General features: G+C 61.2%; 52 protein-coding genes, 2 tRNA genes, 1 rRNA gene and 2 pseudogenes (1 of these 57 only partly in view). 23 read left to right on the forward strand and 34 right to left on the reverse strand.

The features are described 5' to 3' along the window. Window positions 1-48 precede the first annotated feature (48 nt). From rrf to M5G18_RS27885, 4 genes are all read left to right on the forward strand, one after another. Window positions 49-164 (forward strand): 5S ribosomal RNA (rrf, locus tag M5G18_RS27870). A 149-nt stretch (window positions 165-313) separates the two neighbouring features. Then, window positions 314-973, forward strand: coding sequence for a paraquat-inducible protein A (locus M5G18_RS27875; protein ID WP_007951772.1), 660 nt, complete (start codon window positions 314-316; stop codon window positions 971-973). Further along, a complete protein-coding gene (locus M5G18_RS27880) occupies window positions 960-1,583 on the forward strand; it encodes a paraquat-inducible protein A (protein ID WP_007951771.1) in 624 nt (207 codons plus the stop codon). The genes M5G18_RS27875 and M5G18_RS27880 overlap by 14 nt, the downstream gene beginning before the upstream one ends. Continuing rightward, a complete protein-coding gene (locus M5G18_RS27885) occupies window positions 1,576-3,879 on the forward strand; it encodes a PqiB family protein (protein ID WP_273898631.1) in 2,304 nt (767 codons plus the stop codon). Before M5G18_RS27880 ends, M5G18_RS27885 begins: the two co-directional genes overlap by 8 nt. Window positions 3,880-3,948: 69 nt before the next feature. Here the strand turns inward: M5G18_RS27885 and mksF are convergent, their stop codons facing one another. The 3 genes from mksF to mksB are packed head-to-tail and all read right to left on the reverse strand — an operon-like array spanning window position 3,949 to window position 8,757. Further along, on the reverse strand, window positions 3,949-6,789 hold the full coding sequence (mksF, locus tag M5G18_RS27890; protein ID WP_273898634.1) for an Mks condensin complex protein MksF: 2,841 nt from the start codon (window positions 6,787-6,789) through the stop codon (window positions 3,949-3,951). After that, entirely contained in the window at window positions 6,786-7,487 is a 702-nt protein-coding gene (mksE, locus tag M5G18_RS27895; RefSeq protein WP_102687511.1) for an Mks condensin complex protein MksE, read from the reverse strand. Before mksE ends, mksF begins: the two co-directional genes overlap by 4 nt. After that, window positions 7,477-8,757 carry an Mks condensin complex protein MksB gene (gene mksB, locus M5G18_RS27900; protein ID WP_162803847.1) on the reverse strand — a complete coding sequence of 427 codons (1,281 nt, stop codon included), beginning with the start codon at window positions 8,755-8,757 and terminating at the stop codon, window positions 7,477-7,479. Before mksB ends, mksE begins: the two co-directional genes overlap by 11 nt. A gap of 231 nt (window positions 8,758-8,988) precedes the next feature. Between mksB and M5G18_RS27905 the strand changes: the two genes are divergently transcribed. Together M5G18_RS27905 and rimI are read left to right on the forward strand one after the other, a co-directional pair. Then, complete coding sequence (locus M5G18_RS27905; protein WP_273898794.1) at window positions 8,989-9,735, forward strand: energy transducer TonB; 747 nt, start codon at window positions 8,989-8,991, stop codon at window positions 9,733-9,735. Beyond that, on the forward strand, window positions 9,728-10,180 hold the full coding sequence (gene rimI / locus M5G18_RS27910) for a ribosomal protein S18-alanine N-acetyltransferase (RefSeq protein WP_007951758.1): 453 nt from the start codon (window positions 9,728-9,730) through the stop codon (window positions 10,178-10,180). The genes M5G18_RS27905 and rimI overlap by 8 nt, the downstream gene beginning before the upstream one ends. A gap of 15 nt (window positions 10,181-10,195) precedes the next feature. Here rimI and M5G18_RS27915 read toward each other — a convergent pair whose 3' ends face one another. After that, window positions 10,196-10,600 (reverse strand): serine kinase/phosphatase, encoded by a 405-nt coding sequence (locus M5G18_RS27915; RefSeq protein ID WP_273898637.1) that lies wholly within the window; start codon window positions 10,598-10,600, stop codon window positions 10,196-10,198. 142 nt (window positions 10,601-10,742) lie between these two features. Between M5G18_RS27915 and can the strand changes: the two genes are divergently transcribed. After that, complete coding sequence (can, locus tag M5G18_RS27920) at window positions 10,743-11,387, forward strand: carbonate dehydratase (RefSeq protein WP_011335942.1); 645 nt, start codon at window positions 10,743-10,745, stop codon at window positions 11,385-11,387. An 8-nt stretch (window positions 11,388-11,395) separates the two neighbouring features. Here the strand turns inward: can and M5G18_RS27925 are convergent, their stop codons facing one another. From M5G18_RS27925 to M5G18_RS27945, 5 genes are all read right to left on the reverse strand, one after another. Beyond that, a complete protein-coding gene (locus M5G18_RS27925; protein WP_273898638.1) occupies window positions 11,396-11,923 on the reverse strand; it encodes an SET domain-containing protein in 528 nt (175 codons plus the stop codon). 177 nt (window positions 11,924-12,100) lie between these two features. Continuing rightward, window positions 12,101-13,273 carry a hypothetical protein gene (locus M5G18_RS27930; protein WP_273898639.1) on the reverse strand — a complete coding sequence of 391 codons (1,173 nt, stop codon included), beginning with the start codon at window positions 13,271-13,273 and terminating at the stop codon, window positions 12,101-12,103. Between the two features lie 61 nt (window positions 13,274-13,334). Further along, window positions 13,335-15,062, reverse strand: a complete 1,728-nt coding sequence (locus tag M5G18_RS27935; RefSeq protein ID WP_273898640.1) for a J domain-containing protein — start codon at window positions 15,060-15,062, stop codon at window positions 13,335-13,337. 11 nt (window positions 15,063-15,073) lie between these two features. Continuing rightward, on the reverse strand, window positions 15,074-16,771 hold the full coding sequence (locus tag M5G18_RS27940; protein WP_273898641.1) for a molecular chaperone HscC: 1,698 nt from the start codon (window positions 16,769-16,771) through the stop codon (window positions 15,074-15,076). A 211-nt stretch (window positions 16,772-16,982) separates the two neighbouring features. Further along, complete coding sequence (locus M5G18_RS27945) at window positions 16,983-18,401, reverse strand: short-chain fatty acid transporter (protein WP_273898643.1); 1,419 nt, start codon at window positions 18,399-18,401, stop codon at window positions 16,983-16,985. Window positions 18,402-18,600: 199 nt separating this feature from the next. On the opposite strand from M5G18_RS27945, the gene M5G18_RS27950 reads away from it, so the two are divergent. From M5G18_RS27950 to M5G18_RS27965, 5 genes and pseudogenes are all read left to right on the forward strand, one after another. Next, the gene (locus M5G18_RS27950) at window positions 18,601-19,914 is read left to right on the forward strand and encodes an MFS transporter (RefSeq protein ID WP_273898644.1); all 1,314 of its coding nucleotides are present in this window, start codon (window positions 18,601-18,603) and stop codon (window positions 19,912-19,914) included. A 210-nt stretch (window positions 19,915-20,124) separates the two neighbouring features. After that, window positions 20,125-20,760 (forward strand): annotated as a pseudogene (locus tag M5G18_RS29090) (PAS domain-containing protein); the annotation flags it as partial. 156 nt (window positions 20,761-20,916) lie between these two features. Beyond that, window positions 20,917-21,348 (forward strand): annotated as a pseudogene (locus M5G18_RS29095) (methyl-accepting chemotaxis protein); the annotation flags it as partial. An 87-nt stretch (window positions 21,349-21,435) separates the two neighbouring features. Further along, window positions 21,436-22,035: a flavin reductase family protein gene (locus M5G18_RS27960; RefSeq protein WP_273898647.1), complete on the forward strand. Its 600-nt coding sequence runs from the start codon at window positions 21,436-21,438 to the stop codon at window positions 22,033-22,035. 74 nt (window positions 22,036-22,109) lie between these two features. Continuing rightward, window positions 22,110-22,742 (forward strand): LysE family translocator, encoded by a 633-nt coding sequence (locus tag M5G18_RS27965; protein WP_273898649.1) that lies wholly within the window; start codon window positions 22,110-22,112, stop codon window positions 22,740-22,742. A 94-nt stretch (window positions 22,743-22,836) separates the two neighbouring features. Here the strand turns inward: M5G18_RS27965 and ggt are convergent, their stop codons facing one another. After that, the gene (gene ggt, locus M5G18_RS27970) at window positions 22,837-24,669 is read right to left on the reverse strand and encodes a gamma-glutamyltransferase (protein ID WP_273898651.1); all 1,833 of its coding nucleotides are present in this window, start codon (window positions 24,667-24,669) and stop codon (window positions 22,837-22,839) included. A gap of 155 nt (window positions 24,670-24,824) precedes the next feature. Between ggt and M5G18_RS27975 the strand changes: the two genes are divergently transcribed. Then, window positions 24,825-25,925 carry a M14 family metallopeptidase gene (locus M5G18_RS27975; protein WP_273898653.1) on the forward strand — a complete coding sequence of 367 codons (1,101 nt, stop codon included), beginning with the start codon at window positions 24,825-24,827 and terminating at the stop codon, window positions 25,923-25,925. A gap of 84 nt (window positions 25,926-26,009) precedes the next feature. Here M5G18_RS27975 and M5G18_RS27980 read toward each other — a convergent pair. Next, window positions 26,010-26,086: transfer RNA gene (locus M5G18_RS27980), tRNA-Met, on the reverse strand. 115 nt (window positions 26,087-26,201) lie between these two features. Then, window positions 26,202-28,259, reverse strand: a complete 2,058-nt coding sequence (locus M5G18_RS27985; protein WP_273898655.1) for a methyl-accepting chemotaxis protein — start codon at window positions 28,257-28,259, stop codon at window positions 26,202-26,204. 333 nt (window positions 28,260-28,592) lie between these two features. Between M5G18_RS27985 and M5G18_RS27990 the strand changes: the two genes are divergently transcribed. Then, window positions 28,593-29,810, forward strand: a complete 1,218-nt coding sequence (locus M5G18_RS27990; RefSeq protein WP_192562394.1) for an MFS transporter — start codon at window positions 28,593-28,595, stop codon at window positions 29,808-29,810. Between the two features lie 63 nt (window positions 29,811-29,873). Here the strand turns inward: M5G18_RS27990 and ychF are convergent, their stop codons facing one another. The 8 genes from ychF to M5G18_RS28030 form a co-directional block, all read right to left on the reverse strand. After that, on the reverse strand, window positions 29,874-30,974 hold the full coding sequence (gene ychF / locus M5G18_RS27995; RefSeq protein WP_007951727.1) for a redox-regulated ATPase YchF: 1,101 nt from the start codon (window positions 30,972-30,974) through the stop codon (window positions 29,874-29,876). Window positions 30,975-30,996: 22 nt separating this feature from the next. Continuing rightward, window positions 30,997-31,581, reverse strand: a complete 585-nt coding sequence (pth, locus tag M5G18_RS28000; RefSeq protein WP_007951726.1) for an aminoacyl-tRNA hydrolase — start codon at window positions 31,579-31,581, stop codon at window positions 30,997-30,999. Between the two features lie 171 nt (window positions 31,582-31,752). Next, window positions 31,753-32,355 carry a 50S ribosomal protein L25/general stress protein Ctc gene (locus M5G18_RS28005; RefSeq protein ID WP_007951725.1) on the reverse strand — a complete coding sequence of 201 codons (603 nt, stop codon included), beginning with the start codon at window positions 32,353-32,355 and terminating at the stop codon, window positions 31,753-31,755. Between the two features lie 141 nt (window positions 32,356-32,496). Next, the gene (locus M5G18_RS28010; RefSeq protein ID WP_003171603.1) at window positions 32,497-33,438 is read right to left on the reverse strand and encodes a ribose-phosphate pyrophosphokinase; all 942 of its coding nucleotides are present in this window, start codon (window positions 33,436-33,438) and stop codon (window positions 32,497-32,499) included. 47 nt (window positions 33,439-33,485) lie between these two features. Continuing rightward, a tRNA-Gln gene (locus M5G18_RS28015) sits at window positions 33,486-33,560 on the reverse strand. Between the two features lie 37 nt (window positions 33,561-33,597). Continuing rightward, window positions 33,598-34,449: a 4-(cytidine 5'-diphospho)-2-C-methyl-D-erythritol kinase gene (gene ispE / locus M5G18_RS28020; RefSeq protein ID WP_273898657.1), complete on the reverse strand. Its 852-nt coding sequence runs from the start codon at window positions 34,447-34,449 to the stop codon at window positions 33,598-33,600. Window positions 34,450-34,452: 3 nt separating this feature from the next. Next, a complete protein-coding gene (gene lolB, locus M5G18_RS28025) occupies window positions 34,453-35,070 on the reverse strand; it encodes a lipoprotein insertase outer membrane protein LolB (protein WP_273898658.1) in 618 nt (205 codons plus the stop codon). Between the two features lie 3 nt (window positions 35,071-35,073). After that, entirely contained in the window at window positions 35,074-36,798 is a 1,725-nt protein-coding gene (locus tag M5G18_RS28030; RefSeq protein WP_085606997.1) for a tetratricopeptide repeat protein, read from the reverse strand. Window positions 36,799-36,980: 182 nt separating this feature from the next. Here M5G18_RS28030 and hemA point away from each other — a divergent pair, with 182 nt between their 5' ends. The 6 genes from hemA to M5G18_RS28060 all read left to right on the forward strand — a co-directional run bounded on the left by hemA (window position 36,981) and on the right by M5G18_RS28060 (window position 42,342). Then, window positions 36,981-38,267: a glutamyl-tRNA reductase gene (gene hemA, locus M5G18_RS28035; RefSeq protein ID WP_007951716.1), complete on the forward strand. Its 1,287-nt coding sequence runs from the start codon at window positions 36,981-36,983 to the stop codon at window positions 38,265-38,267. Further along, entirely contained in the window at window positions 38,264-39,346 is a 1,083-nt protein-coding gene (gene prfA, locus M5G18_RS28040) for a peptide chain release factor 1 (RefSeq protein ID WP_007951714.1), read from the forward strand. The genes hemA and prfA overlap by 4 nt, the downstream gene beginning before the upstream one ends. Further along, entirely contained in the window at window positions 39,347-40,177 is an 831-nt protein-coding gene (gene prmC, locus M5G18_RS28045) for a peptide chain release factor N(5)-glutamine methyltransferase (protein ID WP_273898659.1), read from the forward strand. Then, window positions 40,171-40,926, forward strand: coding sequence for a molybdopterin-synthase adenylyltransferase MoeB (locus M5G18_RS28050; RefSeq protein WP_273898660.1), 756 nt, complete (start codon window positions 40,171-40,173; stop codon window positions 40,924-40,926). The genes prmC and M5G18_RS28050 overlap by 7 nt, the downstream gene beginning before the upstream one ends. Beyond that, window positions 40,919-41,710, forward strand: coding sequence for a glutamate racemase (murI, locus tag M5G18_RS28055; protein ID WP_273898661.1), 792 nt, complete (start codon window positions 40,919-40,921; stop codon window positions 41,708-41,710). The genes M5G18_RS28050 and murI overlap by 8 nt, the downstream gene beginning before the upstream one ends. A 113-nt stretch (window positions 41,711-41,823) precedes the next feature. After that, window positions 41,824-42,342: an acyloxyacyl hydrolase gene (locus M5G18_RS28060; RefSeq protein WP_007951709.1), complete on the forward strand. Its 519-nt coding sequence runs from the start codon at window positions 41,824-41,826 to the stop codon at window positions 42,340-42,342. A 40-nt stretch (window positions 42,343-42,382) separates the two neighbouring features. Here the strand turns inward: M5G18_RS28060 and M5G18_RS28065 are convergent, their stop codons facing one another. The 12 genes from M5G18_RS28065 to M5G18_RS28120 all read right to left on the reverse strand — a co-directional run bounded on the left by M5G18_RS28065 (window position 42,383) and on the right by M5G18_RS28120 (window position 52,408). Then, window positions 42,383-42,688, reverse strand: coding sequence for a YkgJ family cysteine cluster protein (locus M5G18_RS28065; RefSeq protein ID WP_011335918.1), 306 nt, complete (start codon window positions 42,686-42,688; stop codon window positions 42,383-42,385). A 52-nt stretch (window positions 42,689-42,740) separates the two neighbouring features. Beyond that, window positions 42,741-43,232 carry a DUF2878 domain-containing protein gene (locus M5G18_RS28070; RefSeq protein ID WP_273898662.1) on the reverse strand — a complete coding sequence of 164 codons (492 nt, stop codon included), beginning with the start codon at window positions 43,230-43,232 and terminating at the stop codon, window positions 42,741-42,743. Beyond that, entirely contained in the window at window positions 43,225-44,496 is a 1,272-nt protein-coding gene (locus M5G18_RS28075) for an SAM-dependent methyltransferase (protein WP_207983920.1), read from the reverse strand. The genes M5G18_RS28070 and M5G18_RS28075 overlap by 8 nt, the downstream gene beginning before the upstream one ends. Beyond that, complete coding sequence (locus M5G18_RS28080; RefSeq protein ID WP_273898664.1) at window positions 44,483-45,298, reverse strand: DUF1365 domain-containing protein; 816 nt, start codon at window positions 45,296-45,298, stop codon at window positions 44,483-44,485. Before M5G18_RS28080 ends, M5G18_RS28075 begins: the two co-directional genes overlap by 14 nt. Continuing rightward, a complete protein-coding gene (locus M5G18_RS28085; protein ID WP_273898665.1) occupies window positions 45,295-46,542 on the reverse strand; it encodes an NAD(P)/FAD-dependent oxidoreductase in 1,248 nt (415 codons plus the stop codon). Before M5G18_RS28085 ends, M5G18_RS28080 begins: the two co-directional genes overlap by 4 nt. Further along, a complete protein-coding gene (locus M5G18_RS28090) occupies window positions 46,539-47,321 on the reverse strand; it encodes an SDR family NAD(P)-dependent oxidoreductase (protein ID WP_273898666.1) in 783 nt (260 codons plus the stop codon). Before M5G18_RS28090 ends, M5G18_RS28085 begins: the two co-directional genes overlap by 4 nt. Next, entirely contained in the window at window positions 47,318-47,740 is a 423-nt protein-coding gene (locus M5G18_RS28095) for a nuclear transport factor 2 family protein (RefSeq protein ID WP_273898667.1), read from the reverse strand. Before M5G18_RS28095 ends, M5G18_RS28090 begins: the two co-directional genes overlap by 4 nt. Then, a complete protein-coding gene (gene phrB, locus M5G18_RS28100; RefSeq protein ID WP_273898668.1) occupies window positions 47,733-49,178 on the reverse strand; it encodes a deoxyribodipyrimidine photo-lyase in 1,446 nt (481 codons plus the stop codon). The genes M5G18_RS28095 and phrB overlap by 8 nt, the downstream gene beginning before the upstream one ends. Window positions 49,179-49,198: 20 nt before the next feature. Beyond that, window positions 49,199-50,140: a MerR family transcriptional regulator gene (locus M5G18_RS28105; protein WP_273898669.1), complete on the reverse strand. Its 942-nt coding sequence runs from the start codon at window positions 50,138-50,140 to the stop codon at window positions 49,199-49,201. Beyond that, on the reverse strand, window positions 50,140-51,099 hold the full coding sequence (locus tag M5G18_RS28110) for a YbgA family protein (RefSeq protein ID WP_273898670.1): 960 nt from the start codon (window positions 51,097-51,099) through the stop codon (window positions 50,140-50,142). Before M5G18_RS28110 ends, M5G18_RS28105 begins: the two co-directional genes overlap by 1 nt. Before the next feature lie 110 nt (window positions 51,100-51,209). Further along, window positions 51,210-51,425 (reverse strand): TIGR02450 family Trp-rich protein, encoded by a 216-nt coding sequence (locus M5G18_RS28115; protein ID WP_273898671.1) that lies wholly within the window; start codon window positions 51,423-51,425, stop codon window positions 51,210-51,212. Then, window positions 51,422-52,408 carry an NAD(P)/FAD-dependent oxidoreductase gene (locus tag M5G18_RS28120; protein WP_007951687.1) on the reverse strand — a complete coding sequence of 329 codons (987 nt, stop codon included), beginning with the start codon at window positions 52,406-52,408 and terminating at the stop codon, window positions 51,422-51,424. Before M5G18_RS28120 ends, M5G18_RS28115 begins: the two co-directional genes overlap by 4 nt. A 197-nt stretch (window positions 52,409-52,605) precedes the next feature. On the opposite strand from M5G18_RS28120, the gene M5G18_RS28125 reads away from it, so the two are divergent. After that, window positions 52,606-53,508, forward strand: a complete 903-nt coding sequence (locus M5G18_RS28125) for a TIGR01777 family oxidoreductase (RefSeq protein WP_273898672.1) — start codon at window positions 52,606-52,608, stop codon at window positions 53,506-53,508. Window positions 53,509-53,521: 13 nt separating this feature from the next. Beyond that, on the forward strand, window positions 53,522-54,544 hold the full coding sequence (hemH, locus tag M5G18_RS28130) for a ferrochelatase (protein WP_273898673.1): 1,023 nt from the start codon (window positions 53,522-53,524) through the stop codon (window positions 54,542-54,544). A 145-nt stretch (window positions 54,545-54,689) separates the two neighbouring features. Here the strand turns inward: hemH and M5G18_RS28135 are convergent, their stop codons facing one another. Further along, window positions 54,690-55,964, reverse strand: a complete 1,275-nt coding sequence (locus tag M5G18_RS28135) for a uracil-xanthine permease family protein (RefSeq protein ID WP_007951684.1) — start codon at window positions 55,962-55,964, stop codon at window positions 54,690-54,692. A 2-nt stretch (window positions 55,965-55,966) separates the two neighbouring features. Then, window positions 55,967-56,605 (reverse strand): uracil phosphoribosyltransferase, encoded by a 639-nt coding sequence (gene upp / locus M5G18_RS28140; protein WP_007951682.1) that lies wholly within the window; start codon window positions 56,603-56,605, stop codon window positions 55,967-55,969. 165 nt (window positions 56,606-56,770) lie between these two features. Between upp and M5G18_RS28145 the strand changes: the two genes are divergently transcribed. Continuing rightward, window positions 56,771-56,844, forward strand: the start of a protein-coding gene (locus M5G18_RS28145; protein ID WP_007951681.1) for a hypoxanthine-guanine phosphoribosyltransferase. Its footprint extends 484 nt past the window's final position; only the first 74 of its 558 coding nucleotides appear in the window; it begins with the start codon at window positions 56,771-56,773; its stop codon lies beyond the right edge, outside the window.

A 56,844-nucleotide genomic window follows, 5' to 3' on the forward strand; every position in this document is an offset into this window, starting at 1 on the left:
CAATTTGCTGAAGCGAGGCCATCCGGCCACGACTCAGCACCCGAATTTCTTGACGACCATAGAGCGTTGGAACCACCTGATCCCATCCCGAACTCAGAAGTGAAACGATGCATCGCCGATGGTAGTGTGGGGTTTCCCCATGTGAGAGTAGGTCATCGTCAAGATTAAATTCCGAAACCCCAATTGCGAAAGCAGTTGGGGTTTTGTTTTGCCCGCAGGAAAGTTTTTGCTCGCGTCAGCGAACAAATTTGCACAGTTATTTTCGAATCAGAACACTAGAATAGATCCCAACTTTTTCGGAGCCAGAGCCCTTATGTCAGATTCGGTTGACGCCCCAGGGCTGTCAGATTTACCGCTGGATGACTTGGTGGCCTGCCATGAGTGCGATCTGCTGATGCGCAAGCCCAAGCTTGCTCACGGCGAAAAAGCCCTCTGCCCACGCTGCGGTTACGAACTGTACGCTCACCGTCATAACGTGGTGCAGCGCAGTCTCGCCCTGGTCATTGCCGCGCTGTTGCTCTACGTGCCGGCGAACTTTTTACCCATCATGCAGCTCAATGTTCTCGGGCAATCGTCGCAGGATACGGTCTGGAGCGGTGTGATCGGTCTGTTCAACACCGACATGCGCGGTGTTTCGGTTGTCGTATTCCTTTGCAGCATGGCGATTCCACTGCTGAAACTGCTGTGTCAGTTGATCGTGTTGCTGACGATCCGTTTCAACATCGGACGCAGTTATGGCCTGCTGCTCTACCGCATTTATCACCACCTCAAAGACTGGGGCATGCTTGAGGTCTACCTCATGGGCGTCCTGGTCGCGATCGTCAAACTGGCGGACATGGCGGCTATCACTGTGGGCCTCGGTTTGGCGTGTTTCATCGGCTTGTTACTGGTTCAGGTCTGGCTCGAAGTGGTGATGTCGCCGCACCAGATCTGGCAGGCGTTATCAGGAGAAGATGCCCATGCGGGCGATTGATGCAGGCATTCTGATCTGTACCGAATGCCACGAACTGAACAGGCAGGATACCGACAGCGATGTGCAGACCTGCACCCGATGCGGTGCGCTGGTTCACGCCCGGCGACCCAATAGCCTCGCGCGAACCTGGGCGCTGCTGATCACGGCCGCGATTATCTACATCCCGGCCAATGTTCTGCCGATCATGACTGTCAGCTCTCTAGGCCAAGGTGATCCGAGCACGATCATGTCCGGCGTCATCCAGCTGGTGCAGCACGGCATGATTCCGATCGCCGCCGTGGTGTTCATCGCCAGTATCCTGGTGCCGACGTTCAAGCTGGTGGGCATCGCGTTGCTGCTGTTTTCTGTACAACGCCGCCAGCCATTGTCCGCCCGTCAACGGATCTGGATGTATCGCTTCATCGAGTTCATCGGCCGCTGGTCGATGCTCGATATTTTCGTGATCGCCATTCTGGTGGCGGTCGTCAACTTCGGCCGGCTTGCCAGTGTCGAAGCCAATCTTGGCGCCATCGCCTTCGCCAGTGTGGTGATTCTGACGATGCTCGCCGCTGTCACTTTCGATCCCCGACTGATTTGGGATAACACGGAGTCGGACGCCGACCATGACTGATTTGCCTGTAGCGAAAACCCGACCGGCTTCGAACTGGTCTGCCATCTGGGTGCTGCCCCTGATCGCCCTGATTATCGGCGGCTGGCTCGGCTGGCGTGCCTACAACGAAACCGGCATCGAGATTCAGGTGCGGTTTGAAAGCGGTGAAGGCATTCAGGCCAACAAGACCGAAGTGGTCTACAAAGGCATGCCGGTCGGCAAGGTGAAAGCCCTCAAGCTCGATGATGAAGGCAACTCCAAAGGTGTCATCGCGACCATCGAGATGAACAAGGATGTCGATCAGTACCTGAAGACCAGCACCCGTTTCTGGCTGGTCAAGCCGAGCGTGACCCTGGCCGGGATCACCGGCCTGGAAACCCTGGTATCGGGTAACTACGTCGCCATCAGTCCCGGCGAAGGCGAGCCGACCCGCAAGTTCAAGGCCCTGGCCGAAGAGCCTCCGCTATCGGATTCGCAGCCCGGTCTGCACTTGACGATCAAGGCCGATCGCCTCGGTTCGTTGAATCGCGGCAGCCCGGTGTTCTACAAGCAGATCAAAGTCGGCCAGATCAAAAGTTACGTGCTGTCGGAAGACCAGAACACGGTCGAGCTCAAGGTGTTCATCGAGCCGACCTACGCCAAACTGGTGCGCAAACACACCCGTTTCTGGAACGCCAGCGGCATCAGCATCGACGCCAACCTGTCCGGGGTGAAAGTGCGTAGCGAGTCCCTGGCCAGCATCGTCGCCGGCGGTATTGCCTTCGCCACGCCGGAGAATCGCAAGGACAGCCCGCCCACCGACCCAAGCCTGCCGTTCCGTCTCTACGAAGACTTCGATGCGGCCGCCGCCGGCATTCGGGTGAAGGTCAAACTCAGTGACTTCGAAGGCCTGCAAGCCGGGCGTACTCCGGTCATGTACAAGGGCATTCAGGTGGGTAACCTGAAAGCGCTGAAGATCGATCCGGATCTGTCCAGTGCGACCGCCGAACTGACCCTTGATCCGCTCGCCGAAGACTATCTGGTCACCGGCACGCAATTCTGGGTAGTCAAACCATCGATCTCCCTGGCCGGCATCACCGGTCTGGAAGCGCTGGTAAAAGGTAACTACATCGCCGTACGCCCGGGCGACAAGGGTGGTGCACCACAACGTGAATTCGAGGCCCGGCCAAAAGCGCCGCCGCTGGATCTGCGCGCACCCGGCCTGCACCTGGTGCTGTTCACCGACACCCTCGGCTCGATCGATGTCGGCAGCCCGATCCTCTACAAGCAGGTCAAGGTCGGTTCGGTGCAGAGCTATCAGTTCTCCAAGACCCGCAAACAACTGGTGATCGGCGTCCACATCGAGAAAGAATACGAAAACCTGGTCAACGCCTCGACCCGGTTCTGGAACGTCAGCGGCGTCACGCTGACCGGCGGGTTGACCGGCGGCATTCAGGTCAAGAGTGAATCCTTGCAGACCCTGATGGCCGGCGGCATCGCCTTCGAAACACCGCAAGCCAAGGCACCGCTGCAAAAGCGCATTCCGCGTTTCCGTCTGTTCGCCAACCATGATGAAGCGAATCAGAAAGGCGCCGTCGTCACCATCAAAGTCGATCGCGCGGACGGTCTGCGCAGCGGCACCCCGGTTCGCTTCAAGGGCCTGGATGTCGGCAAGATTGAAAGTGTCGACCTGACCGATGATCTGCAATCGGTAATCCTCACCGCGCGCATCACCGAAGTGCCGGAGAAGATCGCCCGGATCGGCAGCCAGTTCTGGGTGGTCAAACCAGAATTGGGGCTGATCAAGACCTCGAACCTGGAGACCCTGGTCACCGGCCAGTACATCGAAGTGCAACCGGCAGCCAAGAACCTCGGCCCGCAGAAGAACTTCGTGGCCCTGGCCAATCCTCCGGAAGTCACCAAGCAAGAGGCTGGCTTGAGTCTGGTACTGAGCGCTGCCCGTCGCGGTTCGCTGAAGCCGGGTGTGCCGGTCACTTACCGCGAAATCACCGTGGGTAAAGTCACCGGTTACGAACTGGGCCAGACCGCGGATCGGGTACTGGTGCACATCCTGATCGAACCGAAGTACGCGCCACTGGTGCGCAGCGGCAGCCGTTTCTGGAACACCAGCGGTGTCGGTTTCGACATCGGCCTGTTCAAAGGCGTGACCGTACGCACGGAGTCGCTTGAGACAGTGATTCAGGGCGGTATCGCCTTCGCCACACCGGACGGCGAGAAGATGGGCAATCCGGCCCGCGCCGAACAAACCTTCCCACTGTTCGACAAGTTCGAAGACGAGTGGCTGAACTGGGCACCGAAAATCCCTCTCGGTAAATAATCCGGAGCCCATGAAAAAGGGCCGCGATCCAATGGATCGCGGCCCTTTTTTGTGCCCGTCAGTTACGCATCAAACCGCATCCAGCTCCGGCTCGTCCGCTTCGACGTTGATCGTAGCCTTCACCACATCGTGGCGACGGATGTACTTCCAGTCCGCCTCGTCGATGTAAATGCCGGCCGGGCCGCTGCCGCCTTCCAGGTCGATGGCGACACTGGCGCAGACCTGCGGCTTCACGCTCGCCAGAATCGGCACGAAGCCCAGTTGCAGGCTGGTTTCCAGCAGCGCAGCCTGGTTCTTCTCGTCGATGTCCGCTGCCTCGTCGAGGTAGTACGGCAGGCGCACACGCCCGGCCAGGTCGCGATCCATCAAGTGCAGCAACAAATACATGTTGGTCAGCGCCTTGATGGTCATCGTGGTGCCGTTGGACGCCGCGCCATCGATGTCGGTGTGGATCACCGGCTGGCCGTTGACCTTGGTGATCTCGAAGGCCAGTTCGAACAAGTCCTTGAGGCCGAGCTGGTTGTGGTTCGCCGCCACCAGCCGCGCCAGGTACTCCTTGGCTTCTTCGTTCTTGTTGTCCTGTTCCGCACTTTGGCTCAGGTCGAACACCGACAGGGTTTCGCCTTCTTCGTACTGACCGGCGCTGTGGATGATCTGGTCGATGTGCTTGAGCGCCTCCTTGTTCGGCGCGAGCACAATGCGGAAGCTCTGCAGGTTGGACACCTGACGCTTGTTGATCTCGCGGTTGAACAGCGCCAGTTGGTGCTCGAGGCTGTCGTAGTCGCTGCGGATATTGCGCAGGGTCCGCGCGATGTCGGTGACGGCTGCACGACGCGCCTTGCCCAGGGTCAGGGCTTCGTCGGTACGGTGCGCGTAAGCGTTGATCAGCAACGACAGACGGCGCTCCATGTCGTCTTCACTGTCGAACTTGGCCACGCCCTTCAGGCGCACCTGCGCGTACAGCGCTTCGATCTGGCCATCGGCACGCAGCAAGCCTTGCCAACTGTCCTGATAGTCGTTGAGCAGCGGCAGCAGGTTGTCCATCGAATCGTCGACCGGATCCATGAACGGCGTGCCGAACGGCAGGTCCGCTGGCAACAACTGACGACGACGCAGGGCATCGTCGAGGGTGCGTTGCTTGGCTTCCATGTCGGCAATCTGCCGGCCGACCAGTTGCAACTTGGCCGACAGTTGCTGGACGCGCTCGGTGAACGCATCGCTGGAACGCTTGAGTTCGTCCTGCGCGGCTTCCATCTGCGCCAGTTGCTCGAGCTTGTCGCCTTCTTCGGCGCTCAGGGTCTGGGTGCGACGGAAATCTTCCAGAGCCTTTTGCGCATCCAGCACCTGCTGGTACAGCGCTTCGGTCTGGGTTTTGCTCGCGGCACGGTCGGAGGCAACCGCTTGCTGGGTCTTGAGTTGCTTGAGCTCTTTTTCCAGACGCTCTTTCTGGTCGCGCAACGCGGCACGGTCGGCCAGTGCTTGCAAAGCCGGCGGCTCGATGTGCGAGATGTCGATCGACAGGCCCGGCACTTCGAAACGCTCGCCCTTGAAGCCGTCGAGGATCAACTCGACCGATTTCACCCATTCGCCATCGTCGTCGAGGGTGATGCCGTGTTCGCCCAGCGGCAGGCTGAACAGCGCGCTGTTGAACAGGCGCATCAGGCGCTCGACATCCTGTTGCGAGAACTCTTCGCGCAGGCGTGCATAGCTGTTGTTGTCGGCGTGATCGAGTTGCTGCTTCACCGACTTCAGGCGTTTTTCCAGATCGCGAAGACGTTCTTCGAGATCCTCGGCACTGAACTGACGGGATTGCGCCAGCGCACCGGCCAGTTCGTCGTGAGCGTCCTTGGCCGCCAGCAGTTGCTGCTCCAGGACTTTGACGTCATCGACCAGTGCGAAGCGGTTCTTAAGAACGGACAACTCGCCGAGCCAGCGCTGGATGCCGGAGATTTCCCGCTCCAGACGCATCAACTCCTGAGTGCCACCGCGCTGATCGTTTTGCAGATCGTCCTGCTCACGACGGTAGTGCTCGGCCTGGATCGTCAGTTCTTCCTTGCGCGCCGTGGCATAGTCCGACCAGGTGCCGAGTAACGAATCGAGCAGCGGCGACAGGCGATGCAGTTTGCCGCGCAGCACATCGCGCTGTTTCACGCCATTGGACAAGGCTTCGACCAACGGGCCGGCAGCCACCAGCGAGTTGTAGTCCTGTTCCATACGACGCACGTCGCGGAAGGCTTCTTCGCATGCGGCGATGTAATCGACGCTGCCGGAACGCAGGCTGTGTTCGAACGCGTCGAGGAACAATTGCTTGAGCTTGGCCGCAGTGATTTCACGCATGTGCAGCAGGTTGATGAACAGAGCGCGGAAGGTCTTCAGGCTCTGCTCGCTGGTGGAGCGCAGCGGGATCAGCGTCAAGTCGAGAGGAATCGACGTGTGACCGCCAACCAGCAAGCGACGGAGCTCATCGGGCTTGAGTTCGTAGGCTTTCAGGCCTTCTTTCTCAAGGTTGCTGAACAGCTCTTTCTGCCGCAGGCAGGTGTCGTTCTTCTGGTAGTGCGCCAGGTCGAGCTTGCCGGCATAGGCAAAGAACTGGTGACCGAAACCACCACCCGGGCCGCGACCGACCACGCCGATCACGTGCGGGCCGTGGGGCAGGTTCACTTCGACGAGGATGTAGCTGGTGTCGGAGGCAAAGTAGAAACGCCGGGATTGCTCCAGGCTGTACTTGCCGAAACTCATGTCCGACATGCGCGCCAGGATCGGGAACTGCAAGGCGTTGATCGAGGCGGATTTGCCAAGGTTGTTCGCGCCGTAGACCGACAGCGGTTCTTCCAGCGGAAACAGGCCGAGGCTGTAACCGGCGGTGTTCAAAAGGGCAAAGCGGCGGATGCCGTAGCGTTCCTGGCTCATGCGTCGGACTCCTGTTCTTCGGCAATGGCTCTGGCCAGTGCGTCTTCTTCGCTCTCTTCATCAAACTCGGAAAGATCGAGCGGGTCGTCGGTGGCGAGGAATTTGGCCTCGGCGGCTTCGTCGATCAGCACCGGTGCCGGCAGCGGCAGAACGCTGTGCACGCTGGCCGCCAGATCGCGGTCCTGCTGAACCGACAGGCAGACGTCGAGGAATCGGTGCATCGGCGGCAGGAAACGGTACACGCCGTTTTCTTCGCTGGCGAAACCGAGCTGGGTCATGCGGCGCATGATTTTTTCTTCCAGCTCTTCAACGGTCTGCACTTCGGCCTGGATGAACAGGTCGCGGTACTTTTCCAGCAGCGACGGCAGTTCTTCGCGGCCGAGGCTGCCGCCGTCGAGCACGGCGATCGGGTCGCGGCCCTGATCGGCCAGATGCTCGACGAGGATGAAGGTGAACAGCGCCAGGCGCTGAGCCGTCTTGTTCACCGCCGCAGCAGCCATGTCCGGCACGAAGTAATAGAAACCACGGGTGTCGCAGACCAGTTCGAAGCCCAGTGCCTTGAACAGCGTGCGGTACTGGTCCTGGAAGTTCGACAGTTGTGCGTACAGCTCCGGGTCGCGGCGGCTGACGTGGTAACCCTTGAACAGCTCGCGGAAGATCGGCGCGAGTTGCGACAGTTCGGAAAGATCAAGATGCATTGGGGATGCTCGCAGAATCCTCGGCGGCGGTGTCGCCGGCCGAGAGCAGGGCGAAGGAGCGCAGGCTGACCTGGTGCTCGTGAGTGTGGTATTCGCGGCGTTCCAGACGCTCGCGCTTGAAGCGTTTTTCCCGCGACAGGCGCGAGAACCAGTAAAGCAATTCGTCGGTCGCGCCGTCCGGTTCCTGCTCCAGCAACCAGGTCATCAGATCCGGCATCGGCAGGGATTCTTCGCAGCGGTCGACCATCTCGCGCACAGTGCGCGGTGCACGTGGGGCATCGCCGGTCTTCTGCGACTTGTGCGCCTTGGGGAAGCGCGCCGGTTTCGGCTCGAAACGGGCCAGGGCGTAGACGTAGGCTTCAACCTGACTGGCGCTGCCGAGGAAGGTACTTTGCGGCCGGGTGAACAGCGGCATCGCGGCTTGCGGTACGGCGTCGATGCCTTTGCGGCGGATCGCGGCCAGCGCCAGCGCAGCACCACGGGTCACGGCGTTGTGCCGGCGCGCTTCTTCACGCAGCGGCAGCAGCAGTTCACGGGCGTGACGCAGGGTCAACTGGGCGCTGGTCTGCATTTCGAGGATGCGCGCGTGAGTGCGCAGCAGCATGTCGTCATCGACCAGATGGCCGAGGCGCTGCTGTTCGCTGAGCATCTTCAGCAGCACGGTTTCGACCTTGCGCACGCCTTGCTCGAAGGCGCCGTCGGCGTTCACCAGATCGATCATCGGCTCGACGTATTCGTCCCAGGTCGCCAGCACTTCGGCGTAACGCTGACGCAGCGGAATCTGCCGGTCGCTGGTCTTGGCCCGTTCGGCCACGGCTACCAGCGCCTGTTCGTCGTTGTCGAGTTTCTTCAGAACGTCGCGCACGCGCATGTCGAGCAGGCGCAGCTGACGGGCCAGATCATTGCCGTCACGGACGTCGAATGCATCCTGAATGTAACCGGCCAGACGCTCGAGGTGACGCAGATAGGCTTCGATTTCCAGGCACAGGCCCAGACGGTGTTCCCGACGCAGATAGGCGAGGAAGTCGTGAATCTGCGCATTGAGCTCGAAACGGTTCGGGCTCTTGGCCACGGGAACCAGAATGTCGAGGCGGATCCACACGTCGAGCAGGCTGGTGATGTCCTGCGGCGTGCTGTCCAGTTGCTGGGCGGCCAGTTGCGTGCGCAGTTCGTTGAGGCTCAGGGTGCCCTGGTCGAAGTGCTCGCACAGTGGCTCCAGAAGTGCCCAGTGTTCAGCGAGGGCGCGCAAGACGCGCTTGGGTTCGATCATCGGAATGGCCGGCTGGTTGGCGATTAAAAGCCGCGATTGTACTGCATCACGAAGGATGCGATTCACTCTCGGGACGGGCTGTCGCTTTTCTTTGCGTCAAGGTATCGGTCAAGACTATCGATCAACAGCGCGCGATCTTGAGCGAAGGGCGGTAGAATCAGCGCACTTCAGTTATCCACAAGTGGCCGACCCTTGCTAATCGAGTCCCGCCGCCGCGCCTATTTGAACGCCATGCAGGTGGTCAACTGGCTGCCGCGCACCGAATTGCCCTTTGCCGCGCCGTCGCGGCCCGAGCTGCTGGACATGCCCGAGCCCGAGGTTGCCGCGCCGGTGATCCCGGCAACCCCGGCCGAAGCGCCGGTGCAGCCGGCCGCGCGTCCGGTCGAACGGCCGAAGATCGAGGTTCCGCGACCTTCGCTGGCCAGCACCCGCACGGGCGCCAAACCGGTCGAAGAAGTCGACGAAACACCTGTGGTGGCCAGGCCGGCGCCGGTGCCTCCACCGCGTTTTGCCCTGCAATTGCTGCGCGCCGGCCGTTGCCTGCTGCTGGTGGAGTTACCCACAGGCGAAGCTTTCCAGTCGCGCGATCCTGCTTATCTGTTGCTCAAGGACATGCTGCGTGCCGCCGGTCTGCCGGACGCGCCGCAGATTGTCGGTGAGCCGGTGCGCTGGCCATGGCTGAACCGCGGCACGATGGATCAGGGCCCGGAAGCGGCCCGGGATTTCGTCCAGGGTTTCCTGTCGGTGCAGATGGAGGCGGCGCCGTGCGCCTGCCTGTGGCTGATCGGCCTGCCGGCGGTGCGTTTTGCCGGTGAAGCGGATGCCGAAGCGTTCAACCGTGAATTGCAAATCGAGGGTCTTGGCCTGGCGTGGGCCGTGCCGGGGCTGGAATTGTTGATGGAAGAGCCACAGCGCAAGGCCGCCGTGTGGCAAGCCATGCGTCGGCTGATGGCGCGCTGGAAAGAATCGAATGAGTGACGCTGTATCGTTTCGCCCGATGACCGAGGCGGATCTGGACGCTGTGCTGAAGATTGAATTCGCCGCGTACAGCCATCCGTGGACCCGCGGGATTTTTCTCGACGGCCTGGGCAAGTACCAGATCTGGCTGATGTTCGAAGGTGAGCAGCAAGTGGGCCACGGGGTGGTGCAGATCATTCTCGATGAGGCGCACCTGCTCAACATCACGGTCAAGCCGGAAAACCAGGGGCGCGGGCTGGGGCTGACCCTGCTCGAATACCTGATGTCCCGCGCCTACGCCGCCGATGCCCGGGAATGTTTCCTGGAAGTGCGCGACAGCAACACGTCGGCCTTTCGCCTGTACGAGCGCTATGGCTTCAACGAGATCGGCCGGCGCCGGGATTACTACCCGGCGGTCGGCGGGCGTGAAGATGCCGTGGTCATGGCCTGCACGCTCGTCGACTGATAGGCGCAGGTGTAATCAGCGCTTGCGATCCAGCGGATCGCGGCGCGCCAGTTCCGCTTCATCCAGCCCGTTGCCGCCGCCGATGTCGTCCTCGTCGACCACGCTCAGATCCCAGTCGGCCTGATTGTCGCCGCCGAATTCCCGGGCATCCCGGGCGCCATCTTCACGGATCAGGGTTTCCGGGCTCAGGTCATCGTCGGTGGGCTCGTGATCGGCGGTCGATGCCCCGGTGAAACCGGCTTCGCGCACGCGGTCCCGGGGCATCAACTGTTCACGCTCGCGCTCGGGCAGTTCGTCGCCGATCTTCGCACTGGGCTTTTCGTCGTCGAAGTCCAGCTCATGCACCGAACCCATGCGGTCTTCGTTATCATCGATGGGCTCCGGTTGCACCGCATCGAAGGGACGTCGTGAATCAGTCATGGCAATTCCTCATACTGTGGGCCTTACTGAGGTGGACTCACCGGGCGCACGAGAAATTCAAAGCAAATCACCCACGATCCCAGCGTGACCCCGACGGGCGGTCGACAGTCATACCAGCGCATCTTTCTTGAGGCCTTACAGCATGCACGACTTACAAGACCTGATTGATAACAACGAGCGTTGGGCTGACGCGATCACCAAGGAAGACCCGGATTTCTTCGCCAAGCTGGCCCGCCAGCAGACGCCGGAATATCTGTGGATCGGCTGCTCCGACGCACGGGTGCCGGCCAACGAAATCGTCGGCATGCTGCCGGGCGATCTGTTCGTTCACCGCAACGTTGCCAACGTGGTGCTGCACACCGACCTCAACTGCCTGTCGGTGATCCAGTACGCAGTGGACGTGCTCAAGGTCAAACATATTCTGGTGACCGGACACTACGGCTGCGGCGGTGTGCGGGCTTCGATGCAGGATCGCCAGTTCGGCCTGATCGACGGCTGGCTGCGTTCGATCCGCGATCTGTACTACGAAAAACGCGAAGAACTGGCCAGGCTGCCGACCGAAGAAGAGCAGGTCGACCGCCTGTGCGAGCTCAACGTGATCCAGCAAGTGGCCAACGTCGCCCACACCAGCATCATCCAGAACGCCTGGCATCGCGGGCAGAGCCTGTCGATCCACGGCTGCATCTACGGCATCAAGGATGGTCGCTGGAAGAGCCTGAACACCACGATCAGCGGTTTCGAGCAATTGCCGCCGCAGTACCGTTTGCGTCCGGTCGGCGCGCCTTGATCGGTCGTTCAGCGTAATCCTTGCCGACGCCGCCAGTTCAGTAAATAGCGCTGGCCTTCGAGATTGGGTGATTCATCGTAACCGGTGATCCACCCACGGCAGCGCGAGGACCCGCAACCGCAGGCGAACTGCCGCAGCAGTTTGTCTTCGGTGGCGGTGTAATCGATAGTCAGCCTTTCACCCACCACAATATCGCGCAGGGCCCACACCCATAACTCGCTCATGTCGAGAAAGGTATTCGGGTCGCAGCAATGTTCGAACGCGCCGCAAAAGCGCGGATCGTAGAGGTGGATGCCGGCCAGCAGTTGCCGGGTCTGCCGGCAGCGATAGGGCAGCAACTGGCCTGAAACCCGGCACATTCGGGTGATGCGCAGGAATGCCCGGCACGCTATGACAGCGATGGCAATTCCTTCGGGGTCGTGAACAATCTCGAAATCCTGCTTTGACGGAAATCCGAGGCGCACGGGGAGTCCGGCAAAAGGATAAATGCCCTCGGTATCGCGTGCCGGTTTACCCGGTAATGCGTGAATGTTCATAACGTTCCCTGTTGGTCAGGTGTCGCGACTTCCCTCGGCTGACGTCCTGTCAGTCCTGCAACACGATTGGATCCAAGATCCCTCAAATCAAACCAGCGGTCTACTGTCAGATCTGACAGGCGAAATAGACGCTTTCCCGGGTCAGCCAAGGCTGACACGGGAAGGACGTCCGGTTGCTCAGAGGTGGGCGGCGGGCGCGGCCATGTCCGGCAATGGGCTTTTCAGCTGTTGCAGCTGGGATTTGACCGGTGTGGTCGAGCAGGTCTTGTCCGCTTGTGCCACGGTCTCGTTGCGGATCGTGGTGTAGAACAGCTCGCAGGTCTTGGCTTTCTGCGTCACTTGCCAGGTCTGGGTGCAGCTGTTGAGCAGGGCCTTCGGATCGGTGCCCGGTTTGCTTCCCATCCCGGCCTGCCAGCAGGCGGCGCTCAAGTCTTGCCCCATCACCTTCAGACCCGCTGCATCGGCCTTGGCCTGGGCATCGTCGCCGGTGTAGTTGCTCGGGTCGGCGGCGTACCAGATGTAGCTCGGATGGTTGGAACCCAGCACCGGCACGTTCACCCCCACGCTCGGGCTGATGGTCGCCAGGCCCAGTACATTCACGGTCGCACCGTATTGCAGCTTGATCCAGTTACGCACCGGCGCACCAAAGGCCACCATCGGCAGCACGGCGCCGCTGGCGTTCTGGCTGACCTGCTTGACCATGGTGGTCTGGTAATCCTTGAAGTAGTCGTACACGCCTTCCAGATCCTTGCCGGCGCTGGCGGGCGCGGCGATCGGGGCGATGTCGATGATGGTCTGGTAGGCCGGCGTCTGGTCGGCGGGGATACCATTGTCGGTCAGCAGCGCGGCCCAGCGGTCGGTGGTGTTCGAGCGCAGGTAATCCTGGGCCTGGGTCAGCGAGTAATCCGGCGGGAAGTGCAGCAGCTCGACACTTTTGCGGTTTTCCAGGGCCATGCCCAGTGGCAGGAACAGGTACCAGCTGTACGCCCATTTGCCGTCGGCATTGAGTTTGCTGGCGCCGTTGTAGGCCAGGTCGCCGGCGTCCAGCAGCGCGGTCAGCGGCTTGTCGTAGCCCTTCGGTACGCCGCTGATTTCGGCGTAGAGCTGATCGTTGTCGTTTTTCACCAGCACTTTGGCGTTGGTGTAGCCGTCGCGCTGCACGCTCTGGCTCAGGTAATGGGCGACGGTCTGCTCCAGCGTCCAGTTGCGAAAGCAGATCACGCTGCAATTGTTGGGGTAGGCGAAGAGGCGGGTGACGCGTTCGGTGCTGCCCAGTTTCAGGTCGACATCGGCGTGGGCGGCGGCGCTCAGCGTGAGCGCCGCGAGGGTGAGGCCTGCGAGTTTCAACATGCTCAGATCCTTTTCAGCGAGGGTAAAACCTTGGTGGAGGGCAATCCGGCCCGCGTCTAGCCTAGCCGGGGAACAGGTGTTTCAGCGAATAACCAAGCTGACTGGCGAGAATCACGCCGGTCATGACCACCAGAAACAGCAGTTGCAACGGGCTGAAATGCGCCCAGTGCAGCGCGGTCAGCCACGGGTGCTTGTCGCTGAACTCCGGGTCGAGCGTGCCGATGCGCCGCTTGTGCCAGAGCCCGATCAGGATCACCCCGATATAGGTGAAGGCCCCCAGCCCACCGAGCATGACCGAGAACAGCAGGATCATGACGGCTTGCGGTACGCCATGGCGAAGCACGAGCCAGCGGGTGTCAGGGTTCCATCGGCGTGGAATGATCCTTTCGGTCAACCACAGGTCCTGAACGATCAAATGGGCGCTGATCAGAAACCAATAACTCAAGCCGATCCGGAAAAACCAGACAGGAACGCAGGCGAAGGCCAGAGGAATGACGATGCTCATTGCCGTGGTCTTGTGCTCGGCAGGCAGATAAAACAGCCACAGCGCCAGCGCAATCGCGGCCCATGAGCGCAACCAGGTTTCGCCGGCGATGTAGCGCGGCAGAAACCGTCGCCAGTAGAAAACATCGGCGTACGGCAGGCGGGCGAGCAGGTCGGGGAAGCGCCATTTGAGGGTTTCCGACAACTGCTGGCAGGCCTGCCAGTCAGCCGGGATGAACCGGTCGGTCATGTCTTTCTGTTGCCGCGGCTTCATCGGGCTGATCAGCATCCTCGCGGCCAGAGCGTCGGGCGACTCGTTGCGCTGATCTTCGGCGCGGGCGCACAGGTTGTCGTAGAGGCTTTCCTGGTTGCAGCGCTCGATCAGCGCCTGCCAGAGCCAGTCCGGTTGCGGATGAATGCCCTTGGTGTCGTCCCAGCCAAATAATTGGGAGATACGGTCGAACAGCGGAACGCTCCACTCTGTGTCCTGCAGCAGTTGCAGGATGATCTGCTGCCAGTGCTCCCGACGGTCGAACACCTGGAGCCAGGGTTGGGCCGTGTAAGTCTTGAGCAGCGCGAGAAATTCGCGTTCGTTTTGCGATGCGAGCAGCGTTTCCAGCGATTGCCGGTAATCCGTCAGCAGCTCGTTGGCGAGAATGCTGCGCTGCCCGTCGCCGATGACGATCTCCTGCCACGGGCCCAGCCAACCCAGGTGCTGCACCGCCCAACGGGCAATCGAAAGGCGCAGCGCGGGATGATCGAAGCACAACGTCAGCAACAGTGTCTGGAACGCTTGCGCACAATCCTGTTGGCGCGCTTGCTCCCAGCGCTCGTCCAGATTGGTGTCCGAGAGGCCGTCCAGCAATTGCGACGCGGCTTCAACGGCCGGGTCGGCAGTCGGCTGCTCGGGCTCCAGGTTAAGAGGCTCCGGATTCAGGGGCTGTACCCGCAAGGTCTGCGATTCGAGCGGTGCCTCGGGCGCGGCCGGGGTCACCGGTTCGAATAGCGCCGCAGGGTAGTCCCACGCATCGGTCCCGGTCTTCTGCAGCGGCTGAGCCATGGACTGCTCTTGTACCGCCAGCGCGGCGATCCCCGGAGCCAGCATGACGTCGCCATGCTCCTCGGTCTCTTCGTTTTCAAGGCGCCATTGGGCAATCGACAATGCGCGCTCATAAGCCTCGCGCAGGCGCTGGAAGCCTGCGGCATCTTCATCGGGCCGAAAGACTTTCAGCAGCCGCGCATAGCTGCGCTTGATATCACGCAGCCCGGCGTCTTCGGGCAGTTGCAGGACAGACCAGCATTCCATGTCGTGCTTCCTTACTGCCAGGGGTTACGGTCGAGGGCGCTCAACTGCTTGCTCAGTTCGGTACGGGTTTCACGGATCTGCCGCTCGTCCTGGGAATCCAGCGCCTGCTGGAATTGCTTGGCCCAGTAGCCGATCTGATCGCGCAGGTCGCCCAGGCTTTCCTGATACAGACGTTCCAGCCGTGCACTGAGCAGGGTGTTCACCTGTTGCTCGCGCGGATGGATCTTCAATTGCGCCAGGGCTTGCAGACGTTGCTGGATTTCCTCGGGCGTCAGCACGCCGGGGTTGTTTTCGATGACCAGCGAATGTTGCTGACCGGTCAGTGGAATGCTGACCTGGGCTTCGAGCAAACCGTTGTTGTCGTAGGTGAAGCGCACATCCAGCTCGACTTCGCCGGCCTTGCGCTTGGGCACCTTGATGTCCAGTTGGCCGAGCGCCACGTTGTCTTTGACCAGGCGGCTTTCGCCCTGAAAGATTTTCACGACCACCTGTTCCTGATTGTCGTGAAGGGTCTGCACAGTTTTGACCCGGCTGACCGGGACGATGCTGTTGCGCTCGATGATCGGCAGGTAGTGGCCGCTTTCATACTGACGACCGACCTGGGTGGAGGTCTCGATCCCCAGGGTGTAGGAGCAGACATCGGTGAGCACCACTTCTTCCAGCGCGGCCGAACGGGCCTTGAGCGCAGCCTGAATCGCCGCGCCTTGAGCGACCACCTGATCCGGATCGAGGCTGATCGACGGGAAGCGGCCGAACAGCCCGGCAGCCAGTTTGCGCACCAGCGGCATGCGGGTGGTGCCGCCGACCAGCAGGATTTCATCGAGGTCGCTGACGCGGATACGTGCATCGCGCAGGGCCCGTTCGATCGGCGCGCGCAGGCGTTCGAGCAGCGGCATGTACAGCGTCGCCATTTGCGCCTGGGTGATGGTCTGCGTCCATTGCTTTTCGCCGACCTGCAATCTGAATTCGGCGCTGGCGTCCTGGCCCAGTGCACGGCGCACACGCTCGGCTTCGCGGCGCAGCGGCTGGAGGATGGTGGAGCGCTCGGGGAAGTCCGACACGTTGCGATGCTGATCGATAAAGTGCTCAAGCAGCACGTTGTCGAAATCCTCGCCGCCGAGGAAGTTGTCACCGGCGCTGGCACGCACTTCCATGACACCCTCGAAGAGTTCCAGAATCGACACATCGAACGTACCGCCACCCAGGTCGAACACCAGGAACGAAGTTTCCTTGTCCCGTTGGTGCAGGCCGTAGGCGAGTGCGGCGGCGGTGGGTTCGTTGATCAGCTTTTCGACTTTCAGGCCCGCCAGTTCACCGGCGATGCGCGTGGCCTTGCGCTGGGCGTCGCTGAAATAGGCCGGAACGCTGATCACGGCTTCCGTGACGGTCTGGCCGTAGGTGCGCTCGACGTCTTCTTTCAGGCTCTTGAGCACCAGCGCCGACAGCTCTTCCGGACGGAATTTTTTATCCCCGAGGTAGACCTCCGTCGCACTGCCCATATGGCGCTTGAACAGCGAAGCGGTCAGGCGCGGATGAGTGTGCAGGCGTTCGCGGGCAGCTTGCCCGACCAGAATCCGGCCCTGATCGTCCAGGCCCACCACGCTGGGTGTCAGGAACTGCCCCAGGGCATTGGACACCAACTCAGTGGCATCGCCGCGCCATACGGCAACAAGGCTGTTGGTGGTTCCCAGGTCAATCCCGACGATCATTGCAACGAACTCCCTTTGCGCTCAGACAAAAAATGAAACAGATATTGGGCGCGCAAGAATATTACCGAGGCAGTGGCGCGGTAAAGAAAGATGATGGCTCTGAGCCATTATTTGCGACAGGCAACCGCAGGAAGGATCGTTCGGGTCGCTTTTTGTCGAAGGGGTCGAAGGGAAAGACAGGGCGCCGGAGCCGGCACCCTGTCGTCATCGTTTAAGGCATGACGGGCGGCAGATACGAGAGCGTCGTACCCAGCGCCCACAGCAGTACCAGCACCAGCGGCGTGTGCACCAGCAATTGCACGAACGAGAAACCGATCAGATCCCGCGCCTTCAGCTCCAGCACGCCCAGCAGCGGCAGCATGTAGAACGGGTTGATCAGGTTCGGCAGAGCTTCGGCGGCGTTGTAGATCTGCACCGCCCAACCGAGGTGATAGTTGAGATCGTTGGCCACCTGCATCACGTACGGCGCCTCGATGATCCACTTGCCGCCGCCGGACGGAATGAAGAAACCGAGAATCGCCGAGTACACACCCATCAGCAACGCATAGGTGTCGTGGGAAGCGATGCTGACGAAGAACGTCGAGATGTGATGGGCCAGGGTCTGGGCATCGGAGCCCTTGACCGTGGTCATCAGCGCGGCAATCGAGCCGTACAGCGGGAACTGGATCAGCACCCCGGTGGTGGTCGGCACAGCGCGCGACACCGCATCGAGGAAACTGCGCGGGCGCCAGTGCAGCAACGCGCCGAGCATAATGAACAGGAAGTTGTAGGTGTTGAGACCGGAAATCGCGGTGATCGCCGGTTTGGTCGAGAACTCGTGGAACAGCCATCCGGCCGCCAGCAGCACCAGCAGAATGATCAGCAGCGGGCTGTGTTCCAGCCATTCGCCTGGGCGGGTGCGTGGTTGCAGCGGCGGCAGGTTGAAGGCCGGGTCGATGCCGCAGGCCTTGGCGTCACGCGCCGAGTTCGGACCGGGCGCGGTGGCGTAGGCGATGATGATCGAAATCACGATCAGCGCCAGCAGCATCACCCCCGACTGCCAGAGGAAAATCGTCTGGGTGAACGGAATCACCCCGGTGATCGACAGAATCGATGGCGGCAGGCTGGCCGGGTTGGCCTGCAACTGCGCGGCGGACGACGACAGGCCCAATGCCCACACGGCGCCGAGGCCAAGGTAGGCGGCGGCACCGGCGGCGCGGTAATCCATTTTCAGGTCGGTGCGGCGGGCGAGGGCGCGAACCAGCAGACCGCCGAATACCAGCGACAGGCCCCAGTTGAGCAAGGACGCGACCATCGAAATCAGCGCGACCCAGGCCACGGCGGAGCGGCCGTTCTTCGGGATCCGCGCCAGGCGATCGATCAGTTTCACGGCGGGCGGCGAACTGGCCACGACATAACCGCCGATCACCACGAACGCCATCTGCATGGTGAACGGGATCAGGCTCCAGAATCCGTCACCGAAGGCCATGGCGGCGTCGGTGGGTTTGGCGCCCATGGCCAGGGTCGCCAGCGCGACGATGATCACCGCCAGCGCGGCGAATACCCAGGAGTCGGGAAACCAGCGTTCGGCGAAACTTGAACAGCGCAAGGCAAAGCGCGCAGAGCGGCTATCTTCGATATCAACGGCCACGGGAGTACCTCGGATTTTTATGTTTATTGTGGTCTTCGGGGCTTGGCCGGCCCGTCTGGACAGGTGCCAACAGTAAATCAACCGGCGGATTTTTGTGACCGTGTTTTACCGAATCAGACTATGGTCTAACGGGTTGTCCGGCGGCCCGTTTGCGTAGACCATGGGCGCCTTGGTTTTTTGCCTGCCAGAGTTCTTTGCCATGACTGCCCATTCCACTGCCCGACCGGCGCCGTTCAGCCGTTCCGACTACAAGACCCTCGGCCTTGCGGCCCTGGGCGGGGCGCTGGAGATCTACGATTTCATCATTTTCGTGTTCTTCGCCCTGACCCTCAGCCAGCTGTTCTTCCCGCCGGAAATGCCCGAATGGCTGCGCCTGCTGCAAAGCTTCGGGATCTTCGTCACCGGCTATCTGGCGCGCCCGCTGGGCGGAATCCTGATGGCGCATTTTGCCGACCGGCTGGGACGCAAGAAGGTCTTCAGTCTGAGCATCCTGATGATGGCGCTGCCGTGCCTGCTGATCGGGATCATGCCGACTTACGCGCAGATCGGTTATTTCGCACCGCTGTTGCTGCTGGCCCTGCGCATCCTGCAAGGCGCGGCGGTGGGCGGTGAAGTGCCGAGTGCCTGGGTGTTCGTGGCCGAGCACGCGCCGGCCGGCCATCGCGGTTATGCCCTGGGCTTTCTGCAGGCCGGGCTGACCTTCGGTTATCTGATCGGCGCGTTGACCGCGACTTTTCTGGCGCAAGTGTTCACCCCGGCCGAAGTGCTGGATTACGCGTGGCGTTATCCGTTCCTGCTCGGTGGTGTGTTCGGCGTGATCGGTGTCTGGCTGCGCCGCTGGCTGAGCGAAACCCCGGTGTTCATGGCGATGGAAGCGCAGCGTGAGGCGCGGGTCGAACTGCCGCTGCGCACCGTGCTGCGCGATCATCGGCTGGCCATGTTGCCGGCGATGCTCCTGACCTGCGTGCTGACTTCGGCGGTGGTGGTGTTCGTGGTCATCACCCCGACCATGATGCAAAAAACTTTCGGCATGACTGCCGGCCACACCTTTGCGTTGAGCGCGCTGGGCATTGTTTTCCTGAACATCGGCTGCGTGATCGCCGGCCGGCTGGTCGATCGCATCGGCGCCTGGCGCACGGTCATGCTCTACAGCCTGCTGCTGCCGCTGGGCATCGGCCTGCTTTACACCTGCCTGATCAGCGGCGGGGATTGGGTCGGTCTGGCCTACGCCATTGCCGGGTTGTGCTGTGGCGTAGTGGGCGCGGTGCCGTCGGTGATGGTCAGTCTGTTTCCGGCGCGGATCCGCGTTTCCGGGATCTCCTTCACCTACAACATTGCCTACGCCGCCTGGGCCAGTGTCACACCGTTGCTGCTGATCGGTCTGATGCCGTGGAGTCCGTGGATCTGCGTGATGTTCTGCGCGGTGATGGGTGTGGTGGGCGTCGCCAGCGCGGCGTATTTCGGCTCGCGGATGCCGCGCGCAGAACAGTGCCCGGTGGCCGGCACCGCCTGATCTGCCGAGGCGTAACTATTTTTGTAGGACAAGCCTCAAGCGCTCTTCAGAAAAGATTTCCAAGGCCGATGGTTAGGCTGCATACCCGCTCTCCATCCAGTCCATCGGTGCTTTCCCATGTTCAACAAACGCCTGAAGCAAGAGCTGGCGGCTCTTCGTGAAGAACTCTCCAGCCTTCTGCAAGTGAAGGAGAGCCTGGAAAGCGAGATGATGGTCCTCAATCTCGAGCCCGACGGACGCATTCAGTCGGTCAACCAGAACTTTCTCAGTGAAATGCTCTACAAGAGCCACGATCTGATCGGCCGAGCCATCGAAGACATCGTGCCGGCCCATGTGAAGTCCGACGAATTTCATCACCGCTTCAAGGCAGCATTGACCCGTGGCGAACATTTCGCCGGCGCCGTGCGTCTTTCCCGCGGTAATGGTGAAGAGGCGTGGCTGCGTTCGATCGTGCAGCCGGTACGGTCTTCAGACGGGCGAATCAAGCATTTCTCGATCTACTCCAGCGATCTGACCCGCACCATCGAGGCCTCCCGCGAGCACGAAAACCTGATCGGCGCGCTGGTGCGCTCGACCGCCGTGATCGAGTTCGACCTCAGCGGAAACGTGCTGAGCGCCAACGAACGGTTCCTGCAAGGCATGGGTTACAGCCTGGCGCAGATAAAGGGCAAACATCACCGGATGTTCTGCGAATCGGGTGAAGCCAACAGCGCCGAGTACCAGAACTTCTGGCGTCGCCTGAACAACGGCGAATTTGTCGCCGGCCGTTTCAAGCGGGTCGACAGCCATGGCCGGACGGTCTGGCTGGAGGCGTCCTACAACCCGGTGCTAGACGCCAACGAAAAGCTCTACAAAGTGGTGAAGTTCGCCACCGTGATTACCGATCAGGTCAATCAGGAACAGGCCGTTGCCGACGCTGCCAACATCGCCTACAGCACGTCCCTGCAAACCGACAGCACCGCCCAGCGCGGCACCCGTGTGGTGACTGAAGCGGTCAACGTGATGCGCGATCTGTCCAAGCACATGCAGACCGCCGGCGAAGGTATCGAGGCGCTGAACGAGCAATCCCAGGTGATCGGCACCATCGTCAAGACCATCAGCGGCATTGCCGAACAGACCAACTTGCTGGCGCTCAACGCGGCCATCGAAGCTGCTCGCGCGGGTGAGCAGGGCCGAGGCTTTGCGGTGGTGGCCGACGAAGTGCGGCAACTGGCTTCGCGCACCAGCCAGGCGACCGAGGAAATCGTCGGCGTGGTGCGCCAGAACCAGGACATGGCGCGCAACGCCGTGGCCCTGATGACCGACGGCAAGCAACAGGCCGAACAAGGTCTGGCGCTGGCGGCGGAGGCCGGTACGGTGATCGTCGAGATCCAGGACGGCGCGCAGAAAGTGGTGGATGCAGTCGGCCAGTTCGCCAACCAGCTATCCAGCTGATGCCTGCCAGGCGAAGGGATTGCCCACGGCAATCCCTTCGTTGTTTTTATCCCGCTACAATCGGCTCTTTTTCCCGGAGCAGATCCCATGAGCGAGTCCTTCCGTCGCCCGGTTCCCCTGAACAAAGCCTACCGCCTGCTCAATCACGGGCCGACCGTGCTGGTCAGCGCCGCCCATGACGGGCAGCGCAACATCATGGCCGCTGCGTGGGCCATGCCACTGGATTTCGAACCGCCGAAAGTCGCGGTGGTCCTCGACAAATCCACCTGGACCCGACAACTGCTCGAGGCCTCGGGCACCTTTGTTCTAAACGTGCCGTGCGTGAATCAGGCTGACATCGTGCAGACCGTCGGCTCGACTTCAGGCCTGGAAATCAATCGCGATCAAGGTCAGGACAAGTTCCAGGCGTACGGCTTGCAGAGCTTCGCTGGTGAACAGGTTCATGCTCCTATGCTCGACGGATGTGTCGCCTGGCTTGAATGCCGGTTGCTGCCCGAGCCGCGCAATCACGAGCAATACGATCTGTTCCTGGCCGAGGTGATCGCGGCGCAGGCTGATTCGCGGGTGTTCAGCGATGGGCGCTGGCACTTCGAGGGGCACGACGGCTTGCGCACTCTGCACCATGTGGCTGGCGGACATTTCCTGACGATTGGCGATCCGGTGGATGGCAAGACGCTTTCGGTTTGAGCGCCACTTGATGACAAGTCATTGCCGGATGTTGCAAGGTAAAGGTCTTTTCTAAACCGTCAGGCGCGTGCCCCATGGACCTTTCCTTTTCCGGTTATCTTGCTCCGTTGCTGTCGCTGGCATTGTTGTGGACGGTTGCCGTGGTGACGCCCGGGCCAAATTTTTTCAATATCGCGCAACTGGCCGTCAGCCGTTCCCGACGCCACGGCGTGGTGGCGGCGCTCGGGGTGGCCAGCGGGACGGTGCTGTGGGGACTGGCCGGGGGGCTGGGCATCCAGTCGCTGTTCAGTGCAGCGCCGGCGCTTTATCTGAGCTTCAAGATTGCCGGTGGCTGCTACCTGATTTATCTGGGGCTCAAGCAGTTCAAGCGCAAGGCCCCTGTCGCGCAAGGAACCCCGGACGCCCCGGAGCAAACGTTACTCGGTGCCTATGGACGAGGTTTTCTGGGCAACATGACCAACCCCAAATCAGCGCTGTTCGTGGCGACAATCTTCGCCACCGCCATGCCCGCCCACGTCCCCCCGATGCTGCTGGCGCTGGCGGTCATGACCATGGCCACGCTGTCCTTCAGCTGGTATTGCAGTGTGGCGTTGTTCTTCGCCAGCCGACGCATTGCCGGCGTTTATGAACGCTCACGCAAATGGCTGGATCGGCTGGCGGGTGGTTGCTATCTGTTGTTTGGTGCGCATCTGGTGGCTAACCGCTGATGACGAACCGCGCTGCAACCGAGCTTTTCTACCTCCAAGGACATACAAAAAAGGCTTACCTCTCGGTAAGCCTTTTTCAGTTGGCAGTGCTGATTCAATCCCCCAGCGCTACCCCTTCACGCCGAGGATCCGCTCCACCTGCCAGCGTTGCCTTCCCCTGAGCATCCTTGACCCGCACGATGGCCTGGGTGCCGCTGGTCATGTCGATTTCGTTGACGGTGTGGCCCTTGTCCTTGAGTGCCTGGATCAGCGCCGGGCTGAACTGGCCTTGTTCCAGCTCCGTCGGGCCGTTGCGGCTGCCGAAGTTGGGCAGGCTGATGGCGCTTTGCGGATCGAGGTTCCAGTCGAGCAGGCCGACGGTGGTTTTGGCCACGTACTCGATGATCTGCGATCCGCCCGGAGAACCCACGGTGGCGACGAACTCGCCACTGTTGCGGTCGAAGATCAGGGTCGGTGCCATCGACGAGCGCGGGCGTTTGCCGGGCTCCACGCGGTTGGCGACTTTCTGCCCGTTCTCTTCGGGGATGAACGAGAAGTCGGTCATCTGGTTGTTGAGCAAGAAGCCCTGAACCATCAGGTGCGAGCCGAACGCGGCTTCGATGGTGGTGGTCATCGAGACGGCGCCACCGAAGTCATCGACAGCGACCACTTGTGAGGTGGAAATGCGCAGCGGCGAGCGATCCGGCGCGTAGGCAACCTGCACGCCCGGCGGTGTGCCGGGTTTGGCTGTGCCCATGCTGCGTTCGCCGATCAGGCTGGCGCGGCTGGCCAGGTAACCCGGATCGACCAGGCCCTTGACCGGCACCGGAACGAAGTCGGTATCGGCTACGTATTGTGCGCGGTCGGCGTAGGCCAGGCGCTCGGCTTCGGCGATCAGGTGCACGGCTTGCGGCGCAGGTTCGATCCCGGCGGGTTTATCGGTTTTCATTGGTTTGAGCGGCGTCAGGGCCAGACGCGGATCGCGGGTTTCCAGCGCCTGCAAGGTGCCGAGAATCTGCGCCACCGCAATCCCGCCCGATGATGGCGGCGGCATCCCGCAAACCTGCCAGCGCTTGTAGTTGGTGCACAGGGGCGCGCGCTCCTTGGCCTGATAGTGCTGGAGGTCGTTCAGCGACAGGCTGCCGGGGTTGGCGTGGCTCTGAACCTTGGCCACGATCTCTTCGGCGATCGGGCCTTTGTACAGTGCGTCCGCACCTTCGTTGGCGATGCGTTTGAGAACGGCAGCCAGCGCCGGGTTTTGCAGTCGCGTGCCGACGGCTTTGACGCTGCCATCGCTGTTCAGAAAATACCTGGCCATGTCCGGCGAGCGGCGAATCACCGGGTCGGATTCCAGCAGTGAATGCAGGCGCGGGGAGATCGCGAAACCCTGCTCGGCCAGTTTGATCGCCGGCTCGAACAATGTTGCCCACGGCAAGCGGCCGTGCTTTTTGTGCGCCAGCTCCAATGCACGCATCACCCCCGGCGTGCCGACAGAGCGTCCACCGATCTGCGCCTGCGGGAACGGCATCGGTTTGCCGTCGGCCTGGAGAAACAGCTTCTCGGTCGCACCGGCCGGTGCGGTTTCGCGGCCGTCGTAGGTGCGCACCTGTTTGCCGTCCCACAGCACGATCATCGCTCCACCACCGATCCCGGAGGATTGCGGTTCGACCAGGGTCAACACGGCTTGCATCGCGATGGCGGCATCGATGGCGGAACCACCCTGACGCAACATCTCGCGACCGGCCTCGGCGGCCAGCGGATTGGCAGCGGCGGCCATGTGTCTTTCGGCGTGGCTGGCTTGCAGGCCGGTGCGGTAACCGGAGGCGGCTTCCGGTGCCAGCGGCAGGGTCGAGGAGGGCGGTGCGTTGCAGGCCGTGAGGGCGATGGCGCTGACGATCAGCGTCAGGGCGGGCAGGCGAAACCGGTTCAGGGGCAGGGCTGGAAACACGCGGGGCTCTCCGTCCGTGGGATAAAAGTCTGACGGACTGTATCGGCCGACCGTGTACGACGCAAACCGGAGGTATCTTTGTCCTTCATGCCTTGGCGGATTTTCTGTAGGGTCATGGGCAAACGTGAAGCCAGAACAATCAACAAGAGGCCGCCATGCACAACGAGTTTCCGACCCAGCCCAGCTATCGCGAACAACGCGAGCGCTTTCTTGCCGCCGCAAAGGTGGCGGGTGCAACGCTCTCCTCGTACGCGCATCCGCTCAATGGGCCGTTTGGCGAGTCTTTGAGTACCGATGTCGCGGTGCTGGGGAATCCAGCGGCCAAACGGCGCCTGGTGGCGCTCAGCGGCACCCACGGGGTTGAGGGTTATTACGGCTCGGAGTGCCAGATCGACTGGCTGAAGCATTTCACGCCGGACTCGCTGCCGAAGGATGTCGCGGTCGTGATGATTCACCTGATCAACCCGTGGGGCACGGCTTGGCTGCGGCGGGTCAATGAAGACAACATCGACCTCAACCGCAATCACCTGGATTTCAACCGACCGCTTCCGGACAACCGTGCTTACGCGGCGCTCCATGAAATCTACGCCTGCACTGATTTGAATGGCCCCGAGCGGCAAAAGGCGGATGCCTTGCTGGATGCGCAAATTGCCGAGCACGGCTGGCCGGCTGTCATGTCGATTGTCGAGGGCGGGCAGCACAGTCATCCCGACGGCCTGTTCTTTGGTGGACTTGCGCCGAGTTGGTCGAACCGCACGCTGCATTCAATCATCGAGAATCATCTGGCCGGTGCTGAAACCGTGATGTGTTTCGACCTGCACACCGGCGCCGGCGAGTATGGGCATCCAATGTTGCTGACGATTACCCAGGCACCGTATCCGGCACTGACCCAGGCGCAATCGATTTACGGTCCGTGGCTCTATACCTTGCACACAGGCGCCGAAACCTTGAGTGAAACCGGTGTTGCCGCGACCGCCACCGGCTACACCTCGCAGGCACTGCTCAACGCTTTGCCGAATGTGCAACTGATGCCGTTCGTGATCGAGTGCGGCACTTATCCGGGACCGGACGTGCATCGTTACCTGCGCGACGATCACTGGCTGCATCTGCATGGCGATCCGCTGGATGCGACGGGGCGCGAGATCAAACTGAATCTGCTGGAGCAGTTCTATCCCGCCGACCCGGACTGGCGGGCGATGGTCGGTTTGCGCACGCGGCAGATCTGGGCGAAAGGGCTGGCGGCACTGGCCGGATAAAAGAAAGTGCCGGCTGATGATGGCCGGCACTTTTCTCGAGGCATAAAAAAACGGCCTACCTTTCGGTAAGCCGTTTTTAGTACTTGGTGGCTACACAGGGACTTGAACCCCGGACCCCAGCATTATGAATGCTATGCTCTAACCAACTGAGCTATGTAGCCAAGTGGCGCGCATTATTCCCCTGAAATGGAAAAGCGTCAAGCGTAAATTCAAAATATTTCTTCTTATTTTCAACCGCTTATCCTCCCGCGCCGAAAATCGGGGCGGGAGGGGCTTTCAACGCAGCTGAAATCTCCCGGTATTCGCACTCAAGGCATGGCTGCCCTGACTCAAGGTGTCCGCCGCGAGGTTCACAGCCCGCGCGCCTTCGAGCAGGCGAACCGCCGCCTGATCCACCTGCTGGATATTGCCGCTGACCTCATCGGCGGTGCTGGCCTGTTCTTCAACTGCCGTGGCGATCTGGGCGAGGGTGTCGGTGACGCTCTGCACGGCGCTGGCGATTTCCCCCAGGCGTTCGCCAAGTCCCGTGACCGCTTCCGCGTCCGATTGCGCCTGGCCGCACGCCGCTTCCATCAGGCTCACGGCTTCATTGACCGTGTTGCGCAGGCTGTCGACCGTTCCGGCGATCTGCGCCGTGGACGATTGCGTACGTTGCGACAGGCTGCGCACTTCGTCGGCCACCACGGCAAAACCACGACCTTGTTCCCCGGCCCGAGCGGCTTCGATGGCGGCGTTGAGTGCGAGCAGGTTGGTCTGCTCGGCGACGCCGCGAATGGTGTCGACCACGAGTTGAATCTGCTGCCCTTGCTCGCTGACCCGGCCGAGCGCTGCTGCAGTTTCGTTCAGGCGCTGATTGAGCTGCTGAATGCTCGCCGTTGTGCGTTGACTGTCACGGCTGCTGTCGGCAGCGATGCGCCGGGTGTGCTGGGCACTGCCGGAAGCCTGTTCGCAACTCTGCGCCACACCTTGGGACGTCGCCGCCAGTTGCGTGGCCGCTGCGGCGATCTGGCTGATCTGCAATTGCTGCGCTTCAACTTCGCTGAGAGCACCGCTGGAGTGATCGTTGAGGCTGCGCACGGCGTTGCTCAGTTGCGAAGTCTCGTGATCGACACCCAGCAGGCTGGTGCGCAACTGCACCACGGCCACGTTGAGTGCGGTGCTGATCGACGCCAGTTCATCACGGCCCACGACCGGCACCTGCAGGCTCAGATTACCGTCGCGCAAGGCTTCGGCCAGTAGCGTGATGCCACTGGCGCTGCGACGGATCGAGGCTTGCAGGCAGACGAACAGATACAGCGCCGCCAGCAACAGGAAACCGAAGACCGCCGCGACAACGATGAACTGACGAATCGCCGATCCGTGGTAGTCATCCAGCCGCTGATCCAGCGACACCAGCGATTGCTGGCGCAGTGTGGCCAGGTTGCCGAGCAGGGCATCGAGAGTGCGCTCGAATTCTTCAGGCTTGAGATTGATGCTGCCGCCGAACACGCCGTCATCCAGCACTTTCAACCCGGCGTCCAGCTGTTTAAGGCTGTCGTGATACTGCCCGGCCCAGCCTTGCAGGGCCGGCGGCAGACGCGCCTCGAGCAGGCTCGCGGTTTTTACCAGCTGCTCGCGAGCATCGCCGATGCGGCTGCGCAGGTCACGCAGTTGCAGACGGCTTTGCAGGGTGAACTGGCCAGAAACCACGGACGCTTGGCCGACGGCTGCCAGCCGACCGACGCGTTCGATCAGGTCCGGTGCGTGCTGGGTGGAAATCTGCGTCAGCAGATAGGTTTCCAGCCACGGCGCGAGGATCAGACGGTTGTCCATCGCGATCTGCTCGCGCAAGGCTTGCAGGGCGCTGAGGGCGTTGGTGAAGCGGTCGTAACCATCCGGCCACCAACCGACACCGGAAAGGCTTTTCGAGTCCAGACCATTGAGCGCGGCTTGCAAGGCCTGATAGCGGGTCAGGGTTTCACCTTCCGCGCCCTCGGCCTGCAAGGCATTGCCCAGCTCCAGCGTGGCCTGGGCAACGGCAGGTTGCACACCATCGAAGGCGGCCATGGCCGCGAGGGTGGCGGGCGTCGGCTGGCGGTTGGTTTCCGTTGCGCGCCAACGGGCGGCGCGGTCGCGTTGAGCGGCGAGCAGGTTGTCGAGCGCATCGAGGGCGAGCAACTGCCGCACACCGGCACGTTCGCCGGCGATCAGGTTGAGTTTGTCGCGATAGTCCTGGCCGATCATCAACAGGCTGCCGGCCAATGGCAGGATAAACAGCAGAAACAACAACTGGAATTTACGCGCGAAGCCAAACCGCCCCAGCAACCTGATCCCCGGTGATAAAAAAGCCTGCATGCCCCATGACTCCTCTGGACACCACGCACCATCGGCGTGCATCTCGGTCGTTGCGACCGGGATTGGTGCCCTGCTAAAAGGCCTCGAAAGTTCACCCTTGCCCGCTCTGTAGGCCGGCTCTGTAGCGAAACTTCCCATTCTCGATGCCCTTTGTAAGGGCGCCGCGTTCAAGCGGATAAGCAAGGCAAGATTCAGACCATGGCGTTGCGCTATCACTTGTGGCGCGACGACTGAATAGTTCGTTAGCTGGCTAAGGGGATGGCGCTGGCGCACCGAAAAATGGCACATTGACGCACCTGCCCGCGTGCACCCATCTGCAGTCCGGAAACTCCCATGGCTATCAGCAACGTTCAGACCGCCGCTGCCTCGGCGTCCGCTCCTCCCCAGAGCAGTCCACTGGTGATGCGCATCATCGGCGCGGTGGCGCTGGCGCATTTGATCAACGACCTGATCCAGTCAGTGCTGCCGTCGATCTATCCGATGCTCAAGGCCAACTATGGCCTGAGTTTCACCCAGGTCGGCCTGATCACTTTGACGTTCCAACTGACCGCTTCGCTGCTACAGCCGTGGGTCGGTTATCACACCGACCGGCATCCGAAACCGTGGCTGTTGCCGGCAGGTTCCGTGTGCACGCTGATCGGCATTGTGATGATGTCGATGGTTGGCAGCTTCCCGCTTATCTTGCTGGCGGCGGCGTTGATCGGTATCGGCTCTTCGACCTTCCACCCTGAAGCTTCTCGTATCGCGCGTCTGGCGTCGGGCGGACGTTTCGGCCTGGCGCAATCGACCTTCCAGGTCGGTGGTAATGCCGGTTCGGCATTCGGCCCGTTGCTGGCAGCGGCGATCATCATTCCTTTCGGCCAGGGCAATGTGGCCTGGTTCGGACTGTTCGCAGTGTTTGCGCTGTTCGTGCTCTATCGCATCAGCCGCTGGTACGCCCATCACCTGAACCTGTTCAAGCTCAAGGCCGGCCAGGCCGCCACTCATGGGCTGTCGAAGGGCAGGGTGACCAGCGCGCTGGTGGTGCTCGGGCTGCTGGTGTTCTCCAAGTATTTCTACATGGCCAGCCTGACCAGTTACTTCACCTTCTACCTGATCGAGAAGTTCGACCTGTCGGTGGCCAGTTCCCAGCTGCATCTGTTCCTGTTCCTCGGCGCGGTGGCGGCGGGCACGTTCTTCGGCGGGCCGATTGGCGACAAGATCGGGCGCAAGGCAGTGATCTGGTTCTCGATCCTTGGCGTGGCGCCGTTCACCCTGCTGATGCCGCATGTCGACCTGTTCTGGACCAGCGTCCTGAGCGTGGTGATCGGATTTATCCTGGCTTCGGCGTTCTCGGCGATCGTGGTGTACGCGCAGGAACTGGTGCCGGGCAATGTCGGAATGATTGCCGGGGTGTTCTTCGGTCTGATGTTCGGCTTTGGCGGGATTGGTGCGGCGTTGCTCGGTCATCTCGCGGACATTCACGGCATCGAATACGTGTACTTCCTGTGCTCGTTCCTGCCGCTGTTCGGGGTGCTGGCGATCTTCCTGCCGAGAACCAAAAAGGCCTGACGGGCTGAATGTCAGGCACAAAAAAGCCGCGTATCAAACGCGGCTTTTTCTTGGGTGCAGCTTTTACACGTTGAAGCGGAAGTGCATCACGTCGCCGTCTTTAACGATGTAGTCCTTGCCTTCCAGACGCCATTTACCGGCTTCCTTGGTACCGGCTTCGCCCTTGTACTGGATGAAGTCGTTGTAGGCGATCACTTCGGCGCGGATGAAGCCTTTCTCGAAGTCGGTGTGGATCACGCCAGCGGCTTGTGGTGCGGTGGCACCGACGCGGACGGTCCAGGCGCGGACTTCTTCGACACCGGCGGTGAAGTAGGTCTGCAGGTGCAGCATTTCGTAGCCGGCGCGGATCACGCGGTTCAGGCCAGGCTCTTCCAGACCCAGGGCCTCGAGGAACATGTCTTTCTCTTCACCGTCGTCCAGCTCGGCGATTTCCGCTTCGATCTTGTTGCAGACCGGAACGACCATCGCGCCTTCTTCTTCGGCGATGGCCTTGACCACGTCCAGGTGCGGGTTGTTCTCGAAACCGTCTTCAGCGACGTTGGCGATGTACATGACCGGCTTGGTGGTCAGCAGGTGGAAACCCTTGATGATCGCTTTTTCGTCGGCGCTCATGTTCTTCATCAGGCTGCGCGCAGGCTTGCCTTCGCTGAAGTGCGGGATCAACTGCTCCAGCAGGGCCTTCTGGGCCACTGCGTCCTTGTCACCACCCTTGGCGTTGCGCGCGACTTTCTGCAGTTGCTTCTCGCAGCTGTCGAGGTCGGCGAAGATCAGTTCCAGGTCGATGATTTCGATGTCGCGCTTCGGGTCGACGCTGTTGGAAACGTGGATCACGTTCTCGTCTTCGAAGCAGCGCACGACGTGAGCGATCGCATCGGTTTCGCGGATGTTGGCCAGGAACTTGTTGCCCAGGCCTTCACCTTTCGACGCGCCGGCAACCAGGCCTGCGATGTCGACGAATTCCATGGTGGTCGGCAGGATGCGCTTCGGATTGACGATGGCCGCCAGAGCGTCCAGACGCGGGTCCGGCATCGGCACGATGCCGCTGTTCGGCTCGATGGTGCAGAAGGGGAAGTTCTCGGCCGCGATCCCGGATTTGGTCAGGGCGTTGAACAGGGTGGACTTGCCGACGTTAGGCAGGCCGACGATGCCGCAATTGAATCCCATGGTGTTTCCCCTCGGATTAGAGTCAGGCCTTCTGGCTGTGCAGGTTTTTCATCGCGCGGTTCCATTCACCGGCGAGGATATCCGGCAGCACGCCGAGGGCAAAGTCGATGCTGGCATCGAGTTTTTCCTGTTCGGCGCGTGGCGCACGACCCAGGACGAAATTTGAAACCATACTGGCGACGCCCGGGTGGCCGATGCCAAGCCGCAGGCGGTGGAACGTATTCTGATTGCCCAATTGCGCAATGATGTCGCGCAACCCGTTGTGACCGCCATGGCCGCCGCCGACTTTGAGTTTGGCGACGCCCGGAGGCAGATCGAGTTCGTCGTGCGCCACCAGGATTTCTTCAGGCTTGATGCGGAAGAAACCGGCGAGTGCCGCCACGGCCTGGCCGCTGCGGTTCATGTAGGTGGTGGGAATCAGCAGACGAACATCCTGACCCTGATGCGAAAAACGCCCGGTCAGGCCGAAATACTTGCGATCGGCCACGAGATTCACGTTCTGTGCGTGGGCGATGCGCTCAACAAAAAGGGCCCCTGCGTTATGCCGGGTCTGCTCGTATTCAGCGCCTGGATTTCCCAGGCCAACGATCAGTTTGATGGCAGTCACGATAGGGGCCCTTCCTTTGAGTGGTGGATAACATCGCCGCGATCAGGGAAGGCGGCGAAAGTGGACGAAAAATGCTCATTTACCATGAATGTAAACTCCGCGTTCCCGCCCGCTTTCTCGCTACGTTCCAGTCCGCGATGTTACCTGCTCACTCAGGCATGACAGAGTGAATTACTCTGCTGCGCCTTCTTCGGTAGCTTCTGGAGCAACACGTGGAGCGTGGACGTTGGCAACAGCCTTGTCATCGCCGTGTGCCAGAGCAACGAACTCGACACCTTTAGGAGCTTTGAGGTCCGACAGGTGAACGATGGTGCCGATTTCAGCGTTAGCCAGGTCGACTTCGATGAACTCAGGCAGATCTTTTGGCAGGCAGGAAACTTCGATCTCGGCAACAACGTGCGAGATTTCGCCGCCTTTCTTCACTGGAGCAGCTTCGTTGATGAAGTGCACAGGAACGATAGCGGTCAGTTTCTGGCCAGCTACAACGCGTACGAAGTCAGCGTGCATCACGTGGCCTTTGGCCGGGTGACGTTGCAGAGCCTTGATGATCACGTTTTGCTTGGTGCCACCAACGTTCAGTTCGATAACGTGGCTGTAGGCAGCTTCGTTTTCGAGCAGTTTGGCGACTTCTTTGGCCAGCATGCTGATGGATTCAGGGGCTTTGTCGCCACCGTAAACAACAGCTGGAACCAGGGCGGCGAGACGACGCAGGCGGCGGCTCGCACCTTTCCCCAGGTCGGAACGCGCTTCAGCATTCAGAGTAAAATCGTTCATTTTGTATCTCCAAAATAGCCATGACCGAGTGGCGTTTGCGACCAGCGCCGAACACGGTATGGGCAAAAAAGCCCCGCCCCGGCAGGAATGCCGGGGCGGGGCGCTTTTCGTCAACGAGACATTTCGAGAAGGGCAGGGCCCTTAACGGAACATCGCGCTGATCGATTCTTCATTGCTGATGCGGCGAACCGCTTCGGCAACAACCGGTGCGATATCCAGTTGACGGATACGTGCACAGGCTTGTGCTGCAGCGGACAGCGGGATGGTGTTAGTGACCACCAGCTCGTCCAGCACGGAATTTTCGATATTCTCGATGGCCCGACCCGACAGCACAGGGTGTGTGCAGTAGGCAAAGACCTTGGCTGCGCCATGCTCTTTCAGGGCCTTGGCCGCGTGGCACAGAGTGCCGGCGGTATCGACCATGTCATCGACCAGAATGCAGGTACGCCCTTCGACATCACCGATGATATGCATCACTTCAGAGTGATTGGCTTTCTCACGGCGTTTGTCGATGATCCCGAGATCCACGCCCAGGGATTTGGCAACGGCACGTGCACGCACGACGCCACCAATGTCCGGGGACACGATCATCAGGTTCTCGAAGCGCTGATCTTCAATGTCATCCACCAGAACCGGGGAGCCGTAGATGTTATCTACCGGAATATCGAAGAAACCCTGAATCTGGTCAGCATGCAGATCAACCGTGAGAACACGGTCGATGCCGACTACGGTGAGCATGTCAGCAACGACTTTCGCGCTGATAGCCACACGTGCGGAACGCGGACGGCGATCCTGACGGGCATAACCAAAATAAGGAATAACAGCAGTGATACGAGTAGCCGAGGAGCGGCGGAAGGCATCAGCCATCACAACCAGTTCCATCAGGTTATCGTTGGTCGGAGCGCAAGTCGGCTGAATAATGAAGACGTCTTTACCGCGAACGTTTTCATTGATCTCGGCTGTAATTTCGCCGTCGGAAAATTTACCGACAGAGATGTCACCGAGAGGGATATGCAGCTGACGTACGACACGCCGAGCCAGATCGGGGTTAGCGTTCCCCGTAAAGACCATCATCTTGGACACGCGCAGTACCTGAAGGCTGAGGGTATACCTGGATGAGTATAGGAAAATGGCAGGGGCGGCTGGATTCGAACCAACGCATGGCAGGATCAAAACCTGCTGCCTTACCGCTTGGCGACGCCCCTGTATCTGTTGCTTGCAAGTGCCGGGCACTTGGTTCCTTTAGAGCAGACTTTGCAGCTTGCGATGCAACATCGAAACGTTGCTTCCTTTCGCTACAAACCCTGTAAGGGTCTCTGTCAGAAGGGCCGAGACTTTATCAGCTTCAGCTTTGCTTGGGAAGCCCCCAAACACACAACTTCCAGTTCCGGTAAGTTTTGCTTCGGTAAAATTACCTAACAAATTCAATGCGTTACGTACTTCTGGATAACGCCTCGATACCACCGGCAAGCAGTCATTTCGACTGTTTCCCTCGGGAACGGGGCGCACTTTAATGGGCGGCGTGTTACGTGTCAACAATGGATCTGAAAAAATTTCTGCCGTACTAACAGCGACTTGCGGAACGAGCACGACATACCACGGTTCGTCGGGCTCGACTGGGGTCAGTTTCTCGCCGACACCTTCGGCGAAAGCCGCATGGCCACGCACGAACACCGGCACGTCGGCGCCCAGTGTCAGGCCCAGTGCAGCCAGGCGATCTTCGTCCCAACCCAGTTGCCACAAATGATTGAGGCCGAGCAGGGTGGTGGCCGCGTTCGAACTGCCGCCCCCGATGCCGCCGCCCATCGGCAGGATCTTGTCGATCCAGATGTCGATGCCGAGCGAGCAGCCGGATTGTTCCTGCAGTTTCTTCGCCGCGCGCACGATCAGGTTGCTGTCGTGGGGCACGCCGTCGAATTCGGTGTGCAGGCGGATCACGCCATCGTCACGCACGGCGAAAGTGATTTCGTCGCCGTAGTCGAGGAACTGAAACAGCGTCTGCAACTCGTGATAACCGTCTTCACGGCGACCGAGAATATGCAGCATCAAATTGAGTTTGGCCGGCGAGGGCAGAGTGAGGCGTGGAGCGGTCATGCGTTATTGCCCCAACTTGCGCGGTTGCCAGTTCTTGATGACCAGCGTCACGTCGAGATCGGTGCCGTGCAGTTTGATCCGCTCGGGCAGCCAGTAACCGTTCTGTTCGGCGTAGCTGAGGTATTCGACCTGCCAGCCATCCTGATCCAGATTGGCCAGACGGCTGTTGCCGTCCAGGGTCAGACGGCTTTTACTGTCCGGTGCCGGGAGGCCGCGAACCCACCAGGCCAGATGCGAGACCGGCAGTTTCCAGCCCAGTTGTTCTTCGACCAGTGCTTCCGGAGTCGGCGCTTCATAACGGCCCTGATTCGCCACTTCCAGCGACACCGCGCCCGGGCGGCCGGTCAGTCGCGCCGCGCCACGACCCAGCGGGCCGGACAGACGGATGTCGTAGTAGTCCTGACGTTGCAGCCAGAACAGTGTGCCGCTGCCCGAATCTTTCGGGGCGCGAATGCCGATCTTGCCGTCGATCTGCCAGCCGTCGAGGCCGGTCAGGTGTTGTTTGTTCGCGGCCCACTGTGCCGGATTGCCGTGGCCTTCGACGGATTCACGGGCGCCGAAGCCCGCGCAACCGGCGAGCAGGGCGATGAAGCTGAAAACTATGACGTGGCGCAAAAACATGAGTTAAAGAGTCTCGGATCCGGTCAGGCGCTTGATGGTGCTGCGCAGGATGGTGCTGTCAGGCTGGTCCTTGAGGAACTTGCCCCAGATTTGTTTCGCTTCGCGCTGCTTGCCCTTTGCCCACAGCACTTCGCCCAGATGCGCGGCGACTTCGTGATCGGGGAAGCGCTCGAGGGCCTGACGCAGGTATTTCTCGGCGTCTTCCAGATTGCCCATGCGGAAATTCACCCAGCCGAGGCTGTCGAGAACCGCCGGGTCTTCCGGGTTGATCTGGTGCGCCTGCTCGATCAGCGCCTTGGCTTCAGCGTAGCGGGTAGTGCGGTCGGACAGGGTGTAGCCGAGGGCGTTGAGGGCCATGGCGTTGTCCGGATCGCGCTTGATGATCAGGCGCAGGTCTTTTTCCATCTGCGCCAGATCATTGCGTTTTTCCGCCTGCATCGCGCGGGTGTAAAGCAGGTTCAGATCGTCCGGGTACTGCTGTAACGCTTGTTGCAGGACTTTCCAGGCCTTGTCGCCCTGATTGTTGGCTGACAGGGTTTCGGCTTCGATCAGGTAAAGCTGGATCGCGTAATCCGGTTGTTCGTCACGCTCGGCGGCCAGTTTGCTCTGGGCTTCGGCGGTCTTGCCGTTGTTCATCAGAATATCGGCCTGACGCAGTTGCGCCGGCAGATAGTCGTTGCCGGGGCCGACCTGGGCGTACTCGATCAGCGCGCCTTGCGGGTCGTTGCGTTCTTCGGCAATGCGGCCCAGGTTCAGGTGTGCCGAATCGACGTGGCTTTCCCGGGCGATCAGGTCTTCCAGGTAACCCTTGGCCTCGTCCCAGGCCTTGGCTTCCAGGCACACCAGCGCCAGCGAGTAGCGCAGTTCGTCGTCTTCCGGGTATTGCTGGACCAGGGTGGAGAACTCGACCTTGGCGTCGTCCATCCGGTCCTGCTCTACCAGCATCCGCGCGTAAGTCAGGCGCAGTCGCTTGTCGTCCGGGTATTTTTTGATGCTTTTCTGCAGCAGCGGCAGCGCTTCGTCGCCGCGATTCAGCCCTTGCAGCAGGCGTGCGCGCAGCAGAATCGGGGCGATCTCGCCGTCTTCCGGAGGATTGTCTTCGAGCAGGGTCAGCGCGCCTTTGGTGTCGCCGTCCTGCTGCATCAGCAGGGCCTTGCCGAAAATCAGCTGATTGTTGTTCGGGTGACGCTGCAACAGACGGTCGAAACTTTTCATCAGGCCGTTGCGGGTTTCCTGATCGGTGTCGGCGGCCGACAGCGCGAGGAAGTCGAAATGGGTGTCACCCTTGCCCTGCAGGACTTTCTCCATATAGACCATCGAGTCGTCATAGCGCCCGGCGCGAGCCAGTTGCACGGCGGCGGCGCGTTGCGCTTCGAGGTCGTCCGGGGCGTTTTTCGCCCAGATCAGCGCGGTATCGAGGGCCGGCTGGTCGGCACCCAGGTACTCGGCGATGCGGAACGCACGCTCGGAAACGCCCGGATCCTGGGTATTGATGGCCTGGGTCACGTAGTTGTCCAGGGCAATGTCGAAACGATTGCGCTGGCCGGCGAGTTCGGCACTCAGCAGGCTGAACACCGTTTCCTGGCTGAACGAGCTGTAAACCTTGGGCTTTTCAGGAGCCGGCGTGGTGTCTTCGACCGGTGAGGCACCGTCCTGCGAAACGGGGGCCAAGGCCTGGCAGCCGCTGAGGAAGACAAAAGCGAGGAGCAACGCGGAAGATCTATTCATATAGGAAGAGGACGACTAACCTGCGGTCGGATCATCATGACACAAGCCTTCGGCCAAACATAACCGAGTCTCGATTGTGGCCATTATAGGGGCCGACAATTGGGACAATAGTCAGCGGTAGTTGTTCTGAATCTGACGAAGTAGGACAATTGCCGGCTTCACGTCACCATCAGCGACCTTGAATGGCCTTCCTTGCACTCGGTATCAACCACAAGACTGCTTCAGTAGACGTCCGCGAGCGCGTGGCCTTTACCCCTGAGCAGCTGGTGGAGGCCTTGCAGCAGCTCTGCCGACTCACCGACAGCCGCGAAGCTGCGATCCTCTCCACCTGCAATCGCAGTGAGCTGTATATAGAACAGGATCAGCTTTCGGCCGATATCGTGCTGCGCTGGCTGGCCGACTATCACCATTTAAGCCTCGATGAGCTGCGCGCGAGTGCTTATGTGCATGAAGATGATGCGGCAGTTCGTCACATGATGCGCGTCGCCTCCGGGCTCGACTCGCTGGTGCTGGGCGAACCGCAGATTCTCGGCCAGATGAAATCGGCCTACGCCGTGGCCCGCGAGGCCGGCACTATCGGGCCGCTGCTCGGGCGACTGTTCCAGGCGACCTTCAATGCCGCCAAGCAAGTGCGTACCGACACCGCCATCGGCGAGAACCCGGTGTCCGTGGCGTTTGCCGCCGTCAGCCTGGCGAAACAGATTTTCAGCGACCTGCAACGCAGCCAGGCCCTGTTGATCGGCGCCGGTGAGACCATCACCCTGGTCGCCCGCCATCTGCATGAGCTGGGGGTCAAGCGCATCGTGGTGGCCAACCGGACCCTGGAGCGCGCCAGCCTGCTGGCCGAACAGTTCGGTGCCCACGCGGTGTTGCTCTCGGATATTCCGGCCGAACTGGTACGCAGCGACATCGTCATCAGTTCTACCGCCAGTCAGTTGCCGATCCTCGGTAAAGGCGCGGTGGAAAGCGCGCTGAAGCTGCGCAAGCACAAGCCGATCTTCATGGTCGACATCGCCGTTCCCCGTGACATCGAACCAGAAGTCGGCGAACTCGACGACGTTTACCTCTATAGCGTCGACGATCTGCACGAAGTGGTCGCCGAAAACCTCAAGAGCCGTCAGGGTGCAGCGCAAGCGGCCGAAGAGATGGTTTCGGTCGGCGCCGACGATTTCATGGTGCGCCTGCGCGAGCTGGCGGCGGTCGATGTGCTCAAGGCCTATCGTCAGCAGAGCGAACGCCTGCGAGACGAAGAACTGCAAAAGGCCCTGCGCCTGCTGGCCAACGGCGGCAACGCCGAAGACGTGCTCGGGCAACTGGCCCGTGGCCTGACCAACAAACTCCTGCACGCCCCGAGCGTGCAGTTGAAAAAGCTTTCTGCCGAAGGCCGCCTCGATGCGCTGGCCATGGCTCAGGAACTCTTTGCCCTTGAGGGCTCACCGGATAGCTTTTCGGATAAAAAACCGCAATGAAAGCGTCACTGCTCAATAAGCTGGACATTCTCCAGGACCGTTTCGAGGAACTGACCGCGCTGCTCGGCGACGGCGAAGTCATTTCCGACCAGACCAAATTCCGCGCCTATTCCAAGGAATACGCTGAACTTGAGCCGGTGGTACAAGGCTATAAAAAGCTGCTCGGTGTACAAAGCGATCTTGAAGGCGCGCAGGCGCTGCTCAAGGACAGCGACCCGGACATGCGTGAAATGGCCGTGGAAGAAGTCCGCGAAGCCAAGGAATTGCTGATCACGCTGGAATCCGACCTGCAGCGCATGCTGCTGCCCAAGGATCCCAACGACGGGCGCAACGTGTTTCTCGAAATCCGCGCCGGCACCGGTGGCGACGAGGCGGCGATCTTCTCCGGCGACCTGTTCCGCATGTACTCGCGTTACGCCGAACGCCGTGGCTGGCGCGTGGAGATCCTTTCGGAGAACGAAGGCGAACACGGTGGCTATAAAGAAGTCATTGCCCGCATCGAAGGCGACAACGTTTACGGCAAGCTGAAATTCGAATCCGGCGCGCACCGCGTACAGCGTGTACCTGCCACCGAATCCCAGGGTCGTATCCACACCTCGGCCTGCACCGTGGCGGTATTGCCCGAGCCGGACGAGCGTGAAGCCATCGAGATCAACCCGGCGGATTTGCGCGTCGACACTTACCGCTCCTCCGGGGCCGGTGGTCAGCACGTCAACACCACCGATTCGGCGATCCGCATCACCCACATACCGACCGGCACCGTTGTCGAGTGCCAGGAAGAACGTTCCCAGCACAAGAACCGTGCCCGTGCGATGGCCTGGCTGGCGGCCAAGCTCAACGACCAGCAGACGGCTGCTGCGGCCAACGCCATCGCCAGCGAACGTAAATTGCTGGTGGGTTCCGGTGACCGCTCCGAGCGTATCCGCACCTACAACTTTGCCCAGGGCCGGGTCACCGACCACCGCGTCAACCTGACCCTGTATTCCCTCGATGAAATCCTCGCCGGTGGCGTCGAAGCGGTAATTGAGCCGTTGCTGGCCGAATACCAGGCCGACCAGCTCGCAGCGATAGGTGAGTAAATGACCATCATCGCCAGCCTGTTGCGCGCCGCCGAACTGCCGGATTCGCCCACCGCGCGTCTGGATGCCGAATTGCTTCTGGCCGCCGCGCTGGGCAAGTCGCGCAGTTTTCTCCACACCTGGCCCGAGCGCATCGTGCCCAGCGAAGCCGCACTGGTCTTCGCCGAGTACTTGCAACGCCGTCGCAGCGGCGAGCCGGTCGCCTACATTCTGGGTCAGCAGGGTTTCTGGAAGCTGGATCTGGAAGTCGCGCCGCACACGCTGATCCCGCGCCCGGACACCGAACTGCTGGTGGAAGCCGCATTGGAATTGTTGCCGGCGACCCCGGCCAAAGTGCTCGACCTCGGCACCGGCAGCGGGGCGATTGCCCTGGCTCTGGCCAGCGAACGCCCGGCGTGGAAAGTCACCGCCGTGGATCGCGTGCTGGAAGCCGTGGCCCTGGCGGAACGCAATCGCCAGCGCCTGCACTTGAACAACGCCACGGTGCTGAGCAGTCACTGGTTCAGCGCCCTCGAAGGCAAGCGTTTCGAACTGATCATCAGCAACCCGCCGTACATTCGCGCCGCCGATCCGCATCTGGTGGAAGGCGATGTGCGCTTCGAGCCGGAAAGCGCCTTGGTGGCCGGCATCGACGGGCTCGACGATCTGCGTCTGATCATTGCCCAGGCGCCGGGGCATCTGGAAGCCGGCGGCTGGCTGATGCTCGAACACGGCTATGATCAAGCCGAAGCCGTGCGCGATCTGTTGCTGACGCAAGGTTTCGAAGAAGTTCACAGCCGCACCGATCTGGGCGGCCATCAACGGATCAGCCTGGGGCGCCTGCCGTGCTGAATGATCAGGAATTGTTGCGCTACAGTCGGCAGATCCTGCTGCAACACATCGACATCGATGGCCAGTTGAAGCTCAAGGACAGCCGGGTATTGATCGTGGGCCTCGGTGGTCTCGGTGCGCCGGTTGCCTTGTATCTGGCGGCGGCGGGTGTCGGTGAATTGCATCTGGCGGATTTCGACACGGTCGACCTGACCAACCTGCAACGCCAGATCATCCACGACACCGACAGCGTCGGCATGACCAAGGTCGACTCGGCGCTCAAGCGCCTGAGCGCGATCAACCCTGAAATCAAACTGATTCCTCATCGTCAGGCACTGGACGAGGATTCCCTCGCCGCCGCCGTGGCGGCGGTGGATCTGGTGCTCGACTGCTCGGACAATTTCTCCACCCGCGAAGCGGTCAACGCCGCGTGCGTGGCGGCGCGCAAGCCCTTGGTCAGCGGCGCTGCGATCCGCCTTGAAGGCCAGCTTTCGGTGTTCGACCCGCGTCGCGCCGAGAGCCCGTGCTACCACTGCCTGTACGGTCACGGCAGCGAAGCCGAACTGACTTGCAGCGAAGCCGGCGTGGTCGGGCCGCTGGTCGGTCTGGTCGGCAGCCTGCAAGCGCTGGAAGCCCTGAAGTTATTGGCGGGTTTTGGCGAGCCACTGGTGGGTCGTCTGCTGTTGATCGATGCACTTGGCTCGCGTTTCCGTGAGCTGCGGGTCAAGCGCGACCCCGGTTGCAGCGTCTGTGGTTCGCAGCATGCGTGAAGCGCCGATTGCCGTCTTCGATTCCGGCGTCGGCGGTCTGTCGGTGCTGGCGGAAATCCAGCAACTGCTACCGAATGAATCGCTGCTGTACTTCGGCGATTGCGGCCACATTCCTTATGGCGAGAAAACCCCGGAATTCATCCGCCAGCGTTGCAGCGTGATGGCCGGTTTTTTCCGCGAGCAGGGCGCCAAGGCGCTGGTGATCGCGTGCAACACCGCGACCGTGGCCGGCGTCGCCGATCTGCGTCGGGACTTTCCCGAGTGGCCGATTGTCGGCATGGAGCCGGCGGTCAAGCCTGCCGCCGCCGCCACCCGCAGCGGCGTGGTGGGCGTACTCGCCACCACCGGCACCTTGCAGAGTGCGAAGTTTGCAGCGCTGCTCGATCGTTTTGCCACCGATGTGCGGGTCATCACTCAACCGTGCCCCGGACTGGTCGAGCGGATTGAAAGCGGCGATCTGCACAGCCCCGAGTTGCGTGCATTGCTCAAGCACTACGTCGATCCGCTACTGGCCAACGGTTGCGACACGATCATTCTGGGCTGCACCCACTATCCGTTTCTCAAGCCGATGCTCAAGTCGATGATCCCCGAGAGCATTAGCCTGATCGATACGGGCGCGGCGGTAGCGCGCCAATTGCAGCGGCTGCTGGCCGAGCGGGACCTGCTCGCCGAAGGGCCGAACCGACCGGTCAGATTCTGGACCAGCGCCGATCCCGCGTCTTTGCGCAAGACCTTGGTTCTGCTAGGCCAAGTCGATGGCGACGTCGAAAAATTCACCTTGTAAAAAAAATGTGAAATATCTAAAAAGTCAGCTGAACTTCTGACCAAGCGCAGACTTCTATAGCGCAGAGTGACCTAGAAAAACCAAACGATCGTTCCGGAAAAGGAAGTTTCAACGTGAAGCGACTATTCTGCTTGGCCGCGATTGCGGCTGCACTGATGGGGCAAAGTTTTACCGCACAAGCTGCTGGCGTCGAGTTTGCAGTGGGTGCCACCAGCGATTCGACGATGACTTATCGCCTGGGCATGAATTTCGATTGGGACAAAAGCTGGCTGCAAAGCGACGTCGGTCGCCTGACCGGTTACTGGAGCGGCGCCTACACCTATTGGGAAGGCGACAAGACCTCCAGCAACAACAGCCTGTCGTTCTCGCCAGTGTTTGTTTACGAGTTTGCCGGTCAGTCGGTCAAACCGTATGTCGAGGCGGGGATCGGCGTGGCGCTGTTCTCCAACACCGAATATGAAGACAACAAGCTTGGCGGCGCCTTCCAGTTTGAAGACCGCTTCGGTTTCGGCCTGCGCTTCAATGGCGGGCATGAAGTCGGGATCCGTGCGACGCACTATTCCAACGCCGGCCTGAGCAGCAACAATGACGGGGTCGAAAGCTACTCGCTGCATTACACGATGCCGCTGTAAGCAGACAAGAAAGGGAGCGCATCGCGCTCCCTTTTCACATTCAACGATACGCCGTGGCAATCCCCTGGCGTTCGTCGATGCATTCCGGTGCGCCCATTTCGAACTCGCGGCAGATCAGTGGACGCTTCTCGTAGATCGTGCACATCATCGTGTCGCGATCCAGCGCCGCACACCAGCCGTCGTCCAGACGCAGCATCACCTCACCACCCCAATCGTCGGTATCGATAAAACGCTCGGGTACGCCGGTGTCGGTGATCAGCATCACTTCGAGCTGGCAGCAGCAGGCTGCACAGGTCGAACACGTGACCACGGGTTCGGCGATTTGCCGATGGGGAATGGTTTTCATGGCGCCAGTGTACGGCAGTGGCCGATGAGCGTGTGAAAGGCCTGACAGGCGTTTAGCTCGCCAGGCGCCGGGACAATTGGTGCAGCAGCGGAAACAGCAACGCCCACAACAGCGCGATGCCGATCAGGGTAGGGAGCTCACCGAAAGGAAACTGCACACCGGCCAGTCGTCCGCCAGCGCCATAGGACAGCGCGCCACCCGCCGCGCCAAGCAGGCTGGCCAGCCACCACGGCCGTGCGCTCCAATGCAGGCAATGACGCAATGTCGTGGCAAACAATCCCCACAGCAACATCAGCCACAGTGGAATCAGCGGCGACAGATCCATGAACTCGAACACCCCGAGGCCGCGCAACACGCTGTCCACCGCCGTGCCGATAATCACCACGCTGAGGATCAACCGGCCTTCCTGCGCCCAACTGCTGATCCAGCGCAGATGAATCACCAGCACCGCCAGCGCCAGCAGCAACCACAAACTGTTACCGCCGAGTACGCAGGCCAGCCAGCCGATCTGGAACAGCACCGCGTTGGCCAACCGCTCAAGCATCGAACCGGCCCAGCAAAGGCGCGGTCATCGCTGCCGGTTTGGCCAGCAACAGTTGCGCGGTACCGATGGTGCGTTCGAGGAATCCGCCCTCGCAATAACACAGGTAGAACTCCCACAGCCTGAGGAAGTAATCGTCATAGCCCAACTCGGTCAGGCGACCCTGAGCATGCCGAAAGTTCTCGTGCCACAGACGCAGGGTACGAGCATAGTGCAGGCCGAAATCCTCCATGTGCAACAGGTTCATGTCGGTGTCGCGGCTGACGATCTCGAGCATTTTCTGCACGCAGGGCAGGGCGCCGCCGGGGAAAATGTAACGCTGGATAAAGTCCACCCCACGACGCGCCTGCTCGTAGCGTTGTTCGCGGATGGTGATCGCTTGCAGCAGCATCAGGCCGTTGCTCTTGAGCAGGTGCGCGCACTGTTTGAAGTAGGTCGGCAGGAAGCGGTGGCCGACCGCTTCGATCATCTCGATCGACACCAGTTTGTCGTACTGGCCGGTGAGGTCGCGGTAGTCCTTGAGCAGCAGCGTCACCTGATCCTGCAAGCCGAGGCGTTCGATGCGCGCGGCGGTGAAGGCGAACTGCTCCTTCGACAGCGTCGTGGTGGTGACTTTGCAGCCGTAGTGCTGCGCGGCGTAGAGCGCCATGCTGCCCCAGCCGGTGCCGATTTCCAGCAGATGGTCGCCGGGCTTGAGCGCGAGTTTCTGGCAAATCCGCTCCAGTTTGTTCAGTTGCGCCTGCTCCAGGCTGTCGTCGGGGCTGAGAAACTGCGCGGCGGAATACATCATGGTCGGGTCGAGAAACTGCTCGAACAGGTCATTGCCGAGGTCGTAATGCGCGGCGATGTTTTTCTGCGAACCCTTGCGCGTATTGCGGTTGAGCCAGTGCAGCCCGCGCACCAGCGGGCGACCGAGCCGGGCCAGGCCACCTTCCATTCCGTCGAGCACTTCAAGGTTGCTGACGAAGACCCGCACCACCGCCGTCAGGTCCGGCGAGCGCCAGTAACCATGAATGAAAGCCTCACCGGCACCGATCGAACCATTGCCGGCGACCAGCCCCCAGGCAGCCGGATCCATGACCTGAATCTCCCCCACCAATGCGCTGCCCGGCGTACCGAAGACGTGGCGTTCACCGTCCTCGATGACGATCAGTTGGCCTTGTTTGAGCTGCTCCAGCTGGCGCAGTACTCCCCGGCGCAGCAGCGAACCGCTCAGGCCGTGGGGGCTGAGCAGGCTGGCTTTGGCCGAGACGCTAGTGGATTTCATGGTGGCGTTCCTCGGGCGGTACGGTGGCGGTTCGAAAACGGTCGTCGGCGCGCTGGTGGGCAAACACCGGCGTACGCTTGAGCAACAGGCGTAGCGCCTGCCAATAGATCGCCAGCGCGGTCTTGGCGGTCATCCAGGGAAAACGCCACAGATGCCGATGCAAGTGGCGTCGATCAAGGGGTTCGCGTCGCAGGTCGAGGGTGGCGTCGAACAGTTTTTGCTCGCCTTGCCAGTCGGCCATGTGCACGCCAAGGTTTTGCGCGGCAGGGCTGAAACTCATGCGGTATTCCAGATCGGGTGGCAGAAACGGCGACACATGAAACGCCTTGGCCACGGCAAAGTGCTGGTGAAAGTCCTGCAGGTTGGTCGGCGCTCGGGCCGGCAACACGTAGTGAAAACGCTCGCGCCACGGGGTGTTGCTGACTTCGCAAAGAATCGCCGCCAGTTGGCCGTCGGCCTCGTGGCAATAGAAGAAACTCACCGGGTTGAACGACAGGCCCCAGCTGCGTGGCTGGGTCAGCAGGCAGATCGAACCTTGCGGCGCATGGCCCAGGGCTTCGCCCACCAACTGGCGAACCGCATCGCTCAGGCGCACGCCGCGGCCGGTGAAGGTTTTCAGGTAGTCGGTTTCGCGAAATGAAAACGGCGCAAAGCGTCTGGCGCCTGCCAGTCGGGACAGGCCCAGCACCGCCTCCTGTTCAGCCAGATCGAGGTACAGCATGCCGATCCGGTAACGGAATTCATGACGGCGCGGGGCGAATCGCCGATGGGCGATCCAGCCACTGTAGAGTGCGCTGTTCACAGGCTTTCTCCGAAGGACGCGGCCACGCGCAAAGCGCTGACCACGCCATCCTCATGAAAACCGTTGGCCCAATAGGCGCCGCAATAATGCGTGTGCTGCTCGCCGTCGATTTCGGCCCAGCGCTGCTGCGCCGCCACCGCAGCAAGGCTGAATTGCGGGTGGGCATAGGTAAAGCGTGCGAGCACTTTGGACGGGCTGATGCCGGCGCTCTGGTTGAGGCTGACGCAGAACGTGGTGTCGCTCTGGATCCCTTGCAGAATGTTCATGTCGTAGGTCACGGCGGCCTGGGTATGACCGGCGCCGCCGAGGCGATAATTCCAGCTGGCCCAGGCCCGCTTGCGTGCGGGCAGCAGGCGGGTGTCGGTGTGCAGCACCACTTCGTTGTCGGCGTAGGGCAGGGCGCCGAGGATTTCCCGTTCGGCATGACCGGGATTGCCCAGCAATCCCAGGGCCTGGTCGCTGTGACAGGCCAGCACCACTTTGTCGAAACGTTCGATGCCGGCGGGGCTGTGGATAACCACGCCGTGCGCGTCGCGATCGATCCGGCCCACCGGGCAGTTCAGGCGGATGCGCTCCTTGAACGACGCGGTCAACGGCGTGATGTAAGCACTGGAACCGCCCTCGATCACCTGCCACTGCGGGCGATTGCTGATCGACAGCAACCCGTGATTCTCGAAAAAACGCACGAAAAACTGCAACGGAAAATTGAGCATCTCGGCCATCGGCATCGACCAGATCGCCGCGCCCATCGGCACGATGTAATGCAGGATGAAACGCTCGCCGTAACCGCCGGCCTTGAGGTAATCGTCGAGGGTGGTGTCGGCGGTGATTCGCTGTTCGGCGAGGTCGCGCCGGGCCTCTTTATTGAACCGCAGGATGTCGCGCAACATGCCCCAGAACCCGGGCGACAACAGATTGCTGCGTTGGGCGAACAGGCTATTCAGGTTGTTGCCGTTGTATTCCAGGCCGGTGTCCGGATCGTTGACCGAAAAACTCATCTCGGTGGGTTTGAACGTCACGCCCAACTGGCCGAGCAAACGAATGAAGTTGGGATACGTCCAGTCGTTGAACACGATGAAGCCGGTGTCCACCGCGCAGTCGCGCCCGTCCACGGTGACCGGCACCGTGTGCGTATGGCCGCCGACCCGGGCGTCGGCTTCGAACACGGTGATTTCATGCTGGCGAGCGAGCAGATAAGCGCAGGTCAAACCTGCGATCCCGCTGCCGACAATGGCGATTTTCATGTGGGATCCCTGAGCGGCGGGGTGCTGCGTACCATGCGTTTGCCAATCGCCAGTTGTACGCGTGCGGGCATTTTCGACAGTGGCCACAGAACTGCCATGAACAGCGCCGGAAAGGCGATTTCCAGCGGCCGATCTTTCAGCTTGGCGAAGATATGCCGAGCGGCTTTTTCCACAGGCCAACTGAGCGGCATCGGAAAATCATTTTTGGCGGTCAGCGGCGTGTCGACGAAGCCGGGGCTGATTACCGTGACTTCAATGCCTTCGTCGGCCAGATCGATGCGCAGGGATTCGAACAGATAACGCAGCCCGGCCTTCGATGCGCCATAGGCCTCGGCCCGGGGCAACGGCACATAGGTCACCGAGCTGGCCATCCCCACCAGATGCGGTGCTGTGCCTTTGCGTAGCAAGGGCAGGGCGGCTTCGATGCAATAGCTGCTGGCGAGCAGGTTGGTGCGCACCACATGTTCGATGATCGAGGCGTCGAAATGGTGGGTGTCGACGTATTCGCAGGTGCCCGCATTAAGGATCACAGAATCCAGTGAGCCCCAGTCCGCCGCGATCTGTTCGCCGATTTCGCGCACGGTCTGACTGTTGGTCAGATCGCCGGGCACCACCAGTACTTGTCCCGGATAACGTTGCGACAGCACTTTGAGCGGCGCGACCTGGCGGGAACTGACCGCCAGATGTGCACCGGTCTTGAGGATTTCTTCCGCCAATGCCGCGCCAATGCCACTACTGGCACCGGTCAGCCAATAACGCCGTGGAGCTGTACGACTCATCCCAATCTCCCTTTCAGCCAGGCAATCACTCGGCCCAATACAGGTAAATGTTCATAAAGCAGCGCTCCGGCATCGAAGTAATCCCGGTGGCGGTAAACCTTGTCGCGCCAGAGCAGGTGCGAGCAGCCGGCGACGCGGATCAGTTGCCCACCGCTCAGACGCGGATGGCGATAGCTCATGACCCAACGCAGATAGCCTTCGCCGTCGCTGATCTGGTCGAAGCCGTGAAAATCGAAGCGCAGTTCGTTGACGTTGGCGTACAACTCACTGAAGTAAGCGCGCAGGTTCGTCAGCCCCTGCACTTCGTGCAGTGGATCGGTGAAATGAATGTCCTCGCTGTACAGTTCATCCAGGGTGCGCAGGTTGTCTTTGTTCAACTGTGCGAACCGATGGGCGAAACCGCGCAGAAATTCACTCATCGCTCACTCCTTGAGACGCGCGTGACGGCAGGTTCTTGAACGCTGTCAGCGCCCGTTCCCGTGATGCGCTCAGATTGACGATCGGCGCCGGATAGTCCGCGATGCCGAACAGCCCGCCGGCACTGGCCGGGTTGTGGACTTCGTTCTTGTTCAGCCCGGCGAGCTCTGGCAACCAGTGCTTGATGAACAGGCCTTCGCTGTCGAATTTTTCCGACTGGCTGAGCGGATTGAAGATACGGAAGTACGGCGCCGAATCAGTGCCGGTCGAGGAGCTCCACTGCCAGCCGCCATTGTTCGCAGCCAGGTCGCCGTCGATCAGGTGGCGCATGAAAAAGCGCTCGCCTTCGCGCCAGTCGATCAGCAGGTTCTTGGTCAGAAACATTGCCACCACCATCCGCAGGCGGTTGTGCATCCAGCCGGTTTCCAGCAATTGGCGCATGGCCGCGTCGATGATCGGCAAGCCGGTGCGGGCCTCTTGCCAAGCGGCCAGATCCGCAGGCGCATCGCGCCAGGCGAGGGCTTCGGTTTCCGGGCGGAATGCGCGATGGCGTGAAACCCGCGGATAACCGACGAGGATGTGTTTGTAGAACTCGCGCCACAGCAGTTCGTTGATCCAGGTGACGGCCCCGACCTTGCCGCTTTCGAACTCACCCTGATTGCATTGCAGGGCAGCGTGCAGGCATTGGCGCGGCGAGATCACGCCGGCGGCCAGATAGGCCGAGAGCTGGCTGGTGCCGGGTTTGGCCGGGAAGTCGCGTTCGCTCTTGTAGTAGTCGATCTGCGCATCGGCGAACGTGTTGAGGCGGCGCCGGGCCTCGGCTTCACCGGCGGGCCACAGGGCGCGCAGGGATTCGCCGGGTGTCGGGAACCCTTCGATGGTTGTTGGAACGGGGTCGCTGTCGATGTTCAGAGCCGATTGTTTGCCCGGCGCCTGTTTCAGCGAAGGCATCGAGCGATGCAGGCGCTCGTAGCAGACCTTGCGGAACTGGCTGAACACCTGAAAGTAAGTACCGGTTTTGGTCAGCACACTGCCGGGTTTGAACAGCAATTGGTCGAGGTAGCTGTGGAAGGTGATGCCTTCGGCTTGCAGCGTCTCGGCAACGGCGGCATCGCGACGGCTTTCGTTGATGCCGTATTCCTCGTTGACGTGCACTGCTTCGATCTTCAGTTGTCGACACAGTTCGAGCAGCACCGCAGGTGCCTGATCCCAGTGAGGCGCGGTACGAATCAGGAGCGGGATGTTCAGGGCACCCAGGCTTTTGCTCAACTCGCGCAGATTGCGCAGCCAGAAATCGATCTTGCACGGCGCGTCGTCATGTTCCTGCCATTGCTGGGGGCTCAACAGGTACACGGCCACGGTCGGGCCACGCTCGGCAGCGGCCGCGAGGGCGGTGTTGTCATGTTGGCGCAGGTCGCTGCGCAGCCAGATCAATTGCATGTCGGTCTCTGTCTGAATCATTAAATCAACCCACGCTGAACCAGCACCCGATGCGCCGAAAGAGGATCTTCGGCCAGGAGCAGGTCAGCAATCTCGGAAGTTCTGGCGGACAACTCGGCGTGGTGAATGCACACCGTTGGTCCGGCAATCAGTTTTGGGCAGCTGACGCCATTCAAAAGTTTCGGTAGCTGCGCAAGGCTCAGGGCTTTGCTGGAATACAGCAGGACGCCACGGGCTTGCAGGGTATCGGTTGCCAACGCCAGCTCTGCGGCCGGTAGCGGCCAGTCGAACACCTGCACCGGGCAATCGGCGCTGCTGATCAGCCAGGCGCAGAGCCACAGGTGCGGCTCCAGCGACAAATCCGACTGATTGACCAGCAGCAGCGGCGCGGTGCGCAACTGACGATTGTTATGGTAGATGCGTGCGCCGAATTTGCTGCGCAACCAGGCAAAAAAGAACACCCGCTCCATCTGCGCACCGAACTGGCCCTGCCAGCGCTGTTCGAGATCGCTCAGCAGCGGCAGCAGCAATTGCTCGCAGAGTGTGCGCGGCGGGTACAGCGCCATCGCCTGGTTGATGCTGTCGTCGAGGCTGCGCTCGTTCAGGTGAGTGACCGCCAGCAGGGCGGCCTGACGCAGCGGATGCCACTCGTCTTCCACCGGTTCGTTTAAAGCTTGCGCCGTGTCGAGCAGCGGTTTGACCTGGCTGACCGCAACGCCCCGATTGAGCCAGGTGAGGATGTTCTGGATGCGTTGCACATGGTCGGCGCTGTAAAGACGATGACCCTTGGGTGTGCGCTGCGGGACGATCAGCCCGTAGCGGCGTTCCCAGGCGCGCAGGGTCACGGCATTCACGCCAGTCTGGCGCGCGACTTCGCGAATCGGCAGCCAGCCTTCGTCGAGGGCTTTCCTGAAGTCGGCGCCGAGGTCTTCACGGGCGCTGGTGTCGGGTGAGTCGTTCATCAAATGGCGTTTCGCAGGCTGAGGTTTTCCGGATGCGGTTGCAGGTACACCTGCTGCGCAATGTAGGGATCCGGGTGGAGGCGAAAGTGATGCTTGAGCAGCGTCAGCGGCACCACCAGCGGCACGATGCCGTGCCGGTACTGGCCGATGATGTGCTGCACTTCCTGTTTGTCTTCGGGGGTGATGACCTGTTTCAGGTAGCCACTGATGTGCTGCAGGACATTGCTGTGGGTGCGGCGGGTGGCGCATTTTTTCAGTGCCGCCATCAGTTCGCTGAAATAGCGCGGGCCGAGTTCTTCGGGATCGAGCCGGCCCATGTTGCCCAGCAGATTGCCCAGCGCTTTGTATTGCACCGGGTTGTGGGCCATCAGCAGGTATTTGTAGCGCGAGTGGAAGTCGGTGAGGGCGCGGCGGCTCAGGCCTTTGCGCAGAACGTGCTGCCAGTCGCTGTAGGCGAACACCCGGGTGATGAAGTTTTCCCGCAGCACCGGATCGTTCAGGCGCCCGGCTTCTTCCACCGGCAATTCGGGGTGCGCCGCGCAGAACGCCTGGGCGTAGATCCCTCGACCGTTGCCCCATGGCGCGCCGTTGGAGTGATAGACCTTGACCCGTTCCAGCCCGCAGGACGGTGATTGCTGCATGAAGATGTAGCCGCAGATGTCATCCAGCTCGGCAGCCATTTTCTGGCCGTATTCCGCCAACGGCCCGGTGACGTTGATCTCCCGATCGACGGTGCCGAGGGCTTCGGGTTGTTCCGGGTCACCGACCAGACGGATCGGCTCGCGAGGAATGCCCAGGCCGATCGCGACTTCCGGGCACACCGGGACGAATTCGAAATGTTCGCTGAGGGAGCGGGTGCATAGCCGCGATTCTTTGTGCCCACCGTTGTAGCGCACTTCCGCGCCCATCAGGCAGGCGCTGATGGCGATTTTCGGTGGGGACGTCGATGAGTCGGACATGCAGTGACCTCGAATCTGAATCTGTACAGAGGAATAGATCTGTACAACATTCTTTCAGCATAGATTCAAAGGTGTACAAGTCAAATTGTTTGTACAAGTTTTTGAGTTATTCAGCGCCAGCCGATTTTCCAGCGTGAATCATCCTGCAGGGCTTGCCAGTCGCATTGCTCGGTCCGCCGGGTCAGCACTGCCTGCAACTCGATTTCCAGCACTGTGCCGTCTTCGTCGCGGAACAGTTCGGTCACCAGAAAATGCTTTTCACGGTTTTGCGGATGGGCTGCTGTCCACTTCGACAGCAGCAATTTGCGCGGGTTGATGCGGTTCACTGCAAGTGTTCGTGCAAGCGTCTTGCAGCCTCCTGACCACTGAGCCACGCCCCTTCGACCCGACCCGACAGGCACCAGTCGCCACAGGCGTACAGGCCCAGATCGGCGTCGGCCAGGGTGCCCCATTCATGACTGCTGGCCGGCCGGGCATAGAGCCAGCGGTGGGCGAGGCTGAAGGTCGGGGCCGGCATGGCGCTGTGCAGCAGTTCGGCGAAGGCGCCGTGCAATTGTTCGATCACCGCCTCCTTGGGCAGGTCGATGTGTTGCCGGCTCCAGGCACTGGTGGCGTGCAGGACCCAGGTGTCGCACGTGGTGTCGCGTCCCGGTTTGCTGCGGTTGCGGGCCAGCCAGTCGAGGGCGCTGTCCTGGACGAAGCAGCCTTCGATCGGCGTATCCAGCGGGGTGTCGAAGGCGAGGGCGACGGCCCAGGTCGGGTCCATTTTCACCCCGGCGGCGGCGCCGGCGAGTTTCGGTGCGGCGGCCAGCAAAGCAGTGGCCTGAGGCGCCGGCGTGGCGATCACCACATGGCTGAACGGCCCGTGGGTGAAGCCTTCGGCGTCCTGCAGGTGCCAGTGTTCTTCGCCGCGATAGACCTCGGTGATCCGGCAGGCGAAGTGTACTTCCAGGCCGTCAAGCAGACCTCGGGTGATGGCGCTCATGCGCGGCGTGCCGACCCAGCGGGTCTGTTCGTCCGGCGACAGGTTCAGTTGCCCGCCATGAAAGGTGTAAAGCTGCGGTGCCCATTCGGCGACCCAGCCTTTGCTTTGCCAGCGCTGGACTTCGGTGACGAAGCGTCGGTCACGGGCGGTGAAGTATTGCGCGCCCATGTCCAGCGAACCGGCGTCGCTGCGCTTGCTCGACATGCGCCCGCCGCTGCCGCGGCTTTTATCGAACAACTGAACGGTATGCCCGGCATCCGTCAGGGCCTGGGCGGCGGAGAGTCCGGCGATGCCGGTGCCAATGATTGCGATAGGTACAGTCATAGGGGCCTCGTTTACCTTTCTGTACAGACTACGCCGTGGATGAAACCTGTACAATTTTGTTTTTTGGTATAACTTCCAGCGTTCTCGTTCTGACAGCTTGGCCTATGGTTAAACAATAGAGCCTGCCCGATAGAAAAGATCCCTGTTTATAAAAATAGACTAGTGATCGGGGTAAAACGCCACGCGAGGTAGAAGTCATGCACATATTGCTGACCGGCGGTACTGGATTGATCGGACGTCAGCTTTGCCGGCACTGGTCCGGGCAGGGGCATCGCCTGACGGTCTGGAGTCGTCGTCCGGAAAAAGTCGCGAACATCTGTGGCGCCCAGGTGCGTGGAATCGCGCGTCTGGAGGACCTTGGCGACGAGCCGGTCGACGTGATCGTCAACCTCGCCGGCGCGCCGATTGCCGACCGGCCGTGGACCCATCGGCGCAAGGCGTTGTTGTGGAGCAGCCGGATCACGCTGACCGAGTCGTTGCTGGCGTGGCTGGAACATCGCGGGCAGAAACCGTCGCTGCTGATCTCGGGCTCGGCCGTGGGTTGGTACGGTGACGGCGGCGAGCGTGAGTTGACCGAAGACTCGCCGCCGGTGATCGACGATTTCGCCAGCCAGTTGTGCATCGCCTGGGAGGAAACCGCGCAACGCGCCGAAGCGATGGATATTCGCGTGGTGCTGGTGCGCACCGGGCTGGTGCTGTCGGCCGAGGGCGGCTTTTTGTCGCGGCTGCTGCTGCCGTTCAAGCTCGGGCTGGGCGGGCCTTTGGGCAATGGTCGGCAGTGGATGCCGTGGATTCATATCGATGACCAAATCGCCCTGATTGATTTTCTTCTGCACCGCAATCAGGCGAGCGGTCCTTATAATGCGTGCGCGCCGAAACCTGTGCGCAATCGCGAATTCGCCAAGACGCTGGGCAGCGTGCTGCACCGCCCGGCGTTCATGCCGATGCCGGCCCTGGCGTTGAAGGTCGGGCTCGGCGAGATGTCATTGCTGTTGCTGGGTGGCCAACGCGCCACGCCGAAACGCTTGCTGGAAGCGGGATTCACTTTCCGGTTCACGGATTTACGCGCGGCCCTGGACGATCTTTCCGGCCGCCTCTGAAATAGGACGTTGCATGACCGATCACGCCTTGCTTCTGGTCAACCTGGGTTCGCCGGCCTCCACTTCGGTGGCCGACGTGCGCAGCTACCTCAATCAATTCCTGATGGACCCGTACGTGATCGACCTGCCATGGCCGGTGCGGCGTCTGCTGGTGTCGCTGATCCTGATCAAGCGCCCGGAGCAGTCGGCCCATGCCTACGCCTCGATCTGGTGGGCCGAGGGTTCGCCGCTGGTGGTGCTCAGCCGTCGCCTGCAACAGCAGATGACGTCTCAGTGGACCCGTGGCCCGGTGGAACTGGCGATGCGTTACGGCGAGCCGTCGATTGAGAACAGCCTGATGAAACTGGTCGCGGCGGGGCACAAACGCATCACCCTTGCGCCGCTTTATCCACAGTTCGCCGACAGCACCACCACCACGGTGATTGAAGAAGCCAAACGGGTGCTGCGCGAGAAGAAGCTCGATGTGCAACTGTCGGTGTTGCAGCCGTTCTACGATCAGCCGGAATACCTCGACGCCTTGGTGGCGAGCGCCAAACCGCATTTGCAGCAGGATTACGATCACCTGTTGTTGAGCTTTCACGGTTTGCCGGAGCGGCACCTGAAAAAACTCAATCCGGGGCACAGTTTCGAGGGCGGCGGCGACTGCTGCGCCGGTGCGCCGCCGGAAGTCGTTGCGACCTGCTATCGCGGCCAGTGCCTGCGCACGGCGGCCGAGTTTGCCAAGCGCATGGGTATCCCGGATGGCAAATGGTCGGTGTCGTTTCAGTCGCGGCTGGGTCGGGCAAAGTGGATCGAACCCTACACCGAAGCGCGGCTGGATGAACTGGCCAAGAGCGGCGTGAAGAAGATTCTGGTGATGTGCCCGGCGTTTGTTGCCGATTGCATCGAGACCCTGGAAGAGATCGGTGATCGCGGCAAGGAACAGTTCCGCGAGGCAGGGGGAGAGGAGCTGGTGCTGGTGCCGTGCCTGAATGACGACCCGCAATGGGCGAAGGCGTTGGCAACCCTGTGTGAACGGGCGCCACTGGCCCTTTGATGATCATTCCCACGCTCCGCGTGGGAATGCAGCTCGTGACGCTCTGCGTCACTGGACGCGGAGCGTCCCCAGAGGCATTCCCACGCAGAGCGTGGGAACGATCAGTGTGGGGTGATCCGCGTGGGAACGATCTTGAAGCTAAGGCTTAGATCAGCGGCTCATCCGCCTTCTTGTGTTTCCAGCTGTCATTGCCCGGCAGGATCAGGTTCAGCGCAATCGCCACCACCGCGCACAGCGCGATGCCTTTGAGGCCGAAGTCGTCGGGACCTGTGCCAGTGCCGACCAGCACACCGCCGATACCGAACACCAGAGTCACCGAAACGATCACCAGATTGCGCGCTTCGCCCAGATCGATCTTGTGACGGATCAGGGTGTTCATCCCCACCGCCGCGATCGAACCGAACAACAGGCACAGAATCCCGCCCATCACCGGCACCGGAATGCTTTGCAGCAGGGCGCCGAACTTGCCGATGAACGCCAGGGTGATGGCGAAGATCGCCGCCCAGGTCATGATTTTCGGGTTGTAGTTCTTGGTCAGCATCACCGCACCGGTCACTTCGGCGTAGGTCGTGTTGGGCGGGCCGCCGAACAGGCCGGCTGCGGTGGTGGCGATGCCGTCACCGAGCAGGGTGCGATGCAGGCCTGGTTTCTTCAGGTAGTCGCGACCGGTCACGCTGCCAACGGCAATCACGCCGCCGATGTGCTCGATGGCCGGGGCCAGCGCCACCGGGACGATGAACAGGATCGCCTGCCAGTTGAACTCCGGCGCGGTGAAATGAGGAAGTGCAAACCATGGGGCTGCCGCAATCTTCGCGGTGTCGACGACACCGAAATAGAAGGACATGGCGAAACCCACCAGCACGCCGGAAATGATCGGCACCAGGCGGAAAATGCCTTTGCCGAATACCGCCACGATCAACGTGGTCAGTAGCGCCGGCATCGAGATCATCATCGCGGTCTGGTAATGGATCAGCTCCGAACCGTCGCCGGCCTTGCCCATCGCCATGTTCGCGGCAATCGGCGCCATGGCCAGGCCGATGGAGATGATCACCGGACCAATGACGACTGGCGGCAGCAGACGGTCAATGAAGCCGGTGCCTTTGATCTTCACGGCCAGGCCGAGGAAGGTGTAGACGAAACCGGCCGCCATCACGCCGCCCATGGTCGCGGCAAGGCCGAACTGGCCCTTGGCGAGAATGATCGGGGTGATGAAGGCGAAGCTCGATGCCAGGAACACCGGCACCTGACGCCCGGTGACGATCTGGAACAGAATCGTGCCCAGACCCGCGGTAAACAGTGCCACGTTCGGGTCCAGGCCCGTGATCAGTGGCATCAGCACCAGGGCGCCGAAAGCCACGAACAGCATCTGCGCGCCGGACAGCACCGTGCGCCAGAGCGGATCGTTGAACTCTTGCTGCATGCTTACGCGTCCTTCTGCTTGGTGCCGAAGATCTTGTCACCGGCATCGCCAAGCCCAGGAATGATGTAACCGTGCTCGTTGAGTTTCTGATCGATGGACGCGGTGTAGATGATCACGTCCGGGTGTGCTTTCTCGACAGCGGCAATGCCTTCCGGCGCGGCAACCAGCACCATCGCGCGGATGTCCTTGCAACCGGCCTTCTTCAGCAGGTCGATGGTCGCGACCATGGAGCTGCCGGTGGCGAGCATCGGGTCGATGATCATCGCCAGACGTTCGTCGATTTCCGGAACCAGTTTTTCCAGATAGGTGTGGGCCTGCAGGGTTTCTTCGTTACGGGCAACGCCGACGGCGCTGACTTTCGCACCCGGGATCAGGCTCAGGACGCCTTCGAGCATGCCGATGCCGGCACGCAGGATCGGCACGACGGTAATCTTCTTGCCGGCGATTTTCTCGACCGACACAGTGCCGCACCAACCTTCGATATCGTAGGTTTCCAGCGGCAGGTCTTTGGTAGCTTCATAGGTCAACAGGGCACCGACTTCCTGAGCGAGCTCGCGGAAATTCTTGGTGCTGATGTCTGCACGGCGCATAAGGCCAAGTTTGTGACGGATCAGCGGATGGCGGATCTCTTGGATGGACATGGGGAAAGGCTCCGGCGGCGGGCAAAAAAACCGGCCTAGATTAATCTATCCGAGGGTGATGTCCTATAGGACATACAGTACGTTAGTCCACAAATGCTTGATTCGGCCGTGCGGGATGCGTACCTTTGCCCGCTTTTCCGAAACAGACCCCCCTTGGAGAGCGCCATGTCCGCTGATCTCGAGCATATCCGTCAAATCATGCGAGAGGCTGACTGCCTGTACACCGAAGCTGAAGTCGA

Source organism: Pseudomonas aphyarum, from assembly GCF_028657055.1.
GTDB lineage: Bacteria > Pseudomonadota > Gammaproteobacteria > Pseudomonadales > Pseudomonadaceae > Aquipseudomonas > Aquipseudomonas aphyarum.

Coding starts and splice junctions, on each gene's coding strand:
- M5G18_RS27975 (WP_273898653.1), top strand. CDS start 24,825: ATGCACAACGAGTTTCCGACCCAGCCCAGCTATCGCGAACAACGCGAG.
- M5G18_RS27965 (WP_273898649.1), top strand. CDS start 22,110: ATGGACCTTTCCTTTTCCGGTTATCTTGCTCCGTTGCTGTCGCTGGCA.
- M5G18_RS28070 (WP_273898662.1), bottom strand. CDS start 43,232: ATGCTTGAGCGGTTGGCCAACGCGGTGCTGTTCCAGATCGGCTGGCTG.
- M5G18_RS27915 (WP_273898637.1), bottom strand. CDS start 10,600: ATGACTGATTCACGACGTCCCTTCGATGCGGTGCAACCGGAGCCCATC.
- hemH (WP_273898673.1), top strand. CDS start 53,522: ATGACCGATCACGCCTTGCTTCTGGTCAACCTGGGTTCGCCGGCCTCC.
- prmC (WP_273898659.1), top strand. CDS start 39,347: ATGACCATCATCGCCAGCCTGTTGCGCGCCGCCGAACTGCCGGATTCG.
- M5G18_RS27875 (WP_007951772.1), top strand. CDS start 314: ATGTCAGATTCGGTTGACGCCCCAGGGCTGTCAGATTTACCGCTGGAT.
- M5G18_RS27905 (WP_273898794.1), top strand. CDS start 8,989: ATGCAGGTGGTCAACTGGCTGCCGCGCACCGAATTGCCCTTTGCCGCG.
- M5G18_RS27985 (WP_273898655.1), bottom strand. CDS start 28,259: ATGCAGGCTTTTTTATCACCGGGGATCAGGTTGCTGGGGCGGTTTGGC.
- upp (WP_007951682.1), bottom strand. CDS start 56,605: ATGTCCATCCAAGAGATCCGCCATCCGCTGATCCGTCACAAACTTGGC.
- M5G18_RS28090 (WP_273898666.1), bottom strand. CDS start 47,321: ATGAGTCGTACAGCTCCACGGCGTTATTGGCTGACCGGTGCCAGTAGT.
- M5G18_RS28110 (WP_273898670.1), bottom strand. CDS start 51,099: ATGTCCGACTCATCGACGTCCCCACCGAAAATCGCCATCAGCGCCTGC.
- M5G18_RS27925 (WP_273898638.1), bottom strand. CDS start 11,923: ATGAACATTCACGCATTACCGGGTAAACCGGCACGCGATACCGAGGGC.
- M5G18_RS28125 (WP_273898672.1), top strand. CDS start 52,606: ATGCACATATTGCTGACCGGCGGTACTGGATTGATCGGACGTCAGCTT.
- M5G18_RS28085 (WP_273898665.1), bottom strand. CDS start 46,542: ATGAAAATCGCCATTGTCGGCAGCGGGATCGCAGGTTTGACCTGCGCT.
- mksE (WP_102687511.1), bottom strand. CDS start 7,487: ATGCATCTTGATCTTTCCGAACTGTCGCAACTCGCGCCGATCTTCCGC.
- M5G18_RS27940 (WP_273898641.1), bottom strand. CDS start 16,771: ATGATCGTCGGGATTGACCTGGGAACCACCAACAGCCTTGTTGCCGTA.
- M5G18_RS28120 (WP_007951687.1), bottom strand. CDS start 52,408: ATGACTGTACCTATCGCAATCATTGGCACCGGCATCGCCGGACTCTCC.
- M5G18_RS28105 (WP_273898669.1), bottom strand. CDS start 50,140: ATGAACGACTCACCCGACACCAGCGCCCGTGAAGACCTCGGCGCCGAC.
- M5G18_RS27935 (WP_273898640.1), bottom strand. CDS start 15,062: ATGGAATGCTGGTCTGTCCTGCAACTGCCCGAAGACGCCGGGCTGCGT.
- rimI (WP_007951758.1), top strand. CDS start 9,728: ATGAGTGACGCTGTATCGTTTCGCCCGATGACCGAGGCGGATCTGGAC.
- M5G18_RS28005 (WP_007951725.1), bottom strand. CDS start 32,355: ATGAACGATTTTACTCTGAATGCTGAAGCGCGTTCCGACCTGGGGAAA.
- M5G18_RS28030 (WP_085606997.1), bottom strand. CDS start 36,798: ATGAATAGATCTTCCGCGTTGCTCCTCGCTTTTGTCTTCCTCAGCGGC.
- M5G18_RS27885 (WP_273898631.1), top strand. CDS start 1,576: ATGACTGATTTGCCTGTAGCGAAAACCCGACCGGCTTCGAACTGGTCT.
- phrB (WP_273898668.1), bottom strand. CDS start 49,178: ATGCAATTGATCTGGCTGCGCAGCGACCTGCGCCAACATGACAACACC.
- M5G18_RS28095 (WP_273898667.1), bottom strand. CDS start 47,740: ATGAGTGAATTTCTGCGCGGTTTCGCCCATCGGTTCGCACAGTTGAAC.
- lolB (WP_273898658.1), bottom strand. CDS start 35,070: ATGTTTTTGCGCCACGTCATAGTTTTCAGCTTCATCGCCCTGCTCGCC.
- M5G18_RS28135 (WP_007951684.1), bottom strand. CDS start 55,964: ATGCAGCAAGAGTTCAACGATCCGCTCTGGCGCACGGTGCTGTCCGGC.
- murI (WP_273898661.1), top strand. CDS start 40,919: ATGCGTGAAGCGCCGATTGCCGTCTTCGATTCCGGCGTCGGCGGTCTG.
- mksB (WP_162803847.1), bottom strand. CDS start 8,757: ATGATCGAACCCAAGCGCGTCTTGCGCGCCCTCGCTGAACACTGGGCA.
- mksF (WP_273898634.1), bottom strand. CDS start 6,789: ATGAGCCAGGAACGCTACGGCATCCGCCGCTTTGCCCTTTTGAACACC.
- M5G18_RS28065 (WP_011335918.1), bottom strand. CDS start 42,688: ATGAAAACCATTCCCCATCGGCAAATCGCCGAACCCGTGGTCACGTGT.
- M5G18_RS27930 (WP_273898639.1), bottom strand. CDS start 13,273: ATGTTGAAACTCGCAGGCCTCACCCTCGCGGCGCTCACGCTGAGCGCC.
- prfA (WP_007951714.1), top strand. CDS start 38,264: ATGAAAGCGTCACTGCTCAATAAGCTGGACATTCTCCAGGACCGTTTC.
- M5G18_RS27960 (WP_273898647.1), top strand. CDS start 21,436: ATGAGCGAGTCCTTCCGTCGCCCGGTTCCCCTGAACAAAGCCTACCGC.
- M5G18_RS28075 (WP_207983920.1), bottom strand. CDS start 44,496: ATGAAATCCACTAGCGTCTCGGCCAAAGCCAGCCTGCTCAGCCCCCAC.
- M5G18_RS27950 (WP_273898644.1), top strand. CDS start 18,601: ATGACTGCCCATTCCACTGCCCGACCGGCGCCGTTCAGCCGTTCCGAC.
- M5G18_RS27880 (WP_007951771.1), top strand. CDS start 960: ATGCGGGCGATTGATGCAGGCATTCTGATCTGTACCGAATGCCACGAA.
- hemA (WP_007951716.1), top strand. CDS start 36,981: ATGGCCTTCCTTGCACTCGGTATCAACCACAAGACTGCTTCAGTAGAC.
- can (WP_011335942.1), top strand. CDS start 10,743: ATGCACGACTTACAAGACCTGATTGATAACAACGAGCGTTGGGCTGAC.
- ispE (WP_273898657.1), bottom strand. CDS start 34,449: ATGACCGCTCCACGCCTCACTCTGCCCTCGCCGGCCAAACTCAATTTG.
- ychF (WP_007951727.1), bottom strand. CDS start 30,974: ATGGGATTCAATTGCGGCATCGTCGGCCTGCCTAACGTCGGCAAGTCC.
- M5G18_RS27990 (WP_192562394.1), top strand. CDS start 28,593: ATGGCTATCAGCAACGTTCAGACCGCCGCTGCCTCGGCGTCCGCTCCT.